At 29.2% G+C, this 57,671-nt stretch carries 50 protein-coding genes and 1 tRNA gene (2 of these 51 cut by a window edge); 19 read left to right on the top strand and 32 right to left on the bottom strand.

Going from position 1 to position 57,671, the window contains the following annotated elements:
- From J3E06_RS05855 to J3E06_RS05820, 8 genes are all read right to left on the bottom strand, one after another.
- On the bottom strand, positions 1–99 hold the start of the coding sequence (locus tag J3E06_RS05855; protein ID WP_013179690.1) for a hypothetical protein. 336 nt of this gene lie to the left of the window's left edge; only the first 99 of its 435 coding nucleotides appear in the window; it begins with the start codon at positions 97–99; its stop codon lies off the left edge, out of view.
- A 1-nt stretch (position 100) separates the two neighbouring features.
- Positions 101–358 (bottom strand): hypothetical protein, encoded by a 258-nt coding sequence (locus J3E06_RS05850; protein ID WP_013179689.1) that lies wholly within the window; start codon positions 356–358, stop codon positions 101–103.
- A 180-nt stretch (positions 359–538) separates the two neighbouring features.
- Positions 539–874 carry a hypothetical protein gene (locus J3E06_RS05845; protein WP_013179688.1) on the bottom strand — a complete coding sequence of 112 codons (336 nt, stop codon included), beginning with the start codon at positions 872–874 and terminating at the stop codon, positions 539–541.
- Positions 852–2,192: a zinc ribbon domain-containing protein gene (locus J3E06_RS05840; protein WP_013179687.1), complete on the bottom strand. Its 1,341-nt coding sequence runs from the start codon at positions 2,190–2,192 to the stop codon at positions 852–854. The genes J3E06_RS05845 and J3E06_RS05840 overlap by 23 nt, the downstream gene beginning before the upstream one ends.
- Before the next feature lie 28 nt (positions 2,193–2,220).
- A complete protein-coding gene (locus J3E06_RS05835) occupies positions 2,221–2,634 on the bottom strand; it encodes a hypothetical protein (RefSeq protein ID WP_013179686.1) in 414 nt (137 codons plus the stop codon).
- Between the two features lie 9 nt (positions 2,635–2,643).
- Positions 2,644–3,096, bottom strand: coding sequence for a hypothetical protein (locus J3E06_RS05830; RefSeq protein WP_013179685.1), 453 nt, complete (start codon positions 3,094–3,096; stop codon positions 2,644–2,646).
- A gap of 82 nt (positions 3,097–3,178) precedes the next feature.
- Complete coding sequence (locus tag J3E06_RS05825) at positions 3,179–3,451, bottom strand: hypothetical protein (RefSeq protein ID WP_013179684.1); 273 nt, start codon at positions 3,449–3,451, stop codon at positions 3,179–3,181.
- Positions 3,452–3,607: a DUF2080 family transposase-associated protein gene (locus J3E06_RS05820; RefSeq protein WP_013179683.1), complete on the bottom strand. Its 156-nt coding sequence runs from the start codon at positions 3,605–3,607 to the stop codon at positions 3,452–3,454.
- A 287-nt stretch (positions 3,608–3,894) separates the two neighbouring features.
- Between J3E06_RS05820 and J3E06_RS05815 the strand changes: the two genes are divergently transcribed.
- Positions 3,895–4,308, top strand: a complete 414-nt coding sequence (locus J3E06_RS05815) for a winged helix-turn-helix transcriptional regulator (protein ID WP_013179682.1) — start codon at positions 3,895–3,897, stop codon at positions 4,306–4,308.
- A gap of 295 nt (positions 4,309–4,603) precedes the next feature.
- Positions 4,604–6,052 carry a hypothetical protein gene (locus tag J3E06_RS05810; protein WP_013179681.1) on the top strand — a complete coding sequence of 483 codons (1,449 nt, stop codon included), beginning with the start codon at positions 4,604–4,606 and terminating at the stop codon, positions 6,050–6,052.
- On the opposite strand, the gene J3E06_RS05805 is transcribed toward J3E06_RS05810, so the two are convergent.
- The 4 genes from J3E06_RS05805 to J3E06_RS05790 form a co-directional block, all read right to left on the bottom strand.
- The gene (locus J3E06_RS05805) at positions 6,043–6,930 is read right to left on the bottom strand and encodes a tyrosine-type recombinase/integrase (RefSeq protein ID WP_013179680.1); all 888 of its coding nucleotides are present in this window, start codon (positions 6,928–6,930) and stop codon (positions 6,043–6,045) included. The genes J3E06_RS05810 and J3E06_RS05805 overlap by 10 nt on opposite strands.
- 55 nt (positions 6,931–6,985) lie before the next feature.
- Positions 6,986–7,618, bottom strand: a complete 633-nt coding sequence (locus J3E06_RS05800; RefSeq protein WP_013179679.1) for a hypothetical protein — start codon at positions 7,616–7,618, stop codon at positions 6,986–6,988.
- 465 nt (positions 7,619–8,083) lie between these two features.
- Positions 8,084–9,694 (bottom strand): nucleotide sugar dehydrogenase, encoded by a 1,611-nt coding sequence (locus tag J3E06_RS05795; protein WP_013179678.1) that lies wholly within the window; start codon positions 9,692–9,694, stop codon positions 8,084–8,086.
- Positions 9,695–10,023: 329 nt separating this feature from the next.
- Positions 10,024–11,280 (bottom strand): cation:proton antiporter, encoded by a 1,257-nt coding sequence (locus tag J3E06_RS05790; RefSeq protein ID WP_048187041.1) that lies wholly within the window; start codon positions 11,278–11,280, stop codon positions 10,024–10,026.
- Between the two features lie 817 nt (positions 11,281–12,097).
- Between J3E06_RS05790 and J3E06_RS05785 the strand changes: the two genes are divergently transcribed.
- From J3E06_RS05785 to purQ, 3 genes are all read left to right on the top strand, one after another.
- A complete protein-coding gene (locus J3E06_RS05785; RefSeq protein ID WP_013179676.1) occupies positions 12,098–12,808 on the top strand; it encodes a (5-formylfuran-3-yl)methyl phosphate synthase in 711 nt (236 codons plus the stop codon).
- A 303-nt stretch (positions 12,809–13,111) separates the two neighbouring features.
- Positions 13,112–13,185: transfer RNA gene (locus J3E06_RS05780), tRNA-Arg, on the top strand.
- Positions 13,186–13,430: 245 nt separating this feature from the next.
- Positions 13,431–14,108 (top strand): phosphoribosylformylglycinamidine synthase I, encoded by a 678-nt coding sequence (purQ, locus tag J3E06_RS05775; RefSeq protein ID WP_013179675.1) that lies wholly within the window; start codon positions 13,431–13,433, stop codon positions 14,106–14,108.
- Between the two features lie 211 nt (positions 14,109–14,319).
- Here purQ and rplJ read toward each other — a convergent pair whose 3' ends face one another.
- Complete coding sequence (gene rplJ, locus J3E06_RS05770; protein ID WP_013179674.1) at positions 14,320–14,841, bottom strand: 50S ribosomal protein L16; 522 nt, start codon at positions 14,839–14,841, stop codon at positions 14,320–14,322.
- A gap of 467 nt (positions 14,842–15,308) precedes the next feature.
- Between rplJ and J3E06_RS05765 the strand changes: the two genes are divergently transcribed.
- The 7 genes from J3E06_RS05765 to J3E06_RS05735 all read left to right on the top strand — a co-directional run bounded on the left by J3E06_RS05765 (position 15,309) and on the right by J3E06_RS05735 (position 22,942).
- Positions 15,309–16,088, top strand: coding sequence for a 4-phosphopantoate--beta-alanine ligase (locus tag J3E06_RS05765; protein ID WP_013179673.1), 780 nt, complete (start codon positions 15,309–15,311; stop codon positions 16,086–16,088).
- 389 nt (positions 16,089–16,477) lie between these two features.
- A complete protein-coding gene (locus J3E06_RS05760) occupies positions 16,478–17,170 on the top strand; it encodes a helix-turn-helix domain-containing protein (protein ID WP_013179672.1) in 693 nt (230 codons plus the stop codon).
- 280 nt (positions 17,171–17,450) lie between these two features.
- Entirely contained in the window at positions 17,451–18,500 is a 1,050-nt protein-coding gene (locus tag J3E06_RS05755; RefSeq protein WP_013179671.1) for a hydroxymethylglutaryl-CoA synthase, read from the top strand.
- 163 nt (positions 18,501–18,663) lie between these two features.
- Positions 18,664–19,842: a thiolase domain-containing protein gene (locus J3E06_RS05750; RefSeq protein ID WP_013179670.1), complete on the top strand. Its 1,179-nt coding sequence runs from the start codon at positions 18,664–18,666 to the stop codon at positions 19,840–19,842.
- 126 nt (positions 19,843–19,968) lie between these two features.
- Positions 19,969–20,361 (top strand): Zn-ribbon domain-containing OB-fold protein, encoded by a 393-nt coding sequence (locus J3E06_RS05745; RefSeq protein WP_013179669.1) that lies wholly within the window; start codon positions 19,969–19,971, stop codon positions 20,359–20,361.
- A gap of 301 nt (positions 20,362–20,662) precedes the next feature.
- A complete protein-coding gene (locus J3E06_RS05740) occupies positions 20,663–21,532 on the top strand; it encodes an Mrp/NBP35 family ATP-binding protein (protein ID WP_013179668.1) in 870 nt (289 codons plus the stop codon).
- 159 nt (positions 21,533–21,691) lie between these two features.
- A complete protein-coding gene (locus J3E06_RS05735; protein ID WP_013179667.1) occupies positions 21,692–22,942 on the top strand; it encodes an MnmC family methyltransferase in 1,251 nt (416 codons plus the stop codon).
- Positions 22,943–22,968: 26 nt separating this feature from the next.
- On the opposite strand, the gene mptN is transcribed toward J3E06_RS05735, so the two are convergent.
- The 8 genes from mptN to J3E06_RS05695 all read right to left on the bottom strand — a co-directional run bounded on the left by mptN (position 22,969) and on the right by J3E06_RS05695 (position 30,565).
- Complete coding sequence (gene mptN / locus J3E06_RS05730; protein ID WP_013179666.1) at positions 22,969–23,883, bottom strand: tetrahydromethanopterin:alpha-L-glutamate ligase; 915 nt, start codon at positions 23,881–23,883, stop codon at positions 22,969–22,971.
- 254 nt (positions 23,884–24,137) lie between these two features.
- Positions 24,138–24,542, bottom strand: a complete 405-nt coding sequence (locus tag J3E06_RS05725; RefSeq protein WP_013179665.1) for a pyridoxamine 5'-phosphate oxidase family protein — start codon at positions 24,540–24,542, stop codon at positions 24,138–24,140.
- Between the two features lie 180 nt (positions 24,543–24,722).
- Positions 24,723–26,039 (bottom strand): non-hydrolyzing UDP-N-acetylglucosamine 2-epimerase, encoded by a 1,317-nt coding sequence (gene wecB / locus J3E06_RS05720; protein ID WP_013179664.1) that lies wholly within the window; start codon positions 26,037–26,039, stop codon positions 24,723–24,725.
- A 201-nt stretch (positions 26,040–26,240) separates the two neighbouring features.
- Positions 26,241–26,555, bottom strand: coding sequence for a class III signal peptide-containing protein (locus tag J3E06_RS05715; RefSeq protein WP_013179663.1), 315 nt, complete (start codon positions 26,553–26,555; stop codon positions 26,241–26,243).
- A 242-nt stretch (positions 26,556–26,797) separates the two neighbouring features.
- The gene (ilvN, locus tag J3E06_RS05710; RefSeq protein WP_013179662.1) at positions 26,798–27,307 is read right to left on the bottom strand and encodes an acetolactate synthase small subunit; all 510 of its coding nucleotides are present in this window, start codon (positions 27,305–27,307) and stop codon (positions 26,798–26,800) included.
- A 187-nt stretch (positions 27,308–27,494) separates the two neighbouring features.
- Positions 27,495–29,300: a biosynthetic-type acetolactate synthase large subunit gene (gene ilvB, locus J3E06_RS05705; protein WP_013179661.1), complete on the bottom strand. Its 1,806-nt coding sequence runs from the start codon at positions 29,298–29,300 to the stop codon at positions 27,495–27,497.
- Between the two features lie 494 nt (positions 29,301–29,794).
- Positions 29,795–29,983, bottom strand: coding sequence for a 50S ribosomal protein L37e (locus J3E06_RS05700; protein ID WP_013179660.1), 189 nt, complete (start codon positions 29,981–29,983; stop codon positions 29,795–29,797).
- 372 nt (positions 29,984–30,355) lie between these two features.
- Positions 30,356–30,565, bottom strand: a complete 210-nt coding sequence (locus tag J3E06_RS05695) for an LSm family protein (protein ID WP_013179659.1) — start codon at positions 30,563–30,565, stop codon at positions 30,356–30,358.
- A 325-nt stretch (positions 30,566–30,890) separates the two neighbouring features.
- Here J3E06_RS05695 and gatD point away from each other — a divergent pair, with 325 nt between their 5' ends.
- Together gatD and gatE are read left to right on the top strand one after the other, a co-directional pair.
- On the top strand, positions 30,891–32,243 hold the full coding sequence (gene gatD, locus J3E06_RS05690; protein WP_013179658.1) for a Glu-tRNA(Gln) amidotransferase subunit GatD: 1,353 nt from the start codon (positions 30,891–30,893) through the stop codon (positions 32,241–32,243).
- A gap of 142 nt (positions 32,244–32,385) precedes the next feature.
- Positions 32,386–34,323 carry a Glu-tRNA(Gln) amidotransferase subunit GatE gene (gatE, locus tag J3E06_RS05685; RefSeq protein WP_013179657.1) on the top strand — a complete coding sequence of 646 codons (1,938 nt, stop codon included), beginning with the start codon at positions 32,386–32,388 and terminating at the stop codon, positions 34,321–34,323.
- Positions 34,324–34,413: 90 nt separating this feature from the next.
- On the opposite strand, the gene J3E06_RS05680 is transcribed toward gatE, so the two are convergent.
- The 3 genes from J3E06_RS05680 to rnhB form a co-directional block, all read right to left on the bottom strand.
- On the bottom strand, positions 34,414–34,878 hold the full coding sequence (locus tag J3E06_RS05680; RefSeq protein WP_013179656.1) for a hypothetical protein: 465 nt from the start codon (positions 34,876–34,878) through the stop codon (positions 34,414–34,416).
- A 234-nt stretch (positions 34,879–35,112) separates the two neighbouring features.
- Positions 35,113–36,111, bottom strand: coding sequence for a tRNA (adenine-N1)-methyltransferase (locus J3E06_RS05675; RefSeq protein WP_013179655.1), 999 nt, complete (start codon positions 36,109–36,111; stop codon positions 35,113–35,115).
- Positions 36,112–36,337: 226 nt separating this feature from the next.
- Positions 36,338–37,132: a ribonuclease HII gene (gene rnhB / locus J3E06_RS05670; protein ID WP_013179654.1), complete on the bottom strand. Its 795-nt coding sequence runs from the start codon at positions 37,130–37,132 to the stop codon at positions 36,338–36,340.
- Between the two features lie 346 nt (positions 37,133–37,478).
- On the opposite strand from rnhB, the gene J3E06_RS05665 reads away from it, so the two are divergent.
- From J3E06_RS05665 to glgP, 3 genes are all read left to right on the top strand, one after another.
- The gene (locus tag J3E06_RS05665; RefSeq protein WP_013179653.1) at positions 37,479–38,564 is read left to right on the top strand and encodes a formate--phosphoribosylaminoimidazolecarboxamide ligase; all 1,086 of its coding nucleotides are present in this window, start codon (positions 37,479–37,481) and stop codon (positions 38,562–38,564) included.
- Between the two features lie 141 nt (positions 38,565–38,705).
- Complete coding sequence (locus J3E06_RS05660; protein WP_013179652.1) at positions 38,706–38,990, top strand: PspC domain-containing protein; 285 nt, start codon at positions 38,706–38,708, stop codon at positions 38,988–38,990.
- Between the two features lie 253 nt (positions 38,991–39,243).
- Positions 39,244–40,905 carry an alpha-glucan family phosphorylase gene (gene glgP / locus J3E06_RS05655; protein ID WP_157209395.1) on the top strand — a complete coding sequence of 554 codons (1,662 nt, stop codon included), beginning with the start codon at positions 39,244–39,246 and terminating at the stop codon, positions 40,903–40,905.
- Between the two features lie 117 nt (positions 40,906–41,022).
- On the opposite strand, the gene J3E06_RS05650 is transcribed toward glgP, so the two are convergent.
- The 3 genes from J3E06_RS05650 to J3E06_RS05640 all read right to left on the bottom strand — a co-directional run bounded on the left by J3E06_RS05650 (position 41,023) and on the right by J3E06_RS05640 (position 47,874).
- Positions 41,023–45,282, bottom strand: a complete 4,260-nt coding sequence (locus J3E06_RS05650) for a right-handed parallel beta-helix repeat-containing protein (RefSeq protein ID WP_013179650.1) — start codon at positions 45,280–45,282, stop codon at positions 41,023–41,025.
- A gap of 330 nt (positions 45,283–45,612) precedes the next feature.
- The gene (moaA, locus tag J3E06_RS05645; protein WP_013179649.1) at positions 45,613–46,509 is read right to left on the bottom strand and encodes a GTP 3',8-cyclase MoaA; all 897 of its coding nucleotides are present in this window, start codon (positions 46,507–46,509) and stop codon (positions 45,613–45,615) included.
- 180 nt (positions 46,510–46,689) lie between these two features.
- Positions 46,690–47,874, bottom strand: a complete 1,185-nt coding sequence (locus tag J3E06_RS05640; RefSeq protein WP_013179648.1) for a redox-regulated ATPase YchF — start codon at positions 47,872–47,874, stop codon at positions 46,690–46,692.
- 377 nt (positions 47,875–48,251) lie between these two features.
- On the opposite strand from J3E06_RS05640, the gene J3E06_RS05635 reads away from it, so the two are divergent.
- The gene (locus J3E06_RS05635; protein ID WP_013179647.1) at positions 48,252–50,564 is read left to right on the top strand and encodes a tetratricopeptide repeat protein; all 2,313 of its coding nucleotides are present in this window, start codon (positions 48,252–48,254) and stop codon (positions 50,562–50,564) included.
- A 70-nt stretch (positions 50,565–50,634) separates the two neighbouring features.
- On the opposite strand, the gene J3E06_RS05630 is transcribed toward J3E06_RS05635, so the two are convergent.
- The 3 genes from J3E06_RS05630 to J3E06_RS05620 all read right to left on the bottom strand — a co-directional run bounded on the left by J3E06_RS05630 (position 50,635) and on the right by J3E06_RS05620 (position 54,748).
- Positions 50,635–51,321 (bottom strand): hypothetical protein, encoded by a 687-nt coding sequence (locus tag J3E06_RS05630; protein ID WP_013179646.1) that lies wholly within the window; start codon positions 51,319–51,321, stop codon positions 50,635–50,637.
- 62 nt (positions 51,322–51,383) lie between these two features.
- On the bottom strand, positions 51,384–52,799 hold the full coding sequence (gene spcS / locus J3E06_RS05625) for an O-phosphoseryl-tRNA(Sec) selenium transferase (RefSeq protein ID WP_013179645.1): 1,416 nt from the start codon (positions 52,797–52,799) through the stop codon (positions 51,384–51,386).
- 224 nt (positions 52,800–53,023) lie between these two features.
- Positions 53,024–54,748 carry a 2-isopropylmalate synthase gene (locus J3E06_RS05620; RefSeq protein WP_013179644.1) on the bottom strand — a complete coding sequence of 575 codons (1,725 nt, stop codon included), beginning with the start codon at positions 54,746–54,748 and terminating at the stop codon, positions 53,024–53,026.
- Between the two features lie 335 nt (positions 54,749–55,083).
- Here J3E06_RS05620 and J3E06_RS05615 point away from each other — a divergent pair, with 335 nt between their 5' ends.
- Complete coding sequence (locus J3E06_RS05615; RefSeq protein ID WP_013179643.1) at positions 55,084–55,932, top strand: PhoU domain-containing protein; 849 nt, start codon at positions 55,084–55,086, stop codon at positions 55,930–55,932.
- 133 nt (positions 55,933–56,065) lie between these two features.
- Here J3E06_RS05615 and J3E06_RS05610 read toward each other — a convergent pair whose 3' ends face one another.
- Positions 56,066–56,506 carry a UPF0146 family protein gene (locus tag J3E06_RS05610; protein WP_013179642.1) on the bottom strand — a complete coding sequence of 147 codons (441 nt, stop codon included), beginning with the start codon at positions 56,504–56,506 and terminating at the stop codon, positions 56,066–56,068.
- A 126-nt stretch (positions 56,507–56,632) separates the two neighbouring features.
- Positions 56,633–57,671, bottom strand: partial view of a YcaO-related McrA-glycine thioamidation protein gene (locus J3E06_RS05605; RefSeq protein WP_013179641.1) — the 3' portion only. 293 nt of this gene lie beyond the right edge of the window; only the last 1,039 of its 1,332 coding nucleotides appear in the window; its start codon lies beyond the right edge, outside the window; it ends in the stop codon at positions 56,633–56,635.

The raw sequence follows: 57,671 nt of genomic DNA, 5'->3' as shown, positions 1-57,671 counted from the left end.
TTCCTTTGCTTTTTCTTCGATATCTTGTTTAGTTTGCAAATATTCTTTAGCTGTATTATATTGTGTACTATCTTTTTCTAATCTAAACCAATTACTCATTTTAAAACCTCCAAAATTCTTCGTCAGTCATTTTTAAAGATAATTCTACTTCATCGTTGCATTTATCTCCAAAAGCTCCGAATAGTTCTATTATTCCCACTGGTTCGGATTTTTCACCGATTAAATTTCTTTCAATTAAATCTTTGAATAATTTATCAAAAATTTCTTTTTGCTGTTCTTCTGTGAGATTTCCAAAATAATAATCCCATTTAGAGTTTGTTTTTACAATTGTACTATCGTAATTCTTCACAATCTCCATTTTTAACCTCATTGAAATACAAATATTTGTTAAAAAATTAATAACGGTTTTTAAAAGTATTATTTAATAATTAATTGATAATTAATTGATAATTTAATCAATAAATCGCTAAAACTAAGTTAAAATAATTATAAATAAATATTATAGTTAATTAGAAATTAAACAGGAATTAATTAGAAATTAAAGTTTTAATTCTTCCCAAACTACCGGATTTGTTCTTAAATCATAATCTTTAGGTCTTTGGGAAATTATAACATAATTCCAGCCGTCAATCTTACCTAAAATTTCAAGACCTAAGTTATTACCTTGTCTCGTTGGCACGCATAAATCGACTGTTGCAGGAAAACTATATCCTTTGTAGATTATTTTTTGAGGTAAGGGCGTATCTTCTTTATTTATCAAATAGTTGGCTCTTCTATGTGCAATTTGTTTTAAAGAGTCGCTTACAAATCTAACCGAACGCCCAAATTCTAAGTTATTACTTAAAATACATTTATTGTTGGCTATTATTTCCATATTCTTCCTCTAATTGGTCATCCCCTAATTGCCATATTGAATGGTCATCGACTCGTCCACAGTGTTCGCAAACGTGCCTATGCTTCGTTTCGTCGTATCTCATTACGCTATTACAAACTGGGCAAACATAGCACCCTTGTAGGGATAACCTTATTTTTTGTACCGTATCACTCCAACGCCAAAGGCCACGCTTACCACCCAATTCCTTTTCAAGTGGCACGATTAAACCTTTTGATTTTAACCGTTCTCGGACTCCTTTGGAATTTCTATCGAATTTTAAAACGTAAGATTTGCCGTAAAGCACTGTTTTAACATAATCAAGGGGTAATCTCCACCAATCCGCATAATCTTGTAGGACACTTTCGCCGGATAATTTTAAAGGTCGCATAGTCTCAAAATCAAATCCAAAATGGGCATAACTTTCATTAACCCCCTCAAATATGCTAAGTGGTAAGTATCGGATATCTTCAACTATCCACTGTCGAGAGAGCTCAGAATGCCACGTAAATTCGTGACGATTTATACCTGCCCCTTTTTGATATCGTTTAAATTGAACCTTGTTTCCTTTTTTGGGGGATGTGTAATACTCCGTTTGGGTAAGGTCGCCATAAACCTTTAAATAGTTATTTCTTCTCGCTTCAGTGATATAATTAAATTGCAAACTTTCACAATTCAACCATTCAACACAAACCTCCGCACTTTGAACAGATACCTCAATGAGCTTGTCATATGTCATTTCTACCCTATCAAGGTCTCTTTTAAGTTTTTCAATATCAATACCAAATAATTCTTTTAGATAATAATTGTATTCACGTTTATATTCATCTATTCGATTTATAAACAATCTTGAATACTCTTTTAGTAGTGTATTGTTTTTATCTTCCCTTATTGAAATCGGCAATACATTATCATCTCGGTATGATGAATTATAAGGATTTAAACCGTGTTCGTGCATATAAAGCCGGTTCATATTGAAATAACCCCTTGCTACGTGCGGTTGTCTGAAACTTATTGAAATAGAAGCTATTTCTTCACCTTGCAAGTTAGATTCAAGTTTTCCGTCTTCCCAAACTTCTACGGGTATCCTAAAGTGAAAGTCTCCAGTTTTACCCCCGTTCTTTTTTTCAGTTATTCTTTGGACGAATTGCGGATAATTCTTCTTTAAGTTCTCGTAAATAGTTTTATTAAATCCATTACCTAAAACTGAAAATAAAAAAGGACATTGTATAGATACATAAACTCTATCAATTACTATCCTTTTATCATATTTCTTAGCGTAACCATCGTCAAATTTAATTTTGTTAATATTAACGCTCATTTTACCGCCCAAGACCGTTTATTCATCTTTATTCATCTTCTGAAAATATTTCCATTACTTTAACTTCACTAACTCCCAAATCGTTCGCAATTTTTCTAAGACTGTCAAATCCCACACCAGTGGCTTTTAATCGTCTCAATTCTTTTAAAACTGCTTTTTCATAACCGACTAATACGGAATTTCGGAAATCGTTGTTTTCTTCGTAGGCTTTAACCATTTTTAAGAAATCAATGTATGATAAATAAACTTCTTTGGTTTTTTCCTTTGAAACACAGTTTGCATACGACCTAATTACAACATAACCGCTTCTATCAGGGTCAAATGCGTTTATAATCTTAGTTTCTTCGTCATCTTCGGCAATAAAAGGATAGGCAGTAGCAGAGCCATAACCTAAATTAATTCGTGCAGGTCTTGGAATGGATTTTAAATCAATCGTAGCCATTTAACCCACCTAAGCATTTTGTTTATTGTTGTGTTCCTTTGAATAGTCTTTTACAAGCTCGTAAGCTTTATTAACAAGTTCTTTAGAGATTCCTAAATCTTTTGCCACTAAATCGATGGCACTTTCTGTAACTCCTTGATTTATCAATTTGATGATTTCCCAAATTTTACCATTTGATGCACATTTATCGAAAAATTTCTTAAATTCTTCGTTCTTTTCTCTTTCATTCACTAATTCAGAAATCATTGATATTGGAATGTTTGCTATGTATTTTGTTTTTCCGTTGCTCTCGAATGACTTTACCATATCTAAAAATAAGGTAACTGTACCCTCTTTGTCTTCATTGTAAATGTCATATTTTCCTGTTTTTTCGTTCTTATCTTTTCCTTTTTCCACGATTAAAGTTACAGAATTACCGAATGATTTTCCAAAAAATTCCGCTTTATTTTCGTTCAATCTCATATTTGCACCTTTTGCATTATTTTTTGTTAATTTCGTTATTTTATTTTGTATTTTAGTTTATAATTCATTATTTTTTTGATAATTATTGACTATTTATCTTATTAATTTGATATTCTCCATTCATAAAGAATATTTCAAGAATATCGCCTTTGAAAATTTGACTATTTTTAGTTTTTAAAATAAATAACTCATTTAATTCAGTATCTCGGACTAAAAATTTATTTTTTACATAATTGCCGATTGAAACTTCCTTAAAGTCGTGGCTATATATTTTAACTTGTGCATTTTCTGAACCTTGACAATCTATAACTTCATACTCTCGTGTACGTCCAGATTTCTTAACTAACGGGTACATTTAATCAATCCGTCCTTTTTGGTTTTCTTCATCCTCAACTATTACGAGTATTGCCCTTTTTCCGACGTACTCCTTTTTCATTGAGAATCTCGCTGAATTGCCCCATTCTTTTATTGTTCCCTCGAATACCTTGGGTCTTATTTCTTCAGTTTTCATATCTCACCTCTTTTTTGGTATTATGTTAGTTGGTTAATATATCATCGTTTGTATATTTACCAACAATAATAATTAAGATGATACAAGTATTTAACCTTTTTGGTTTAAAACAAACGATAATAATTTTACAAATATTAATTTTTTTAAAAATAGTTATTTTTATACAAACATATGCTTATTAACTAAAATTTACAAATAACTATATATTTATAAAATATCAAAAAGTAATGAAAGATTAATCCGTAATAAAAAGAATAAAAACGTAGGATTAAAATTTTGGTGTTAAAATGTTTAAAAAATTATTAAATAAAAAGCATACATTTAGCATTTTAAAGATATTGTATGAAGCTGAAGAAGAACCTTATTTTTCAGAAATTCAAAAAATATCGAAGATTGATAAAAGTACATTGAGCCTTTTATTAACTGAAATGGAAAAATACGAATTAGTTTCAAAAAGAGAAGATAATTCAGACTACATATTACCTAAACGGTACTATAAATTAACCCCCAAGGGAATAGAGACTTACGAACGATATAAACATTTGTTAGACATTGAAAAGGATTTTAATAAAAATAAAAATAATAAAAATAATAATGCTAAGAATAATAACAACGAAATGGTAAACAGTAATTACAGCAGTAATATACAAGGCGATAACACGATTATAACAAATTCACACGATATCGTAATAAAAAAATAAATAGGCCTATTTTAAATAATAATGATAATGTTTTTAGTTTAAACTTAAATTTTAGTTTCAATATAAAAATTAATTTCAATCATCTAATTTTTTTCATCATTCTTTATTACATAATTTCAAAATGCTACATTTTTTATAGTTTCAGATACAAATTATATAGTTATTGTACTAAAAACGTTTAAAACCTTTTGAATTAGTGATACATATATTTATATTTTTTTGTCAACATAATTATATAATTCGATAATGAATATTTGAGAATGAATGAAACTAAAAATATTATGGACTGATTGTTATGTTTAAATTAATAAAAGATGTATTGGAACTCCCAGAAGATAAATGTCGTAAAAATAAAAAATATCGAGAAAATCTTATAAAAAATGCAAAAAATGCACAATCCAATAAAACTGTTTATAGTGAAAATACGACTAAAAAAGTCCCAAATGACTTAAAAAAGGAAAAAGAAACTAACGAGAGTATGAATAGTTTTGATAAAGGTAAGTTATTTGAAAAATATGTGGAAAATGTACTATTCCCCAAAGAATATTTTGATTTACTGCATAAAACTCCAGACTATGAACAGAATAACAGTAGATTTGTAGAAAGTTCTTTAAATCCTGATTTTATGTTTAGGAATAGGAAAACAGGCGAAGAATTTTATGTCGAATGTAAATTTAGAAGTGAATTGTACGGTAGTATGTATAAATGGGCCAAAAGTAAAGACCAAATGGATAGATATAGAGCTATCGAGATGAAAGAAAATAAAAGAGTCTTTATAGCTATGGGCTTAAGTGGAACGCCTGAAGCTCCTGAATACGTGTTTTTAACACCTTTAAAGGATATAAAGTATATTTCATTGTACCCTACAGCTTATGAAAGTTATGAAGTGGAACAGCCCCTCGATATTCTTAGATTTTTGAATAAAACATATAAAGCGTATGAAATTAACATTAAATCTAAAAAAGAAAAGGAAATTCTTGAAAATATTAATTCTAATACAGAATCTGAACCCGTAGAAGAACCAAAACCTCAAATAACACCAAAAATAGATAACTTAGAAAGTACCAAACAATTTAAGGAATTTTTAAATATTAATAAAACGTCAAAAAGTAAGGAAAATATAAAAATCATTAAAGAAAAAAATGAAAAAAATGAAAAAGAACCAGTATATAAACCAGATTTAAAATGGTACACTGGAGACCAAATACCAGTTAATGAATTTACAGCACTTAGGGTATTATATGAAAAAGGAGAATTAAAATCCTCTAATTTTAACAAAGAATGTAAAAAATTAGGAACGCCTGCCAAATACGCTGTATTGGATTGTGAAAATAAAAAATTAGTAACTTCAAGGGGTACTTTTGGTAAAAAGTATAAAATAACAAAACTTGGAAGATTTGTTTATGCAGTGAATAAATCGAAAATTTATAAAATGATATCTCGGGAAGATTTTGAGTTATTAAAAGACTATACGATATTTTATAAACTATTGGATGATATAAGCTACTATAAATTACTTAATAACATGTATGAACTTGATGATTATCTATCAAATAGTGAAATTTCTAGATACGTCTTAAATAATAGATTAAAAACAGATATGATAAATACGCTGTTAACTCTTGAACTAATAAATTATAAAACGCATAATAAAAGTATTTTTAGTAATAAAACATCTTATAAAATCTCTGATTTCGGTAAAATGGTATTTGAAGAGTATAAAAAAGATAGTGGTTATAGATAATCTTTATTATTCATTACTCTTAAAAACTCTTTTTTTCTAAACTCCTTACTTGAGTGTATGTACGTCATTGTCGTGTTAACGTTTGCATGACCCATTATTTTAGATAATATTTCAATATTCATATTGCTTTCACAGGCTAATGTACCAAATGTATGGCGTAGTACGTGAGGAGTTACAATAATATTTAAAATATCTTTCGAGATTGTTCTTAAATATCTTCTATAATCAGATATTTGACCCTCCGAAAGTTTATAACCTCCTTTAGTTAAAAACAATCTATCTATTTTAGGATTTAAAAATTCTCTATATTTTAAATATTGCTTTATGTGAAGTAATAATTCATCATCAATGAATACGTATCTGTCCTTGTTTCCTTTCCCGCTCTTGATTATAATCGACCTATCCGATAAATCCATATCATTTAACGAAATGTTTATGAATTCACTTATACGTACGCCTGTTTTTATAAGAAATAATGTAAATATGTAATAATGATAGTCTTCGATTTTTGAAAGTAATAGTTTAGCTTGATTTTTACTTAAACATTGCCTTTCTTTTAACTGAGGTCTTAAAGTCCTTACATAGAGCTTTAAAGGATTATTTATTAAATATTTATTTTCAATTGCCCATTCATAAAAACGGTTAACGTCTGTTAAACGTCTAATCGTTGTACTTATTTGAATTGGTTTTCCATTATGACTTCGATAGTTATTATAGAAAAATAACGCATCGTCGATGGTTATAGTTTCCCAACTTTTTTCCTGGAAAAAGTTCATAAAAATATTTAATGAAGCTCGATAACTTTTTAAAGTGTCCTTACTTCGTGCAGATAAAAAGTTTAAATATCTATTTGCTAAATTCCTTGATTCTTCGTTCATTATACCACCTAAAACTTAATTTTTAACTATTTTCTATTTTATAATATTTTATTCGCTAATTAATCGCTATTATTTCGTATTCTTCGTTAAGTGGTATCATTTCATCTCGTAATTTAAAGTAAGTATTTCTATCTTGCCCGATACTACGTTCAACTAATGCGTTGAATTCTCTGTCTCTTTCTAAAAGTATTCTAAATTCTTTTTGTTTTAAGTTATTATCAATGTTTAGATATTCTAATATGTTTTTAAAAGACCACCATTTGTCCGGTTCGGTGTTTAGAAGTTTTAAAAGATTACTTTTTAATTTTAAGACGTTTGAACCCGATATACTATTATTTATTAATTCCGTTATTTTGTTTACGTCTTCCTGATTTTCAGGTAAGATATTGTCTATATCTTCATAGTTATAGCTTGGACTTCTTTGTTCTCTTTCCCTATTTATTTGGTTTTGATTATTGTATGAGTTTATATTTTGTTTATTTGGATTTTCTACTTTAATTAAATCTAATTTGTAGTCAATTCTATTCATTAGGGCTAATAAATCCATATAATGAGGGTATTGTTTATTTGTGAATTCCATTGCAAACTTTGCATATGTGGAAATGCTACTGAAACCCATATTTCTTGCTAACTTTTTAAAGTGTTCTTTCTCATTGTCATCGACCATGTAAAATGACATCTTAGGCATTGCTATCACCTCTAAAAAAACTGTAAGGTAGCAATAGATTTATATAAGTTATTAACATATCCGTATTTACGGATAATCGTGTTTAGTAAAAAAGTATACTTTTTGTCGGACAAATATTAAAAAATAATATTTTTATAACGGCGTTCTGGCCTTTATTTAACATAGTGAAGTTATCACTATGGCTATTATCTAAAATGGGGCTTTAGATAAACCGGTTTCCTTTAAAAAAGCTGGTATAAACCTTGGAGATATGGATGATGACAGTTACCCCCGCTGATGTATAAGACCGTAATTTATAACGACTTTATACAGATGACGATATCAGCACTATCTGACATGCTACCAAGAAAAAAATAAAAAAATAAAAATAAAAATAAAAATAAAAAACTCTATTTTTAAAAATATCAAACTATTTTGTGAATAATTATAAAAAATAATATTAATTTTATAGGATATTTATAATATTTATTCGTCTAATCTACCATTTCCTAATAATTTATACTTAAATCCGAATTTTTCCCATAATTCTTGATTTAATATATTTTTAGTATCAATAATATGTTTATTTCTAATTTTTGATTCCATAAACTCTATTTTTTCAGCAGTAGTTTCTTTAAATACGTCGTGGTCTGTTAAAACTAATATACAATCCGCATTTAATACACAAGTCTCTAAATCATAGAGTGGATACTTAAATAACTCAGCATGAGGGTCATAAGTCATTACTTTATATCCTGCATCGATTAACAAGTCTGCAACCTTTTCAGAAGGGCTTTCTCTCGTATCTTCAACATTTCCTTTGTATGTTGCGCCAAATATACAAATTTTCATATCTTTAGTTGATAGATTGAATTCTTCTTTATAGTCTTTTAATTCGTCTTCAACTTTTTTAAACACGAAATTTGGCATATTATCATTTAATTCACGTGCTGATTTGATAAATTTGGCATTATCTGAAACTTCGACAATAAACCAAGGGTCTATGCTAATACAATGACCTCCAACGCCCGGACCAGGATTTAAAATATTAACACGAGGATGTTTATTTGCTATATTAATAGCTTCCCATACATTAACGCCTATTTCATCGCAAATCTTTGAGAATTCATTTGCAAGAGCAATATTAATATCTCTGTACGTGTTTTCCATTAATTTTACCATTTCCGCAGTTTTGGAGTTAGTTGTATATATATTGCCCTCTACAAATGATTTATAGATACTTTTAGCCATTTCCGCAGATTTTTGGTTTATACCGCCAATAATTCTATCATTACCGGATAATTCTTTTATAATCCTACCAGGTATGACTCTTTCCGGACAATGGGCAACATAAACTTCATCAACGGATTTTCTAAGCTCTTTATATACTTTTTCAGTTGTTCCAGGCGTAATTGTACTTTCGATAATAATTAAATTGCCATCTTTTACGTAAGGTCTAATATTTTCAACGGCACTATTGATATATTTTAAATCGCAACTTTTAGAGCCATCAATATTTGTACGGGCAGGTGTAGGTACGCAAATTATAAAAACATCTGCAGGCTTTGGTTCAGTACTTACAGTTAGGTTTTTGGAGTTAATTGCACCTTTTACAATTGTGGATAAACCAGGTTCTTCAATTTTTAAGCTACCACTCTTAATTTGATTAACCTTATTTTGGTCAATATCAACACCTAAAACATTATAATTGTAATTTGCTAACATAGAAGCCGTAGGTAATCCAATATATCCGAGACCTACAACACATATATCATTAATCTCGAATTCTTGTTTTGGACGCAAGTCTATCTCTGAATTTAATTCTGTGCCACTTATTACGTTTCGAATCACAGAATTTTCAATTTTTTTGAACTCATTAACATTTGAATTTACGCCAACGTCTTCAATTCCTAAATTTTCCAATTCTTCCATTTCTTCAATTCCCATACTATAAGATAGACTTTCAATTCTTTTTGAATCATTTATATTGTTAATTTTATTTAATGAAACATTTTTCGAAAAGACTTCATTATTTTCATTCAATTCCTTTATATCCCCTTTATTGCCCAACTTAAGATTAGAATTTTCTACCTCCATTTAATCACCTACTATTTTATATTGCCCACATATATGCACACTAATATATTTTATAAATTAGATTAATAATCTAATAATTAATTATTTGGGTTAATAATCTTTTAATAAACTTTTAATAAACTTTTAATAAATTTTTAAACTTTTAATAAATATATGATAAATCTCTAATATTATATGTCATTCTTTAATATTTTATAAAATTCTTTAAATTATCCTAAATTTTGAGTCTATAAAGTCCTATAATTCATCTATCCATTATTTTTTTATAGTTATCGGTTTTTATTTTCTAATAAGTCCTATTACTTTTTTACAGGACTTATTTTTAACATTTAAACGTTAAAAAGCTTGTTTGCAAGACGATATGCCCAAGAACCTTCTATAATCACGCTAAAGAATATGGTTATGAAAGTAGTAACCAATATGGAGCCAGCAATTGCTTCAGGTGGCATATAAGCCGCTATTGCTGGAGGTATCATATGTGGATTCGCCATAATGCTGGAATATATCATAGCACCCATTGCAGCCGGTACAACACCCCGAGGTGCTTCTAAAGCAAAATATATCCTTTCTTTAACGCTATTTATGTTGGGGTATGCTGTACTTATTAAAACACCAATAGGTCTTGCGATAAATAAAGCAGCTAATGCACATACTGAACCTATCAAAGCATATTCTTTTAATACACCCAAACCTATACTTGCACCTAAAAATACAAATATCAATACTCTAACTAATACAGATAACTGGTTCCCAAATTCTGCTAAATTATCAAGTTCCACAGTTTTAGAGGGGTCTTTTGTGACTACATTACCGATATATAAGCCCATAATAGCTACAGCCATATAACCACTGAATCCATACCCGGTTAAACCTGGCATCAATGATTCACCAATATACCATATTAAAAATGCAATACCCATAGTTAATGGAGATATATAGTCCCCAAAGTTTCGATTTTTAACGATATATTCGTAAACTCTTCCTCCGAGGTAGCCAAGTCCTAAACCACCTACCGCAAGAGTAAAGAATTCAACAATTGGGTTTGCAGTACTTGCAAACCCTAAACTCGTAAGGATTAAAGATGTAGCAACAATACCCAAAGGGTCATTGAATACGCTTTCAGCTTCCAAAGTGACCGCAATATTCGGGTCAATATCTGAATTTGCAAATATTGGTATCAATGTGGCAGGGTCTGTAGCACTCGTCACAGCTCCAAATAAATAACCAATGGGGCTAAAATTTGGTATTCCGAATAATAGGTTAAATATAAATCCTGAAACAATGAGATAAATGACTAATCCTATAGTATCGAGCCTTAAAACAGTACTCAATACTCTTTTTAATACAATCCATCGCATCTCGAATGCTCCCATCAATAGCAAGATAATAAGACCTGCAGAACCGATAAATGCGAACACTGTCTGAGCATCGATTGTTGGTACAATTCCTAAAAATGGACCTACTACAAGTCCAAACGTTAGAAGTACCGGTATGTCCGGGATTCCCAATTTTTCAGCTATTTTGGCTAAAAATGACCCAAATACAAATAATAAGGCCATATAACCGATTAGTATCGGAACATCCATGATAACACCCATAATCCATATACTAAGTAATATATAAGTACTTGATAATTTAATGATTCATAAATTGTTTAATTGATTAAATAATTAGTTATTAAATTAATTTGTTGTTATTTTTATAGTATTATTTTATTAGTGGTATGGTATTATTTTATTTATTATAATTATTCCAATTTTAAATATAAGACGGGTAATTCAATAATACAAAAGTTTAATTACAAAATATTACCAAATATTACAAATTGATTATATATTATACTCATATAATCGTTTATTTTTTCATTTATTAAATAGTTTTTGATTGATTATATATTAAATATGTAATAAAGATTTTTTAAATTATTGAACTTATGATTTACAGTTTTTTTTAATTTTGACCACATATATTATATTAACGATATTTTAGAATATATAATAACAAATATTTGCAATTATTTATTATTATAACGTGTTATACATTAAATTTACCGCCAAATATAATTTATAGTCTATTCGTGGTTTAAAACTGGTTTTCTTACACTTCGTAGAATTATATAATACTCTACATTAAACTATTTATAGTTAATTAGCACTTGTGTCAAAATATATTATATTCCAAAAACTTGTAAAAAAGTGTGAAATTAGATGGCGATTAAACTGCTCAATATTATAATTTATAAATAGTAAGGTTTAAAAACTATGATATAATATACTATTCAGCAAAACAATTTTAAAATATCCTTTAATAATTTTATCCATAGCTACAAATTAATAATTATAAATTTAATATAATTATAAACTTATATCAAACGTATAATAAATTGTTAATATTGGTGAAATCATGATTATACTCGTGAGTCCTAAAAATATCGAGGAAGCAAGAGAAGCTGAAGCAGGTGGTGCAGACATTATTGATGTTAAAAACCCACCTGAAGGTTCATTGGGTGCAAATTTCCCTTGGGTAATCAAAGAAACAAGAGATATAACCCCAAAAGATAAATTAGTTAGTGCAGCAATCGGTGATGTACCATTTAAACCAGGTACAGTTAGTTTAGCAGCTTATGGTGCTGCTATGAGTGGTGCAGACTACGTAAAAGTAGGATTATGGGGACCAAGGTCATACCAAGAAGCTGTCGAAGTTATGAAAAATGTTTCAAAATCTGTTAAATTAGCAGGTGAAGATAAAATCGTTGTAGCAGCTGGTTATGCAGATGCTTACAGAATCGGAGCTGTAGACCCTTTAGTAATACCTAAGGTAGCAAGAGATTCCGGTTGCGATGTTGCAATGTTAGATACCGCTGTTAAAGATGGAAAAACATTATTCGACCATTTAAGCATTGATTTATTAAAAGAATTCGTTGAAGAATCACATTCATACGGTTTAAAAGTAGCATTAGCTGGTTCTATTAAAAAAGAAGAAATTCCAATGTTAAAACAAATCAACTGTGATATTGTAGGTGTAAGAGGCGCAGCTTGCACTAAAGGCGATAGAAACGAAGGAACTATCCAGAAAGATTTAGTTGTAGAATTAGTAAAAATATGTAGAGAATAATTTATTTAATATATAATTATTATCTATTTATTAATTATTTAATACTTATTTAATACTTATTTAATAGTTATTTAATAGTTATTTAATAGTTATTTAATAGTTATTTAATAGTTATTTAATAGTTATTTAATAGTTATTTATTATTTAGTTCTTCATAATAAATTCATTTTTCTTATTGTAGTCATATAAAGTACAATAAACTTTAAATAAAATGGATTACAAGGCAATATATTAGCGATTGTAGGTTATTAAATATTGTTTTTGTTTTTAATGATTTTAAATAACATACGGTATATTGCATATGCCCTCGTAGGCTAGTTAGGATAGACTCGTGGACTGCGGATCCATGGACTCGGGTTCGAATCCCGACGGGGGCGTTTTATAAATTTTTATAATATCATAATATAATTTTTATTATATGATTTTAAATAATAAGTTTAAATATTATTTTAAAAAGTCTATTTTTAAATTTGCATATTAATTTGCATATTAATTTGTCTTTTATTTTAGTACTTTGTAGAAATATATTTTTATATAAGTATGCAGTTATATAATTTTAATTCAAGAATAATATGTGATAAACTAATCTAATGTACAAAATTACAGAAATCACGGTGTAATTATGAAAGTAGCAATTATAAAATTCTTAGGTACAAACTGCGACGGCGATGTATTTCACGCAGTAGAATTGGCAAAAGGAGAACCTGAATACGTATGGTTTACGGAACAAAACTTGGACAATTTTGGCGGTGCAGTAATTCCAGGCGGTTTTTCATATGGAGACCACTTAAGAGCAGGTGCAATTTCAAGTAAGACACCTGTCATTGACTCGTTAAGAAAAATGGTAAATGATGGCAAACCTGTTTTAGGGATTTGCAACGGTGCACAAATAGGACTCGAAGCGAATTTTTCAAAAGGTATACTCACAGATAACAACTGTGCTCACTTTATTTGTAAATGGGTTTACATTAAGGTGGAAAACAACGAAACACCTTTTACAAAGCAATACAAAAAAGGACAAGTTTTAAAAATCCCAATAGCACACGCAGAAGGTAAATTTTACGCAGATGAAGAAACTGTTAAGGAAATGTATGAAAAAAATATGGTGGTATTCAAATACTGCGATGCTGAAGGAAACATCACTGAGGAAGCAAATCCAAACGGTTCAGTAGATAACATCGCAGGTGTTTGCAATGAAGCTGGAAACTGTGTTTTATTAATGCCTCACCCAGAAAGAGCGAGCGAACTTGAACTCGGTTCTAACGATGGTTTAAAAATGTTTACATCAATGATTGAATAAATTTTAAAATTAGAATATATAAATTATAAAATAAAAAATAAAAAATAAATACTAAAATAATATTCTTTTTTTTTCAAATTGAAATTAAAATTTAAAAATAACAAATTTTTGATAATCGTAAAAATATTCTATAAAACAGTTTTTTTATTCGTAATTACTAATTTACTAATATTAAAAAAGTAGGTTGTAAATTAGTTTAAAAGTTATTTAATTAATCTTTTACTAATTCTTTACCTTTTCTGAGTTCAATTTTACATGGTGTTGGCATTTTCATTGAACATCTTCTTAAAGCTTCTTTTGCAATGTTTGCTTTTTCAACGGTTGTTGAAATGGTGATGATTTCTTGTCCTTTTCTAACTCTTGCAGCTGTACCGGTAGCTTTACCGAATGACAATCTCATACCGTCAGAAATCCTGTCCGCACCAGCTCCTGCAGCCATTTTGTTTTCCCTTAAGATTTGGTGAGGGTAAACTCTAATGTGGAATTTGTATCCTAATCTACCACATTCTCTTTGAATGAATTTATTACCAGCAATCCTTGCTGATTCTAATGCATTGTGTCTGATTTGACAGTCAGTTTTTGATACCAAGTGGTATTCTACTGGGAACTCTGCAGCTGTATTACCCATAACGTAGTGAACTACTCTTGGTTGCGGTACAGCTCTTACGTATTCTTTTCTTGTGTAAGAAGGCTTGTTTATTTCTCTATAACATCTTCCTGGTCTTAGTGCCATAATTATTCCTCCATAATCGTGTTTTAGTAAATGAGTCGTCTTTAAAATATGATATAATATACATCTATCTAATAATATATAAAGATTACCTCTATAATTTACCTAAAAATCATCTGTGGATTATTTAAACAATATCGATTAATATCGTCTTATAAATTGATATAATTTTTATTTTTTGATTAATACATCATTTTATTAAATTATCATAAAATTATGCTCTATATCATATTATTTAGCCAATTATTTAAATTTAACTAATTTTAAGATAATTCATTTTCAAGATATATATGACATTCTTATTTTTATATCTTATCATTTGTGTTATGAGATTATTGCAACGAAAATATTACAAAGAAAACATTATACTAAAATTAAATTATAAAAAAGAAATAAATAGTATGATGTAAAACAAATAAAATTAAAAATTAAAAATTAAAAAAAAACGAAAATTATTTGAGATGATGCAAATGTCAATGGTTCCAAAATCACATCCAAGATACAAATCTTTATTAAATCGAGGAAAAGTCGTAGAAGCTTTTGAATCTGGAATACTCGCAAAAGGCGGTTTAATTGCTCACGGTAGGGGAGAAACTTACGACTACCTAATAGGCGAGAAAACTCCAAAAGCTGCAGAAGAAGCAATAAAAGCAAGTGCTGCAATGTTATTACTTGCCAAAAATCCTGTGATTTCAGTAAATGGCAATAGTATTGCACTCGCAAAAGATGAATTAATTGATTTAGCTACCGAATTAAATGGTAAAATTGAAGTAAACTTATTTTATAGGACAACAGAAAGGGAACAAAAAATTAAAGAATTTTTCGAGAAAAACGAAAGTAATAATGAAAACTACAAAAACAATAAAATAATCTTACTTGGAATTGATGACGCAAACAAACAAATGCCGAATGTAGACCATTTACGAGGTAAGGTTTCAGAAGCAGGGATTTATACCGCAGATGTTGTATTGGTACCTTTAGAAGATGGAGACAGGGCTGAGGCACTCGTTGAAATGGGAAAACAAGTTATTGCAATCGATTTAAACCCACTTTCAAGAACTGCACAAAAATCAACAATAACAATTGTGGACGAACTTACAAGATGTATACCACTCTTAACGGAAGAAATAATCAATTTAAAACAGAAAAACTTGTCAAATAATGAATTAAAACAGATTTCGGAATTTGATAATAAAAAAGCACTCAATAAAGTTTTAAAATTAATTTCAGATAATATAACAACTGAATAAGTACATAATTTTTTGTTGTTATTTTTATTACATTATTTTTAAAATAGAATACTTATTTTTTATTTTTATTTTTTTATAAAAAGATACACATATTTGCGTATACTTCGGCAATTTGCTAACCGATGTAAGTCAAAAAATTAAAGAATTTTTTTTAAAATTTGATAAAATTAAATTAAAAACCCATTTTTCTTATAATATTTTATATATTCATAAACTTAGTATATAAAATATATCCCATATTATTGGGACTTTTAATAAATATTATATTTCAAAACAATTTAAAATTATGATGTAAGTATGACTGGAATAGGTTAACATCGGCATTTATCGAAAACCTCTACATTTAAAATCGAAATATTTATATACTATTTTTTAGGTATAAGAGTTATATGGAAAAAATAGCTGTGCATATTATGGGTGAAATAGTATATTCCGACGATATAGGCAAAACTATGAAAAAATGGAGAGAAATGTTTGGCATACCTCAAGTTGAGATTTCTCGAAGCTTGGAAGTGTCTCCATCAGTCATTAGTGATTACGAAGTCGGAAGAAGAAAAAACCCTGGAGTAAATATCGTTAAAAAATACGTAAAAGCACTTATATCACTTGATAAAGAAAAGGGTGGGCATACTATTAAAGCTCTTAAGAACGTCTTAAATCCTACATCCATGAATGCAATACTTCAGTTAAAAGAGTATCAAAATCCCAAAACTGTTGGAAAGATGTTGGAACTGATAGACGGTACTATTATCTGTGGAGAGTCTGGTATTGGCCACCAAATATTTGGACATACGGTTATTGATAGTAAAAAGGCTATTTTAGAAATGAATGGTCAAGATTTCATTAATTTGTATGGCTGGACGAGTGAAAGAGCGTTAGTATTTACGGAAGTTTCTGCAGGTAGGAGTCCGATGGTTGCGATACGTGTCAGCAACATCAAGCCAAGAGTTGTAATATTTAACGGCGTATCAAATCTTGATAAATTAGCTATTAAATTGGCCGAATTAGAAGGTATTACCTTAATTACCACCGAATTAAATACAAATGACTTACTTAAAAAATTAAAAGAAGCTTGTCAATAATCGAGATAATAATTTACAATACAATAAATACGTTATAATTCTAATTATAATTATGGCTATAATTATAATAATATTTATATTGTAAAATAAATTACTATTGTTTATTGTTTTCAGCTTTTTTTAATAAATATTGAATATTTTATTAAAAATACATTGTTATATCGTTTACTTTGTTGGAAATTCAGCAAAAATTGAATTTATTATTAATTAATAAATACTGTAAAAATTTGAACTTAAAAATTAAAAATTAAAAATCTAAAAATACTATGATGGTGAGTAAATGAACGAAGTGGGTATCGTAGGATATGGAAGCCATATACCAAAATACAGAATACAAGTTGAAGAAATCGCTAAAGTTTGGGGAAAAGAGGCTAACGCTATTAAAAGAGGTTTAATAGTAAATGAAAAGAGCGTACCTGGACCAGACGAAGATACGGCTACAATATCAGTAGAAGCTGCAAGAAGAGCACTTGTAAGAGCAAATATCGACCCTCAAAAAATTGGAGCTATATACGTAGGTAGTGAAAGCCACCCCTATGCAGTTAAGCCTACATCAGGTATTGTTGGGGAAGCAATATGTGCTACACCTGATTTCACAGCAGCAGACTTAGAATTTGCTTGTAAAGCAGGTACTGCAGGTATACAAATGTGTATGGGACTTGTAGGTAGTGGAATGATTGAGTACGGTTTAGCAGTAGGTTCAGACACCGCACAAGGTGCTCCAGGCGATGCTTTAGAATACACCGCAGCAGCAGGTGGTGCAGCTTACATTATTGGTAATAAAAAGAGCGAAATGTTGGCAAAATTTAATGGCACATACTCTTTTACAACAGATACGCCAGACTTTTGGAGAAGAGAACATGAACACTACCCAAAACACGGCGGTAGATTTACAGGAGAACCAGCTTACTTTAAGCACGTTTTAAACGCAGCTAAAGGAATGTTTGAAAAAATGGGTACTACACCAGCTGATTACGATTACTGTGTTTTCCACCAACCAAATGGTAAATTCTACATTAATGCAGCTAAAAAATTAGGATTCAACCAAGAACAATGGAAATACGGTTTATTGACTCCTTACTTAGGAAACACTTACTCAGGAGCTGTTCCTTTGGGATTATCAAATATTTTAGACCACGCAAAAGCAGGAGACAGGATTTTTGCGGTTTCATACGGTAGTGGTGCAGGTAGCGATGCTTTCGACATAACTGTTACGGATAATATAGCAGGTGCAGCGGAAAAAGCAATCACAACAGAGACATTATTAGCACACAAAAAGTACATTGACTATGCTGTGTACATGAAATACAGAGAAAAAATTAGAATGTAAGTATTTTAGGACTTAATTCAAAATTTAAGGAAAAAATAGTAAATGACAATGATAATACATATAATAATTAAATTAGACTAAATTAGACTAAATTAGAATAAAATATTAATAATATATAATAATATATAATAAAATTAAAAAACCTACCTATTAGGTGAAAATAATGAAAGATATAGCGATTATAGGATATGGTCAAACTAAATTCGGTGAATTATGGGAAAATTCATTCAGAGAATTACTCGTGGAATCAGGCGTTAAAGCGATTGAAAACGCAAAAGTAGACGGTAATGATATCGATGCAATGTACGTAGGTACAATGAGCGGTGGTTTATTCGTAGGACAAGAACACACAGCTTCATTAATTGCTGATTACGCAGGTTTAAACCCTATTCCGTGTACAAGAGTAGAAGCAGCTTGTGCTTCAGGTAGCTTAGCTTTAAGAAGCGCTTGTATGTCAATTGCAGCAGGTCAGCACGATGTTGTACTTGTTGGCGGTGTTGAGAAGATGACTGACGTTGCTGACCCTACAGGGGCTATTGCAACAGCATCAGACCAAGAATGGGAGGCTTTCGTTGGTGCGACATTCCCTTCATTATACGCAATGATGGCTAAAAGATATATGTACGAATACGGATTAACACTCGAACAATTATCAACGTGGAGTGCTATTGCACACGAAAACGCTGTAAACAATAAATACGCACAATTTAGGTCAAAAGTTAGCGTTGAGCAAGTTATGGGAGCTTCACCAGTTGCTGACCCATTAACACTCTTACACTGTTCACCAGTTTCAGACGGTGCTGCTTCACTTATCGTATGTGATGCAGATAAAGCAACAGATTACGCCGATAAAGACGATATTATATACATTAAAGCATTTACACAAGCTTCTGACACAATTGCATTACACGACAGAACTAATATGACTACACTTAACGCTGCGAAAGTAGCTTCAAGCCAAGCTTACAAAATGGCAGGCGTTGGTGCTGATAAAATGGACGTTGCAGAAGTTCACGACTGTTTTGCAATCAACGGTTTAGTTTTAACCGAAGATTTAGGATTCTGTGAAAAAGGTACGGCTGGAAAATTCGTAGAAGAAGGAAAAACAAGAATCGATAACGATAAATTCGTTAGCGTTAACCCAAGTGGTGGTTTAAAAGCTGCTGGACACGCTTTAGGTGCTACAGGAATTAGACAAGTTGGAGAAGTTTACTGGCAACTTAAACAAGACAAAGAATGTAAAGATAGACAATGTACAATTAACAACGGATACGGTATTACTGCTAACGTAGGAGGTACCGGCGGTACTGTTTGTACACATTTATTATCACTCAACAGATAATTAGGATTTAAGAAATATATTAAAATGGATATTAAAACAAACTTAAAATTAAAAACTACTTAAAATTAAAATTAAAATTAAAATATATTAAATAAAATATATCAAATAAAAAAATTTGGTGGAATAATGGTTGTTAGAACTTGGAGACATATGCAAGAACGATATAATTTAATCGGTAAAAAATGTAAAACTTGCGGTAAAGTATACTTCCCATCAAGAACAGTATGCCCAGAATGTAGAAGAAAGGGAGAAATGGAAGATTTCCAACTTTCAGGCGATGGTATTGTATACACATACTCAATCGTGAGAGCACCACCTAAGGATTTTGAAAAAAATTCACCTTATATTGTGGGAATCATTGAATTAAAAGAAGGAACAAAAATAACAGGTCAAATCGACTGTGATATTAATAAAATTGAAATTGGAATGCCTGTGCACACAGAATTCAGAAAAATTAAAGAAGATGGTAAATCTGGTATAATTAGCTATGGTTATAAATTTGTACCATCTACTCACTAAATATACGCTAAATAATTTATTATTTTTTAATTTATTATTTTAATAAATATTACTTTTTATTTTTAATTCTACGTTTTATTATTGGCATATATGCTTTTTTTGCGGAACTGTTTATATTAGATGACATATTATTTAATAATATCCATAATGATTTAAGTTTAAATATTTAAATAATACCAAAGATATTATTAAATAGTAAAATATAGTAAATTCATAAAAAGTTATCTAAATTAAAAATAAAGAATAATACTTAAAAAATCAGATTAAAAATCAAATAAATCAAAATATATGTGGTGAAATTATGGCAGAAGAATGCAGTGGAAATTGCGAATCTTGTGGACAAAGTTCAGAATGTTCTGACACCAAAAAGATGATGGAACAGCAAAACAAAGTAATTAGAGAAAAAATGGGCAAAATAAAACATAAAATAGCTATTGTAAGCGGTAAAGGTGGCGTTGGTAAATCAACCGTTACAGTAAACCTTGCAGCTACATTAAACCAAATGGGTTATAAAGTTGGCGTACTTGACGGCGATATTCACGGCCCTAACATCCCTCAAATGTTAGGTGTGCACAATGTACAACCTACCGGCGATGAAAACGGAATTATGCCAATTATGACCAAAGAAGGCATAAAAACAATGTCAATAGGCTACTTTTTACCTGACCAGGATTCACCAATTATTTGGAGAGGTCCAAAAGCAAGTGGTGCTATCAAACAGTTTTTAAGCGATGTTGCTTGGGGCGAACTCGATTTCTTATTAATCGATACACCGCCAGGGTCTGGAGATATTCAATTAACAACATTACAATCAATACCTGATATCGATGGTATGGTAATTGTAACCACGCCGGAAGAAGTTTCAGTGATGGATGCAAGAAAATCAGTTGGTACAGCGAAAGTTCTTGAAATAAAAATCATTGGTTTAATTGAAAATATGAGTGGCTTCGTATGCCCTCATTGTGATGAAGTAGTTGACGTATTTGGTAAAGGTGGCGGTGAAAAGGCTGCAAAAACTTTAAACGTTAACTTCCTTGGCCCTATTCCATTAGATGTAAAAGCGAGAGAAGCTTCAGACAAAGGTATACCGATGGTTTCATTAGACTGTAAGGCTTCAGAGGAATTTAAAAAGATTGTTGACAAAATCGTTAAAATCGTTGAAAAACAATAATCTTTTAATTTATTTTATTTTTTAGTATATTTTTTAAATTAATATTTATCTTATTTTTATAGTATATTATTTTTATATGATATCACCATTGTAATATATACTAATATAAAAAATAATATAATAACTATGAGATTATTTTATAATTTATTCGGTGTAATAATGCTACCTAATTTAAAAGCGACAGATATAATTGAAAAATATATAAATGAATTTTCAGAAGAGTTTAAATCCAAAAAAATGACCAAAATAGATTCTGTTGAATTTTTAAAACTCTCAAAGAATTTAATAGCTGAATTAACAAGTAAAGAAATTGATATGCTCGTTAAAACAGATGATGGAACGTATACTTTAAAATCAGAAGATACAGACGAATTAATGCACTCACGGGTTGGTGCACTTACCGAAGGTATCGAAAAGTTCGCAATCCCTTCTAAAGTGGAAATACGTGAAGATTGCGATTGCAATATATTAGACCTCTGTAGTGGTATGGGTTATAATGCAATGGCTTGTTTATCTAAAAATAAAAATTGCAAAATAGATATGGTTGAAATAAGTAAAGAAACTTTATTTCTTTCTTTATGCTTGGATATTCCATTAAAAGAGCACGAAATTATTAAAAAAGCGTATTTTGAGTTTTTTAAAAATAATATATTTGAGAATACAGATAATAAAGATAATGAAGATAATGAAAATAATAAATATATTAACAATATTCGAGTTTTTAACGAAGATGCACGGATTATATTGCAAAAAATGCCTGATAACTACTATAATATAGTTTGTCATGATGCTTTTTCCCCGGCTCGAGACCCTGTATTATATACTGTTGAATTTTTAGAACTATTGTATAAAAAACTTAAAGATGGAGGTATGATAATTTCCTACTCTTCGTCTATTCCTTTTAGGAGTGCACTGTTTGAAATTGGATATAATGTATATGAAGGCGTTTCAATAGGTCGTAAGAGAGGTATTACGATAGCTTTTAAAGGTAAACCTATTTATCATCACATATCTATTCAAGAAACCTGTGGAAATGAAAATACTTGCAATAATAATGAAAATAATGAAAATAATAAAAAAAATACGGATAATTATGAAAATGATAATTACGAACTTCAAAGAATTTCAGATGTTGATGAGAGACTTATTGCTTTATCATCGATTGGAATTCCGTATTATGACGAAACGTTGAGTAAAAATTCTGAAGAAATAATAAATAAACGGGAAATTATGAGGGAAAAATTCAAAGATAAGTTAATGGTAAACAAAGATGATGAATACAATTATCTTTATTCTACAAAACGTATAAAATCCGGTAAAATTGACGAAAAATTGTTAAATATTCAAAAAAATTCCAAAAACTCTGTGGAATGTATTAATTTATTAAAAAAAGAATTAACTAATTTATAATTGATTAATTAATAATTGATTAACAATTAATTAATATATTTTTCTGTTAATTTATCCATTCTATGTTTTTTAACAATTCTATTTGCTTCATTGATTAATAATTGCGTAATATCTTCCTCGGAAACTTTAGAAAGACCTTCCCACGAAGGACAAGCGTTAACTTCAATTACTTTTAACCCTGTTTCACTTTCTATTAAATCTACACCTGCATAATATAAACCGAGTGCTTCTTTTGCAGCCAATGCTAACTTAGTTATCTCTCGGGTTATTTCACACTGTTTTGGAGTTCCATTTTGCTTAATATTTGTAATCCAGTTGTCTGATTCCCTGTACATAGCAGAAACTACCCTATCTCCTATTACAAAAGCTCTAATATCCCTATATACATTATTAGGGTTATTTATGAATTTTTGCATATAAAATGCAGGGTTTGTCTCTTTAAAAGTATTTAAGATATTTAGCTTTGCAACTGTTGACCTACCTTTTAATCTGACTAATCCTTGCCCGCCATTTCCAAAAAATGGTTTTAAGACACTATCGTCAAATTTGTCAGAATAAGCCAATATTTTATTAATATCTTCTGAAACGATTGTCTCAGATTGTGGAATCTCGTTTCTTGATAACAAAAAAGAGGTTCTATATTTATTACCTGCATCTTGTATTGCTTGCGGTGGGTTTATTATCGGAATATAAGTACTTAAACACTCGATTATATCAAATCTGTGCATCATTTCTTCACCAAATCCGATATCCCGTACAAATGCACATTCTAAATCGAACAAATTTCTACTATTGTGTTCGAATTTTATGCCTTTTTTTGACAACGTATTAACAATTTTGGATGGCTTTATGATTATCGGGTCGATATCGTTTTGCTCCATTTTATTTTTTAATTCGTCAGTTATCCAATCTCTTTCCTCTGAGATAATACCCATTTTCATACATATCACACAACTATAAACAGTAATAATACTAATAATAATATTCTAATCGATATCAAACTTATATCTAAAACAATCTATAAAAAGTTATTTAATCTTATTTAACCGTATTTTGAAATTTAAAACCAGTATTGTAAAATAATGTTAAAAAATAATAAAATAATAAAATAATAATAAAGTAAATAATAATAAAAAATAAAAGTAGTAATATATTATTGTAAAATTAAAAATAAATATAGAGACTATAAATTAAATTAGTCATCTGTTTCGAGTAATTTACCTGCATCATCGCCAGGTTTTACACTGTAAATTTCAAAGAATTTGATAACTACAGCTCCTTTTGGTTTAATGTTTGGCATTTTTTCAGCCATCCATTTTTTTGTAAGTTCGAAGTATTCTCCTTCCACAACGTATTCAGCTTTTCCTTTAAATTGTAATGAGCAAGCTCTACAGTCTGCAACGTTTATTGCAACGACTGGGTTTTCTTTGATATTTGCAATCGTTTTTTTCATAAAGTTGTCTGAGATAATTAAAGTTTCGTCATCTACAACTATGTTTGCACCCATTGGTGCTACGTTAGGAATTCCATCTTTTGAAGCAGTTGCTAAAAATAACAATCCGCTCAATGCTTTTTGCATTTCGTCGTTTAATTTTACCACGATATCCCTCTCGATAAATTATAGTAAATTTATTTAATTTATTAGTATAAAAACTAACTGATTTGAAATTCAAAATTTAACCCATAAGTGTTAAATCTATACTCATAGTATTAGAGCTAATAATATAAAAATTAAATGATTTTATATAATTATTAGTACTTTACTTTAATTTAATTTTTATTATTTTATTATTTTATTATTATCCATTAAATCTGAAAAGACTATTTCGAGTATAGTTTCAGCAGAATGTCCACAACCAAATGGATTTTCCCAATGTTTTTTGCTACAAGGTGTACATCCACTATCATCTTTCCCAAGTTTCCCATCTGCATCGTAATCTAACATTCCCTTTAAACCATTTATCCAGTGTTCATAATCATAACCAACTATGATATTACTACCTACCGCCACAGTTTCCGGTCTTTCAGTATTTTCACGGATTGTAAGGCAAGGTACTCCCAATATACAGGCCTCTTCCTGAACTCCTCCGCTATCAGTGAGTATTAATTTAGCATTACTTTCCAATAATAAAAAATCTAAATAACCCACAGGTTCTATTAATTCTATTTTTGGATTATTTGACAATTTAGGTAATAAATTAAATTGTTTTAATTTATTTAAAGTACGTGGATGTATTGGAAATATTATTTTTGCGTAATTATTTGCAATTTCTATTATATTATCGACTATAGTATCTAATTTTTCAAAATAATCAGTATTTTCCGCCCTATGTAATGTTAACAAGAAATAATCTTCTTTATTTTTAGATTCGGGGTCTTGAGCGTAAGTTTTAGAGCTGTGTTTGGCTATTTTTAAATTTTGTAAAGTAGCATCAACAATTGTATTTCCCACTACAAAAATTTTGTTTTCGTCAATACCTTCTTTCAATAGATTTTGTTTTGCTATACCAGTTGGGGCAAATAAAAAGTCTGAAACGTGGTCTGTTAATACTCTATTCACTTCTTCAGGCATTTTTCGGTCAAAACTTCTTAATCCTGCTTCCACGTGAGCTATTTTTATACCCATTTTTGAAGCAGTAATCGCACCGGCTAAAACCGTGTTTGTATCCCCTTGTATAAATAAAACGTCAGGTTTTTCGTCAACCAATACCTTCTCAAGAGCTACAATCATACTTCCAGTTTGTTCGCCGTGCCTTCCAGAACCTATTTTTAAATTATAGGTTGATTTTGGCAAATTTAGTTCATCAAAAAATATTTTATCCATATTTTGAGAGTAATGTTGATTAGTATGGATTATTACATATTCCATATCCATATTATTGAATTTTAAATTTTCAATATAATTTAAACCATCAGTTTGTAATCTATTTTTTAAATTATCCTCGGATTTGTCGCTGGATAAGTCATAGCCAGCCATCTTGCTTAACTTCTTTATCCGCTTTATCTCTTTTAAATTATCCAAATATCTAATTATTGGCGACATTTTGATAATTTCAGGTCTTGTGCCCAGTAAAATTGCAATTTTTAACTTATACATTTTCCTTCCCATTTATTATTATTGTAATCATTAAATTTTAGGTTTTTATACTATATATTAGTTATTAAATAATATTAAAACAAATCGAGTTAAAAATTAGATAATAATAGAATATTAGCTAATAAAATATTAGCAAGGTAAATAAAAATAGATGATATATAAAATAATTATATTTAACGTAAAGTTATATCACGTTAAACATTACATTAATGCCTTACCCGTCCACATAATACTGGAACTATTTTGCGTATTCTTACATACATCAGGTTTTATGCCAAATGGACTAAAACTTTTAGAATGTAGGGTGCTACTTTCAGTGCTACCACTACTTTCTCCCTCTTCTCCATTTATCTTATCGAGAGGGTCATTAAAACACTTACTTGCTTCATTTACTGACCTTCCAGTATCTTTTAGAAATGAGAGTGATGAATAAGCAACTACTGCTCCAACAATAATAACTGCACATATTACAATACTTAATTCCATAGATAATTGTCCTTTTTTACGTTTAAACATCTCTTCACTCCATAATACCATATGCGTAAATAGTTTGGCAATTATTAAGTTAATATATTGGGATATTAATTACGATAATTAGATAATAACATAATATTGTCAATTATATTATATAAAACATTGTTATGTCTATGAATATATAAATTTAGACATATCAAAATTAATAAAAATAGAATAAAAACTTTATAAAGTGATAATTTTAATATAAAATATTTCCTTTTAGTTTATTTATAACTATAGTATTATTTTTTATTAGATTTCAAAATCTTGGAACCTCGCATTAATGCAGTTAGTCCAGTTCTTGCGACTTCTTTAATACCTAACGGTCTTACTAAGTCTAAAAATGCGTTAATTTTGGATTCATCACCGGTAATTTCTACAGTTATGGTTTCAGCGCTTAAATCTACAATACTACCCCTAAATATATTCGCATATTGTGTAATCTGTGATTTACCGCTTTCAGTAGGTGCGTGAATTTTCACGATACATAATTCACGTTCTACATAGTTATTATGTTTTAAGTCTTTAACTTTAACAACTTCAACTAATTTGTTTAATTGTTTTAATACTTGCTCTAAATGAGTGTCGTCTCCTTTTACAACAATTGTCATCCTTGCAATGTCTGGATTTTCTGTTATTCCAACTGTAATGCTTGAAATATTAAACCATCTTCTTGCAAAAAGTCCTGAAATCCTTTGTAGGACACTTGGCTTATGGAGTACCAAAACCGTAATAATATGCCTTTTTTCCATGATTACCACCATAATATAAATTAAATCTGATTAAATATATTTAAATCTGATTAAATTTAAATTCCATAAATATAAACGTAATAAATTAAATTATTTAATTTAAATTTGATTAATATATTTTCCTATTTATTACATTTATGTTTTTACATTTATGTTTTTTTATTTTTTAGTTTTTAATTAATTTTGCCTATAATTTTGAAATCATATCCTTAAATAATACCTGCTCTGAACAAGGTTCCTTATTTTCCGGTTCTATCATCTGCGTTATTTTAGCACCTGGTGCTACAACCTTCACTGCGTGCGATGGGTCTATCATAACCTCTATAACATACGGTTTATTAAGTGAAATTGCTTTTTTAAGCGTTTCCTTTAAATCTTTCGAGTTTGAAACTCTTTCAGCCCTAACCCCGTAGCTATGAGCTAATTCTATAAAGTCAGGTGTTTCTCCCAAATGTATTTGTGATTGCCTGTTTTTTAGTACTGATTGTAATTGATGAACCATTCCTAAAGCTCTGTTATTAAATATAACTGCTACTATCGGTATGTCGTAATGCGCCATTGTGGCTAATTCCTGTGAATTCATTAAGAAACCGCCGTCTCCACTTATTGATATAACGTTTGCGTTAGGTTTTGCAAATTTAACTCCCAATGCAGCCGGGAATCCAAAACCCATAGTACCAAGTCCACCAGAAGTTATTAAAGCATCTTTCTTAAACTTAAAGTATCTCGCCATCCACATTTGATTTTGACCAACGTCAGTAGTTATATAAGTATTTTCGAGTTCTGGGTCTATATCATATATGGCATCCATTAAATCGTATATTGCAACCTTAGGGTGTAATTTTTCATTATTTTTGGTATTTTCTAAGTTATTTGATTTAGATTCTTCTTCAGTTATTTTTAATTCTTCTTCAGACAATTTCATTAACTTATTTACTTCATCCATCCATTCGGTGGTATCCAATGATATATTATGTTTTTTCAATTGTTTTATTAAATCTTGTAATATTCTTTTTGCATCTCCAACTATTGGTATGTCAACAGGTACATTCTTACCTATTTCGGCAGGGTCTATATCCATATGTATTATTTTAGCATTTGGTGCAAATTCCGATGCTTTTCCAGTCACCCTATCCGAAAATCTGCAACCGATTGATATCAATAAATCGCACTGTTCTATAAGGTTATTGGACGCATAAGTTCCGTGCATACCTGTTAAACCAGTTGAAAGCTCGTGTTTTTCAGATATACATCCTTTACCCATTAAAGTTGTACATACGGGTACATTTAATAATTCTGCAAATTCCAATAACTCATTACTCGCTTGAGCTATTGAAACGCCCCCTCCTGCCAATATTAATGGTTTTTTAGAGTTTACTATTGCTTCTATGGTCTTTTTTATTTGTAATGGATGACCTACGGTTGTAGGCTTATAACTGGATATATTTATGTCTGCAGGTATCTTTAAACCATTGCTAAGCTCACCTACTAATATATCCGAAGGTATGTCAACATGTACGGGTCCGGGTCTACCTGTTGTAGCTATTTCGTGCGCTTTTGCCATTATGTCAACTAAATCATCAGATTTACGTATTTGGAAATTATGCTTTGTTATTGGCATAAATATACCGAATGAATCTATCTCTTGGAAAGCATCATCGCCTATTATGTCAGAACTTACTTGTCCCGTTATAGCTATTACGGGCGATGAATCCATATGTGCGGTTGCTACACCAGTTACCAAGTTTGTTGCACCGGGTCCTGAAGTTCCTATACAAAAACCAGCTTTTCCGCTTGCACGAGCATAACCATCAGCCATATGTGCGGCTGCTTGTTCGTGCCTTGTAAGTATGTGTATTATATTACTATCACATAAAGATTCGTAGAATGATACTAAAACACCCCCAGGATATCCGAATATTACTTTAGCCTTTTCGGCTTCCAGGGCTTTTAGTAAAGCTTCTGCCCCATTTACATTATCCACATTAGTCATAAAATCACCGTTAATTCATAGATTTAAATAAATATAAAATGTAATTAATTTAATAACAATATTTGTTTTAAGATATATATTACATTAATTGTTATTTCATTAGTTTTTATTCTATGTTTTACTATTTTGATTATTTAAAAATAATTAAATAAAATATTATAAATAATTATTGATAAAAATAAATATATAAACCTATTAATAGATTTAATTTAACGTGTGAAATACATAATTATACGATTATGAAAGGTAATATCTGAGTAATACTATCGTAAAGTAAGAATAATAATAATAATAATATATACTAAATTAGAAAATAACTATAAAAAAGCATAATGATGTTAAATATTATAAATCGAATAAAATATAATATAAAAGTTATATACCATATAAAAAGAGTTTTTTTATTCTTTATCGTTCTTTTTTCGTATCAAATTACGAAATAGATAGTTAAAAAGAGTTGATTATAAATAATGAATAATATAATTAAAATTCAATTATTTTAATCTTTCTCCGTTGAATTTCTTCCATTGCCATGCAAATCTTTTTAATTTTGCACTTCTACCAAATCCACATGCTGCACATACCTTTTTCCTAACGTGGTATGACCTTTTTCCACATCTTCTGCAGATGATGTGATTTGAACCTTTGTTGTGTTTACCTTGTGATGGGGTACCTTTGGACATTTTTTCACCGTGTTTGCTTATAGTAATTTATAAAAATAAAGCCAAAACTAAACGTTCTATTTCAAATATTTAGCTATAATGCTTTATTTATCAATATTATTACGTACATTACTTTAACATAATATATACTTATAGTATAAATATATTATTGTACGAATTTTTATGATTAAAAATGTTAAATAATATAATTGAAAATATAAAACATAATTATAATAAATCTATAATAAATTTACAATAAATCTTAAATATGAATAATTTATTAACAATAAAATTATGCTAATAAATTACTCTTTTTTTAATTATCTTAATGAGGTTAATTAATTTGTATTTTGTATTTTAAATATTTCATCGATTGTAGTTGAGAATTCAAACTTATAATGAAACGTATAAAACGTTGTCTCCCCTTACAACAATCATAGGGTATTCTTTTTCTTCGAATTTAGCGTTTTCTAAAGCTACGTTCATATGTAAGTCGTATGCTTTTAATCTTCCTTTGATTTCTTTACCGTCTTTTAAAAATACGGTGATATTTGTGTTTATTGATTTTCCTAATGCGTCTAATGGTCTTTGTGTATCCATCATATTAACACCTCGCAAATAAAAAATAACTGCTTAGATTTTGTAAAGAATAGATATAATTTTCTAATATATAATACTTTGCACTTAATAATTAATGAAGAGTACTTTAATCTAAATTAGATTATATAATATGGATTTTATAAGTATTTTATTTATTATAGTAGGATATTTTATTAAATAAAAGATATATAATAGATTTTGTTAATCAAATATATAAAATGTTGATATTAAATTATATATATTACGGTATTGTATATGTAATCTGTATTAAAACTTTTTAAATTTTTATATTTGGAATTATACGACTAATAAAATAGGTGTTTAAATTATGAGTAATTGTTTGGAAACTTTAAAAACAGATATTGGTGATTTGGTAGAAATAACTACGAAAGAAGAAAAAACTAAATCAGAAACCAAAACCTCAACAACGTATAAAGGAACTGTTATGCCTTGCTTAAAAGACGACGTTATTATGATAAAAATGAGTAGCGGGTACAATGCAGGCATAAAAAAGGAAAAAATAGAAGAAATAAAAATTTTAAGTGCTGGAGAAACTCCTAAACACGTTAAAACCGAATTAAATATAAAAAAGGAAAAAAAATTAAAAAACATTTCAATTATCTCAACTGGTGGGACTGTTGCTTCAAGAGTGGATTATAAAACTGGTGCAGTTCACCCCGCATTTACGGCTGATGATTTAATTAGGGCAGTTCCGGAACTTTTGAGCATTGCAAACATCTCTGGAAAAGCTGTAATGAATATTTTAAGTGAAAATATGTTGCCGGCGTACTGGAAAGAAGTTGCCGAACACATTGAAAATGAAATAAAAAACGGTGCTGACGGGATTGTAATTGCACACGGTACGGATACTATGCACTACACGGCTTCAGCTCTTCAATTTATGGTTAAATCAAACGTACCTATAATATTAGTTGGCGCTCAAAGAAGTAGCGACAGACCTTCGTCAGATGCCGCATTAAATTTAATTGCTTCAACCAAATTTGCTACAGAAGGTTTAAGTGGTGTTTATGTACTTATGCACGGTGAAAACGGCGACGAATACTGTTATTTGCACAAAAGCGTAAAAGTTAGGAAATTGCACTCTTCAAGGAGAGATGCGTTTAAATCCGTCAATGCTCAGCCAGTTGCTAAAATGAATATGCTTTCAAAGAATAAAAAAACTAATGAAAAAGACTATAAAATCGAGTACATTGCAGATGAAAGAGAATTAAAACAAAATATCACGGATAATTCATCAAATGTCGAAATAAACACAAATTTAGAGGAAAAAGTAGCACTTTTAAAAATTTATCCAGGTATCAATTCAGATATTTTGAAATACTACACGGATAACGGATATAAAGGTATTATTTTAGAAGGCACCGGATTAGGACACGCTCCTGAAACTTTGTTTAACGGGATTAAATACGCAATAGACAATGGTTTATTAGTTGCTATGACAACCCAAACCATTAACGGAAGAGTTAATATGAACGTTTACTCAAACGGTGTAGAATTGCAAAAAATGGGCGTAATCAGCTGTGAAGATATGTCTGCTGAAACTGCACTTGTAAAAATGATGTATTTATTGGCAAATTACAATTTAGAAGAAGTTAAAGAATTAATTGGTAAAAATACCGTGGGAGAAATTACCAAATTTAGTTTAATCGATTTAAACTAAATATAATATAAATTAAATAAAGTATATTGAATAAAATATATTGAATAAAATATATTGAATAAAGTATATTAAATAAAATAAAAAAATAAAATAACTTCATTTAATTAATTATTTGTTTATTAATTTGATTATTGGTGATATTATGTCAAATTCGGATTTAAATTTAAATTTAGACTATAAAGAATTAGGTTTAAAAGTTGGTTTAGAAATACATCAACAATTAAACACGAGTAGGAAATTATTTTGTAATTGCCCTACAAAAATTAGAGATGACGAACCACACGGCGAGATTGAAAGAGTATTGAGACCTTCCCAAAGTGAAATGGGTCAAATCGATAAAGCGGCACTTATTGAATCTAAAAAGGAGAAAAACTACGTTTATCAATACTATAATGATTCAACTTGTCTCGTTGAATTAGATGATGAACCGCCTCAAGGACCTTGTGAAGAGGGAATTTATACAGCTGTTGAAGTTTCTGAGCTTATGAATATGCACGTGGTTGACGACGTTCAGGTAATGCGTAAAATGGTTATCGACGGTTCTAATACATCAGGATTCCAAAGAACTATGTTTGTATCACAAGATGGCAGTATTGAAACTGAATACGGCGATATTAGAATTACAAGTTTATGTTTAGAAGAAGATGCTTGTAAAAAGGTAAGGGACGAAAAAGACAAAGTAATATACTGCGTTGACAGATTGGGAATTCCCTTATTAGAAATTACCACAGAACCGGATATTACAACGCCTGAAATGGGAAAAGAAGCTGCAAGAAGAATAGGAACTATATTGCGAGCTACTGGAAAGGCTAAACGAGGATTGGGAACAATTAGACAAGACGTGAATATTTCTATTAAAGAAGGCGCACGTATTGAAGTTAAAGGTGTCCAAAATCTTGATTTAATCGAGCAAATTATTAAAAATGAAGCAATAAGACAAATTAAATTAAATGAGATTAAAAAAGAATTAATTGAAAGAAATGCGGAAGTAAAAACAGGTATTGAAAATATCGTTGATGTAAGCGAATTATTTAAAAATACCGAATCAAAAGTAATTAAAAGTGCTTTAAAGAAAAAAGGAGTTGTAAAAGCAATTTTACTTAAAGGATTTGACGGTTTAATTGGTAAAGAAGTACAACCAAATAGAAGATTAGGAACTGAATTCTCCGACCGTGGAAAAGTAATCGGAGGCGTTGGAGGGCTATTCCACACTGATGAGTTGCCAAAATACGGAATTACACAAGAAGAAGTCGATGCACTCAAGGAATTTATGGGCGTAAACCCTGAAACAAAAGATGCGGTTATCATTGTAGGGGATAGAGAAGATAAAGCTGTAAGAGCGTTAGGTGCTGTTTTAGATAGGGCAAACGAAGCTATAACTATTGGAATACCAGAAGAAACAAGAAAAGCATTAGAAGACGGGAATACATCATATTTAAGACCTTTACCAGGTGCTGCAAGAATGTACCCGGAAACAGATATCCCAAATATAGCAATAAGTGATGAATTTGTTGAAAATATAAGAAATAACCTTCCAGAGATGCCAAAAGAGAAATTAGAAAGATTTATAAAAGAATATGATTTAAACAACGACTTAGCAAAGCAAATGGTAATGTCATATCACGTTGACTTATTTGAAGAGCTTGCCAAAACATTTGTTAATGTTAAAGCAACGTTAATTGCTACAACAATTGAAGCTACAGTTAAAGAAATCAGAAGAGAAGGATTTAATACAGAAATACTTGAAGAAAAGCACTTTAAACAATTATTTGAAAGTATTGAAAATGGAAAAGTTTCAAAAGAAGCAATTGTCGATGTATTAAAAGGATTTATTGAAAATCCGTATGAAAATGTTGACAAAATCCTTGAAATTAAAGGACTTAGTGCAATGTCTGAAGAAGACGTTAAAAAAGAAATCAGAAGTATAATCGAGCAAAACATCGCTGTAGTTAATGAAAAAGGTATGGGTGCAATGGGTTTACTAATGGGTAGATGTATGGCAAACTTACGTGGAAAAGCAGATGGAAAATTGATTAACAAAACATTGCAAGATGAATTAAAAAGTATTATTAATAAATAATAAAAATACCATTAATAAATAATATAAAAAAATATTTTTAATTTAATTTTTTATTTTTTATTTTTTTTATTATTTATTTATTTATTTATTTTATTCGATTACTATTGAATGTATTGAAGGTATGGTTTCATTTTCATAATCGGCACCGGCCCATTTTAAACCCATATAAGTCCCATAAACGTTTACTATGCTATTTTGAGCGAATTTATTGTCCCTACCCCAAACTTCTATGATATTGTCCCCATAATTTCCAGAAGTATCTTTTTTAGTAGCCATTGTTAGGTAAACAATATTATTACTTTCATTAACTTTTATAATTTTACCTTCAAAATGAATTATTTTATCCACATATTCCTCATTGTGTTCACATAAATCAGTATAATTTACATTTAAAGCTTGTTTTTTAATTTCAGAAATTTTATATGCTGACTCTTCATCTTCATCTGCAGATATGGTTAGATAACCTGTAGAAAGGGTAATAATACCGCCTGCAATTATTAAAATTATTAATAAAAGCCCCAATAATTTAAAAACATTGTTTTTTGGTAAATCCATATAAAAACCTCTATACTAATATATTAATATATATTAATGTATAATTATATATTATAATATAGCATATTACAATATAATAACATATAATAGGCCATAATATGATTTAAAAATATGCAATTAAATTTATTCATACCATTATTTGTTAAATTATGACTTTAAAAAAATAATATATAAAATTTAAAAAATTATTAAAAATTAGTTTTAGATATCTATTTTATTCATCCGCTATATCTATTATTCTTCGTCTAATTCTAATTTTTCAGGGCAAACTCTTGCAAAAGTTAAGTATCCGGTGTGTCCTATCATTCTTGTTGACGGTCTAACGCCTTTTTCTGAAATATCCATTTCTCTTAAGATACATTCAATTGTAATTACATCTAAGAAGTTATTTTCCTTTAAAGCTTCTACTGCTTTTTTAGATTGCTCTATATAAGGCACATAAACTGCAATTCTACCTTTTGCTTTATTTAAAGCTTTTTTAGCGTGTGGCACTACATTCCAAGGGTCTGGCATATCTAAAACAATTACATCTACATCTTGCTCTTCGATACCTTCGGTAATATCCCCTATTTTTTGAATTACGTTGTAAACCTTTCTGCTTTCAGCTTCTTCATTTATATTTATTAATGTATTGTCTACTTCGACAGGTTCTTCTTCTACACCAATAATTGGCTGATTTAATTTCACTGAACCCATAATTTCAAGGTTTCTTCTTGCAATCTTTGCAAATTCTGGTCTTTTTTCGTATGTGATTACTTTTCCTTCCTTACCTACAGCTTGTGATAAGTACATTGTTAATCCTGCTGAGCCAGTTCCTGCTTCCACAACGGTTTCACCGTTTTCTATACCGCAGTATGCGATTATAAGACCGATATCTTTAGGTAATAAGGTTGTAACACTTCTTTTCATCTTCTTTATGATATCAAAAGCGGTAGGTTCTACTAAATAAAACTCATCACCTTTATGGGTCGGTAAAACATTTCCTTCACTTACACCATCTAACCTTGATACGCCCAAATCGTTCCCAAATTCCTTATTTTCTTTTGCAATTAGGTATTTTTTGCCCCTTTTGTCAATTATTAATTTTTTAGTCTTTGTTGAACCATCATATTCATAATATTTCCAAGTTGGTTTTACTTCTTTCTTTTCTTTCTTTTCAGTTATTGGTTCTTGCTCTTGCTCTTGCTGTGCTTGTGTTTCTTCCGTATTGTTCTTTAATTCTTCATTGGTCATTATTCCACCATTTAAAATATAATAAATTGATAAATTTTAACGTATTGTGAGTTATAAAAATAATACAAGTAATGCAATATTATACATATGCTTTTAATACATTATGTGTTTCTAATTCTTATAGATTTACTTCATATAGATTCACAATTATTAAAAGATTATTGAGTAAAATTGATTTTTTAAATTTTTTGTTGTGAATTATTATTAATTTCTTATTAATTTCTTATTAATTTTTTACCCATTTTAATAAATTTTCACATTTTAAATCGATGTTTCCATTTTCTTGGTTATACTCTTTTAAAAGCTTTTTCGTAGTATTCCAACTAAACCGAACTATATCGGGCAATTCTTTATTATCTTCAAGATACTGTCTTAAAAACTTCTTAGTTTTTGGGTCGCTTGGATAACCACTACCTATTGTATAGCCGAGAGCTTCATACTTCTCGTTGTAAGAATCTATAATATTATCACGATTTACTTTTGCAATAATGGACGCTGCCGAAACTATTTTATAATTATCATCTGCTTTATGTTCCGCTATTAAATCGATGTTCTTATTTATCAATTTTGCTTTTAATTGGTTTGAAAAAGATGTTTCATTACTGCTACAAGCATCGATGTATGTTAAAAAACCACTATCTCTTTTATTTTCATCTAATCCGTAAATATCTTTGTAAAATTTGTTTATTATGCTTGAAAATCCGTTTAATTCAATTTTATTAAGATTGATTATATTCATTTGTGCGTCAATTTCCTTTGCAGTGATTATTACTTTTTCCACTTTTGCAAGTTTTTGAATTTCTTTGTAGAGTGTTTCTCTCTTTTTCTTTGAAAGTTTTTTGCTGTCTTTTAAGTCTAAATCGTAAAATGTTTTAGCATTTTCTTTATTATCCATTTTTAATAGCACTCCTGCTATTACCATTGGTCCTATGACAGGTCCACGTCCTGCTTCGTCTAAACCAACTACTTTAGGGGTTATAATTTGATTTTCTGGTTCGTTTTCGTTATCGTTTTTTAACACTTTTTCACATTATTTTTTTATTTTTTTATTTTTTTATTTTATTTTTGGATATTTTTTGTATGTTATAGGTATATAGTAATAATATATATAAATTTGAACGAGTAAATACTATTATGAATAAATAAATAGTACATAATAATTTAATAATATATTTAGATGTGCAAATGTGAATATATGTTTTAAAATAACATAATATTACTTGAGTAAGTTCATTAATATTATATATAAACCCTTAAAATTATTAAATTTTAAATTTTAAAAATTCTAAATTCTAAATTCTAAATTCTTAAATATCCAATATCATATTTTAGAGCGAGGATAAAAAATTCTTGCTTATGGTGGTAGAATGATACAAAAAGAAGAAATACTCGACATATTTAGCAAATACAACAAAGACGAGATTACTATCGTAACTGTTGGTAGCCACACATCATTACACATATTGAAAGGTGCTAAATTAGAAGGCTTTTCAACCGCTGTAATAACAACAAGAGACAGAGATGTACCCTACAAAAGATTTGGAGTAGCTGACAAATTTATATATGTGGACAAGTTCTCAGACATATCAAATGATGATATACAACAACAATTAAGAGATATGAATGCAATTATCGTACCACACGGGTCATTTATTGCATACTGTGGATTAGACAACGTTGAAAGTTCTTTTAAAGTTCCCATGTTTGGTAATAGAAAAATATTAAGATGGGAAGCTGAGAGAGACCTCGAAGGTAAGATTTTAGGTGAAAGTGGCTTAAGATTACCTAAAAAATTGGCAAAACCAGAAGATATAAAAGGTCCTTCAATGGTTAAATTCCCAGGTGCGAGAGGCGGTAGAGGATACTTTGTATGTGCATCAAAAGAAGAATTTGACGCAAAAGTAGCTGATTTCATCAAAAAAGGCGTTTTAACTGAAAGTGATGTGCCAAATGCACACATTGAGGAATACGTTGTCGGTACAAACTACTGTATACACTATTTCTATTCTCCATTATACAACAGAGTTGAATTAATGGGTATGGACAGAAGGTATGAAAGTAATATCGATGGATTCGTTAGAATTCCTGCAAAAGACCAGATGGAAATCGAATTGAACCCTTCATACGTTATTACGGGTAATTTCCCTATTGTAATTAGAGAAAGTTTATTGCCTCAAGTATTTGATATGGGCGATAAATTAGTAGATAAGGCTAAAGATTTGGTCAATCCTGGTATGATAGGTCCATTCTGCTTGCAATCATTATGTAATGAAAACCTCGAGCTCGTTGTATTTGAAATGAGCGCAAGAATTGACGGCGGTACAAATACATTTATGAACGGAAGCCCTTACTCATTCCTTTACCACGGTGAAAACTTAAGTATGGGTCAGAGAATTGCAAAAGAAATTAAAATGGCTCTTGAATTAGGTATGGAAGACAAAATATTATACTAATATTATACTAATATTATATTAAATTTTAATAATTTTTTAATAATTTTTTAATTTTTTACATTATTTACAACTAAAAATGAAAATTTTATAAGAACTTATACTTAATTTACAAAAATATAAACTTTAATTTTGAGTGATAATATGGAAAATATGGGAACTACGAAAAGTAATATAAAAAAATTATACAGGTCTGTTGACGATAAAATGTTAGAAGGCGTCTGTGGGGGTATTGGTGAGTATTTCAACGTTGACCCGACACTTGTACGTATTTTATACGTAGCAATTACGGTATTCTCAGGTTTTATGTTTGGAATAATCACATATGTAGTTTTAGCACTTATAATACCTAAAAATCCCAAAAATGAGAATACATTTCCCAATGAGCCAATAACTACATCTTTTAAACCAGATGAAGAACTTAAATAAAATTTAAAATATACATTCTTCTTTTTTATTTGTTATTATTTTTTTAATATTTCGATTTTATTTTTTAACCACCATATTCAAATTATTTTACCAAATTACAAATACTTACATTTAAAATATGATTAAAAACAAAAAAATATGTAGTTATAAATTAAATAATTTAAATAACGTGAATAAATTAAATAATTTATATTTAGATAAGTAATATTTTAAAATAATATAAATTATTTAAATGGGCTATATGGGTGTAGGAATGACTAAAAAAGAGGAAACATCAAAAATAGCATATTTTAGTATGGAATTTGCAATCGACCAGGCTTTAAAAACGTATGCAGGAGGTTTGGGATTTTTAGCAGGTTCTTTATTTAAAGCAGCTAAAAGGGCAAATTATCCCATGGTTGGAGTGTCTATTCTTTGGAGTTATGGCTATTACGACCAAATGCGAGATATTGAGGGGCGTATGGTCATAAATAAAACTCGTAAATTCCACGACTATCTAATCGATATAGACGTAAAAGTACCATTAAACATAAACAGGTCTAAACTATGGGTAAAAGCATACTTACTGCCTGAAGGTATATTTAGCACTTGCCCAATTTATTATTTAACGACCGATATTCCTGAAAACGACTATCTTTCACGTACTATATCATATAACTTATATGATGGTAATAATCTTACACATATTGCTCAGGAGATGGTTTTAGGTATAGCAGGCTATGAAGTACTAAAAAAATGTGAAAACATAGATGTATACCACTTAAATGAAGCACAAGCCATTCCATTGGCTTTTCGGATGATGGAAGACAAAGGATTTGATTATGTAAAAAATCACCTTGTATTTACGACACATACTCCAATACCTGCCGGAAATGAAATCCAAGATATTAACATTTTGGATAATATGGGATTTTTTAGCAATGTGGATATAAAAACAGCTGAAGAATTTGGCGGAAAACCATTTAATCTTACCGTTGCGGCCTTAAAAATGTCTAAAAAAGCGAATGCTGTTTCAAAATTACATCAAAAGACTACGCAAGAAATGTGGAGCTGGGTACCTGGAAAATGTAATATAACATATATTACAAATGCACAAGATGTCAATTCTTGGCAAGATAAAAAGCTCAGAACATATGCTGAAGATGGAGACTTTGAAAACTTACGTAAAAGGAAATTACACCTTAAAAGACAGCTATTTCAAGTCGTTGGAGACCAGTGTGGGCGTTTGTTTGACGATAAAAAACTTACTGTAGTTTGGGCAAGACGTTTTGCCGAATACAAAAGACCATATTTTCCACTACACGATGAAGAAAAACTTAAAGAACTTATCGATTCCGAAAAATTACAATTCATATGGGCGGGAAAACCACATCCTGCGGATTTTAATGCACAAGTAACTTTTAACTGGATAATTTCTAAATCTCGAGAAATTAAAGATACGGCGGTTTTGACGGGTTATGAACTACATCTTAGCAAACTCTTAAAATTGGGTTCTGATATCTGGCTAAATACCCCTAAAAGACCAAATGAAGCCTCTGGAACGTCAGGTATGACGGCTTCCATGAACGGTTCTGTACACATGAGCACCCTCGACGGCTGGCACGTTGAATGGTACAATACTTATCCAGAACTTAGCTTTACTATTGGCGACGGAGAAAACCTTAACGAGGATTATGAAGCCGATAGTATGTACAAATTGCTTTGGGACGTTATTGATATGTACGATACTGATAAATGGTGGGAATTGGTGCAAAAAAATATTTTAACGTCTGTAGATTTCTTTAATTCAGACCGAATGCTTGAAGAATACTCCAAAAAAGTTTATGCGGAAGTTGATAAAAAATACGAAATTAGCAATTATAATAATATTGATAATAATGACAATAATACTGCCAATAATGACAATAATAATTAATTTTTATGAATATTATTTTTTAATTATGACATACTTGTTAATGATATAAAGAAAAAAAGAATTTAGAATATTATTAGTTAGTATGTTATTTTTAGTTTATTATTTTAATTTATTATTTTAATTTATTAATGTAGGTTCCCCATTAATTAATTTAATTTTTAATGGTTCGGTGATGTTTTCAGTCATACTTAAATAATATTGAACTGCTGTTTTCGTACCCACTCTATCAGAACCTGCAATATAAATTACCTGGTATCCATTAATTTTTTGAGTTTGGATAATTCCAGTATTTTCCCCAGGCATTTCATTAGTAATGTGCATTTCAAAGTACATGTCATACTTTTCTGCCAATGGATTAGCTTTTGGACCGCCCAAAATTAATGTATCTTTAGTTATTGTAATATCGCTTATGTTGCAAGATTGAATCGGTTCAGTTTGATAATCTAAAGTTAACAAGTTTGCAGCTCCTGCGTCAGCACTTGCTCCGATTACTATTCTTGCTTTATTTAACATTTCTCCGACAACTTTTGAAACAGTTTGTCCCGTAGATAATGTTATTGTTGAAATTTCACTACTATGGTGATGACCGCCACCGCCTACATATGTTTGGGTACTTGGCGTATCAGGTTGCGAAGGCAAGGCACTTTCAAATAATAAGCTCACATCAGGGTCTTGTATTAAAGTTAATTCGACAACCTTATTATTTATGAGTCTGTACCAACCTAAAGTGCTATTATAATCATTTTCTTTCAATGATACAATTCCCGTACCATTATTTACCAAAACTCCGGTTAATTTTAAATCACCTAACGGCAATCTCATTATAGTATAACCTTTTTTAGTAGTGTTTTTTGCAGTGAATTTGATTTCAGATTTTACATTAGTACCTTCTTTAGTTGTGGTTAATGTCATATTTGAAATATTAAACCCACTACTTGAAATCAACTTCGTTTTATTAATTACTTCATTAATTACAGCTTCAATTTCTTCCTCTGTCGTTGCATTTGATACATTTATCGTATCTGATGAATTTGAAACTTCTTCCATAGTTTCGATAACTTCTTCAGTTAAGTTAACTGAAACATTTTCTAATTTAGGCAATATAATTGATTCATTTTTAACAGTTATTTCTGTTAAACTGATATTTGTATTATTTAACTGTTTAATTCCGCCAGCTTCAATATTACTCCATACTTCGTCGTCTATTGTAATATTACTTGTTGAATTTCCTAAAGCTTCCTTAACTGTGCTATTAATTACCGTTAAATATAATAATTTTGTATTATTATTTTTTGAAATATCTTCTGCAATCATTTGTACTTTAAAAGTGCCTGATGATGTTGCGTTGTGTTCAAATGTCGTATTATAGGTTATATTATCCGTTGTTGATAAATTAATCTTAGTTCCATTAGGCAATATTACATATACTTGTTTTATTCCTGCATCGTCATTAATATTTGCAGAAGTAGTAATATTATATGTGCCAACTTCAACACCATTTGGTGAAATTTTGTATGAGGAAATCGTTGGTTTTTCAATATCTAAGTAGCAAGTCATAAATTCAGAGGAATTTACTACAAATGTATTATTTATTAATTTATAATCCGATACATAATCCGAATTATTTTTAATTACGTTTCCATCACTAAGTAATACTAATTTACCGAATAATTCGCTTTCAGATAAATTATTTAAAACTTCTGAATCATCAATATTGTTAAATTCGTAAGATGTTGTCGTATTATATAATTGGCAATAATCTCCAGATAAATAAACTCCGTAAGATTTAATATCTAAATTATCTTTTAAATTTATCAATTGAACTTGTAAAACTTCTTTAGACAAATTTAAGGTATTTGTGAATTTTATTTTTGTAATATCTTCTTTTTCTAATTCTAATCCTGCGAAAGATTCGTAATTAGTTTCATTTACTAAATATATGTTATTATTAATTCCTTCGTCATCTAATCTCTCAGATAATTTTACAAATTGGTAATTAATTTCATCAGTGATTCTTATTAATTTATCCATATTTGAATCTGAGTAGTATGGTGTAAAAATTACGCTTCCGTACATTTTACCCTTAATATCTAAATAATCACCGGTTCCCCAATAATTATGGGACATATTAATGTTTTCTAATCTATTGGATATGTAAACGTTTAATTCTTTACTATTATATATTTCATTATTGTTAAAGGTCAAATCTCGTGGTTCTAAACCTGTGTATGCTGAATACATTGATACTGAAATGGCTTCACTATCAGAATTATATATTTTATTATATGAAACGTTGCAACCACTTACATTATTCGCAACAGTGATTGAAAACGTGTTGTTTATCAAAATATTGTTATATACGGTAATATTCTTAACAGGGTTTGCCCAAGTTCCCGTATAAGGGTAATCAACCACATAAATACCGGTTTCACTGTTCAATATATTATTTTCATAAGCTGAAACGTTATCGGTATCCACAATCATTAAAGCCGTTCCTGTCCATTCTTCACCTGGCCATCCACATCCTGATATCGTGTTTTTGGAAACTATACCTTCCGCCAAGTTTCCTATTTGTATACCATTTGGTGCCCACGTAACATTTTTATTTTTACCAGGACCTGCAACTATGTTTCCAGTTATATTTGCATAACCACCCTTAGCACAGATTCCACCCCTTGAGAATGAAGCTATTGTGTTATTTGTAATATTTGTGTTAGATTTTCCGTGCGTAAAAATCCCTAAAGTTATTTTAGTATCTATTACAATATTTGTAATATTCAAATTAGTAATGTTTGAGTTTGCATTTCTAACTAAAACTACAGCGAGTCTCTGAGCTGGCGAATAATTGTTCGCATCAATTTTAAAACCATTTATATTTGCACTAATTACTTCGTTGCCAACTACATCGTTATTAACCACAGTTCCCCCATATAAAATTACATTATATACATAATTGTAATTGTCTTCTTCGATACCCATTTGATTTGGAGACTCTGGAAGTTTTAGAACTGCATTATTAGAGCCGTTTAATGTAATACTTTTATTGATACATATTTGCTCTTCATAAATTCCATCTTTAACATTTATTATATCAAATTCATCAGCATCATCGATTGCATCTTGAATTTTTGAATAAGATTTATTTTGATTAATATTTACAATTGGGGAATATAATTCATTGAATTCTTCATTTGTATAATACGGTGCGAAATAAATTTTACCAGATATTTCTGCCATTTTTGAATTTATTGGATTATATTCATTTGTTCCCCAATAATTATGTGTTAAATTAGCAGTTCCACCAAGTGAATCCATATTAATTAAAACGTTAGAATTATTAACGTCTATCCAATTTTTAGATATATTATTAGTAATATCGGCACATTTAACGACTATTCCTGCGTCATTATCATAAATTTTATTATATTTTGCAGTACAGTTTGTGGAATCTACCTGCAAACCTCCTGCATTACCATATATATTGTTTTGAATAATGGCTATTGTATTAGAACCGTCTAAAGCAAGTCCATTCCAATTAAAACCCGTTATATTGTTTTTATAAATCATATTGTTATTTGAATTTGTATTGTCTATCCCATTACCACTATGACTTATAGAATTTAATGAGTTTTCGGCAATGAAACATTTTGTTGTATTAAGAAATACGAGACCATTTCTCTTTGTATTGATAGGGTCGTTTTCATTGTTAATTATAATTTCATTATTAATTACCGTTAAATTTTGTACGCTATTTGCATACAATTCATTTCTATTATTGTTGATTAATTTTGTATTTTGAATAATCGAATCGATTCCATAATAAAGACAGATACCCGAACCTGTCGCACTTCCGAAACCATTTTCCTCGAATATTGAGTTATTAATATACACTGTTGTATCTGCACGGATACCGTAATTAGAACTGTTATAAACATAAATATTGTCAAAAGTACAGTTATTGTATCCTACGGGTATTCTTAAACCTAAATTTGTCGCATTTGCAAGTGTAATATTAGAAATACTTACGTCTGCTGACGAAATACTTATTATTGTGTTCAAAGGTGTTGAATCATCGCCACCGATAACTATTTTTTTAACATTTTCCTTACTTTCACCAGTCATACCTATAATCGATAATTTCTTATCAATTGTTATACTTTCTTTATAATGACCTTGCTCCAAATATATGATGTCATTATTCTGAGATGCCGTAATTGCATCCGTCAATGGTGTGGATGAACCCACAAAACTCTGCCCTTCAATAATATAACCAGTTGTACTAACCGTAATGTCTACGGCTGAAACTCCCGGTATAAAAATAAAGGTTATTAGAATGCTTAAAAGAATCATTAAATATTTTGATACATTTTTTGTCATTTTATACCCCAAATATTATAATACCATATTTCAATATTTATATTAAAGAATACATTAAAATTATTCTAATTGGTGATTTATACATATTTCGATATAAATCGCCAATAATTTAAAAAAACTGGAATATATGATATATATCATAAATAAATCAATAGTTAAGAATATTTCTTAAATATCATATAACTTAAAAACAAAAAGTAGCAATAAAAATTAAACTATTAACTAAACTATTAAATAAACTATTAACTAAACTATTAACTAAACTATTAACTAAACTAATTAAATTAAATAAAAATAATAATTATAATAAATATAATAAATATAATAGATTTATTTACAAAATGGTTCTCTATTATTTATACACTCTACAAAATACTTCTTAACGTCTGTTTCACCATTACGGATTGGGGTTAAAACATCTACTAAATTATCGTCCCTTAAAAGACAAGGTTTTAATTGACCGTCGTAAGTTAATCTAATTCTTGTACAGTGTCCGCAAAATTCTGTATTATCCATAGGTTTTACGAATTCTACTTCCAAACCATTTTTAAGAATGTATTTTTTCCTGTTTTGCATAAACTTCCTTGTAATTACGTCAACAGCATCTTTTGCGATTTCTTCTTCAATTTTATTCACATCTACGTGTTGCTCTTTTAATTCTTCTTCCATAGGTATAAATTCGATTACTTGCAAAATTGCACCTATTTCTGAACAATAATCCATTATTTTTGGCAATTGGTCTAAATTACATTTCATAGCAAGGTAATTAACTTTTAAAGGTGTTAAACCTACTTCAATAGCTTTTTTGATACCTTTTAAAACTTTATCCACATTTCCGCCAGCAGTTATTTCTTTATATTGTTCGGGGTCTAATGTATCAAGACTTACATTTACCCTATCCAAACCAGCTTTTTTTAAGTCTTCAGCGTATTTTTCTAATAATATACCGTTAGTAGTCATTGATATATCAACTATCTGCTCATCTACGATATTTTTAATTATTTCTACGATATCGGTTCTTAAAAGAGGTTCTCCGCCAGAAATCTTTATTTTTCTGACTCCAAAATCAAGTGCTGAATGAACGATTTTTCCAAGCTCGTCAGGTTTCATTAAAGTTTCTTTTCCGCAACCATGACCTTCTCTATGGCAGTAAAAACATTTTAAATTACAATCGGGGGTTATAGATATCCTAAAAGATTTTATGGCTCTTCCATACTTATCATGCATAATAATCACGTTGAGTTAATTAAATCTAATTAATCTTTGATATAAAATAGTAATCTTTATCAGTATATTAACTTAACTATTTGAAATTTGTAATGAGACTAATTAACACATATAAAACTAAACTAAAACTAAACTAAAAATAAATTGAAAATAAATTGAAAATGAAATTTAATTATATAATTAAGCTGCTGAAACAATTTTTATAACATCTCCATCTTTTAATTCTTGGTCAGCACCTATTCTAATTTTCTTTTTAGCATCTACTGCATATATAAATTTATCCCCGATATCGGTGTGAATTTTATATGCTAATTCTTTAGCGGTCGTTCCTTTTTTAACCAAATGTGCATCAGGTAATACATTTCCTTTTTTATCACAGTATTTATTTTCATCTTCTACAGGGTAAACTACAATCATATCTAAAAGCTCAAAATATGCCCTATTTACTAAATCCTGGATTCCAGTTCCGCCAAATTTATCGGCATAATTTTTCATATACATTAATGCGTTTTTTTGTGCTTCATTTAAATCTTTGGTTGTTTCTTCGTTTATTACGACAGTTTTACCATCATAATTTACCAAATTAGCTTTTGAAACCTTTGTAAGTGCCAATTCTATTTCTGCGGACGTTGGTATTACAAGGAAGTCTTTAAATTCTTCTTTTAATTTTTCGATGTTTGCTTCAGCATCAGTATGGTCGGCTTTATTTGCCGAGATTATCATAGGTTTTGAAATCTTTCTGAGTGTTGTAGCCAATTTTATCATATCTTCGTCAGTCCATTTAATAGGACTATCGTCTAAAGGTCTTATTGCAGCTAAAACTTGATTTTCAGAAATATTTAAACCACTGAGTTGTTCTGCGATAATTTTAGCAGGCTTTCTTTCTTGTTGTGCTTTTCTTGATAATTTATCCCAGTTTTTAGATAATATATTGTAAATCCACATATCGAGCTCATTTAACAAAAATTTGACATCTTCAATAGGGTTATGATTTTCAGCAGGGTTTCCTTCTAAATCAGTTTTACCACTTGCATCTACAACCAGTATAAATGCGTCAGCTTGCCTTAAATCGTCTAAAAATTTATTACCCATTCCTTTACCTTTGTGAGCTTCAGGAACTAATCCAGCAACGTCTATTATTTCTACAGGTACATATCTTATCCCATCTTCACATTTTGAGTTGTTTGGATTACATTTTACGTTTAATTCTGTACAAGCACAGTTTTTTGTCACGTAAGAAGTACCAATATTTGGGTTTATTGTAGTAAATGGATAATTGCCGATATCTGCGGTATTTTCGGTTAAAGCATTGAATGTTGTGGATTTACCCACGTTTGGTTTTCCCAACAGTCCTAATATTGCCATAGTATCACTTTTATCTTAACTTTGTAATTATATAATAAATATTGTTTTTAATATTATCTTTAAGATTATTTTATTTCATAATAATAATAATAATAATTTATAATAAATACCTATCAATTTAATAAATTAGGGATTAACCTATTTAAATTTATAGCATTTTGGTTTGAAAATAACTTAATCTAAAAATTTAAAAGATAATTCAATAAATTCATTTCCTAATCTATAAATATAGTAAATAACACACAAATTATAAAGAATTATATATTAATATTTTACATATTTGCAATAAATATGAAATAGTCTAAAAAATGAATAAAACAATATTTATACAAATTACAAGAGTAATAATATAAATTTTAACCATATTGAGGGATTATATGGATTTTGATGATGCAGTTATTATATATGATGAAAAAAGTGGTAAAAAATACGCAGAATATCTTAAAAAGAATTTGGAAAAAGGATTTCAAAGAGTGTGCACATCATACGATATTTCAAAATTAAACGAGATTGAAATAAAAAAAGAATTTATAAACAGTTGTTATGTGATAGCCCTAATAACTGAGGATTATAGGTCAGTTCCCGAAAGTAATAATCTAAACGAGATTAGTGCCATTAATAATGGAAACAGTTTAAAATATAACAAATTGATAAGATTATCTAAAAAATCTATCGAATTAGAAAAATACCTTATGGTATATTTATTAGACGATTTAAATTTGGATATATTTACCAATTCCGAAAATAACGGCATTGATGAAAACAAAATTGATGAAAAAGAATTTATCCATAAAAAATTTAGTGATTCCCGTGATTTAACCGATAAAGTTAGTTCAGGTATCACAGAAATTAAGGAAAATATGGAAATTGCAATTAATAAATTATGTGATTCAAAATTTAATCTTGCAAATTTGTACGTATTTTTAAATTTTTTAGAAGATGCATCTAATGAATATGAATCAATCTTGGAATTATGTCCCGAATATGGTGATGCTAAAAACAACCATAATTTAATTGAAAAATATTTATTGCGTAAAAGATACGAAAATAAATATAACTCAGAATTATTGGATAAAAATGCTGAAGAAGAATCTGCTGAAGAAAATATGGAAATTAAGGAAATTAAGGAAACTAAAGAAAATAATAAAATAGAACCTATGAAAAAAGATATTGAAGATATGGGTGAAATCGTCCACTCTATAAAAGAAAAATTAAAAGAAGATGAATTAAATTACAAGTCTGAATCTTTAGAAGAATTTGAAAAAAATGAAGAACTTAAACAAGTTGAAGAATTTGAAAAAATCGAAAACAGTTTTGTTAAAAAAAATGAACACGCTTTGAAATTCAAAGTTCCTTCATTATCAGATTTAAAAGAAGAAAAAATTATCGAAAAAGAAACAGATGCGTTTAAACCCGCTGAAGTAGAAACCGATACTTCAAAAACTTCAAAAATGGAAAATATTCATAAAAAGCCAGTATTTGAAACTAAAAAAACCAGTTGGCCTAAAGAAAAGCCTGAGGTAAAAATAGAAGTTCACGAGCAAAAAATAAGTATGAATGAAGGAATTCCTGAAAAAGAAATAATAAAAACAGAAAAAGCTCTCGATGATGAGAACGATATTGTTATAAATTCCTTTGAAGATACTGAAAAGACTGAAGATGTACATTCTAAAGAATTATGGCACAAAACAAAAATAACGCCGTTAAAATCCTTGCAATCAATTACATCACCTAAATCTTCCGAAGATATAGAAGAATATACAAGTATGGAAGAAACCCCGACAAAACCAGTTTCTAAACATATTAAATCAGATAATGGATTAATTGATGGACTAAAAAAAGGTATCGATGATGAATACATTCACGACAAATCAATGGTTGAACACTATATCGAGGGACTAATAGAAGAGATATTCCCTAAAAAAGAAGACGAAAAACATGAACCGATAGAAAAACCGGATAAAGAACGAATCAAATATGTCCCTTATGATAAAAAAGAAGAATTTAACAAAAGATGTTATGATGAAGATATTTCAGCAAATGAAGTTGTAAATAGCAAAAAGAATATAAATGAGAAGGACCACATAGAAAGTCAAAATCATTTAAATGATTCTACTAACTATCAGTATACAAATCAAGATACCCAAAATATTAAAAACGGTTCAGATGAAGAAGAGTACAAAAGGCTTTTAACGAAAGCAAATGAGTACTACACGTCTGGAGATTATAAAAACGCTGAAAAAAAATATAGGAAGGCAATAATGATGCATTCAAATGTTGCAGAAGCACACAACAATTTGGGTTGCCTTTTGGACAATTTAGGCAATCTTGAAGAAGCAGAACACGAATACAGACAAGCATTAGAAGTAGACCCTCAATACATGAAAGCACATAATAATTTAGCTACTATATTAGGTCATATGGGAAGATATGAAGAAGCAGAAGAACAGTACAACAAAGCTTTAGATTTAAACCCCGATTACTGGGAAGCAAGATATAACTTAAGTATGATGCACGCTTCAAACAAAGAATATGAACAAGCAATTAGTGAAATTAAAAAGCTTTCAAAATATTTTAGGAAAAACGGTGAAATTAAAGAAGCTTTACAATTGAAAAAATTAGTAAAATCTTTAAAAAAGATGGCTCATCTTGAATCAGATGAAACCAAAGAAAATAAAGAGAGTAAATAAAATAATAAATAATAAATAATAAATAAAATAATAAGGATTAATTAATCTAAAAATAATTTTAAATTAATTCTTATTCTATAAATTCCAAAATTTGAGCATATCTGTTTTCAATTCTTTCTATTAATTCTAAATCATAATCGTGCGTTTTTAAAATACATAAATTACTGTTAAATTTATCTTTTAAGTTTAATTCATTTATTTTATCAATATCGTAATCTGGTACAATTATCAATTTTTTTAAATCGTCCATTGTAGTTTTTCCCAAATTTATTAAACAACCAGCTTTACAAATTTCTTCAATCATATCTAAATTAACTTTACAGTTGTTTATTCCCAAATCATCCAATATTTTTTGAATAAATGAGGTATTTGTAATTACTATATTTTTTGAATTAAATTCATCGACTAATTTCTTATTTTCCTCGTTTGAATGAATTTTCACATTTAAATCACTTAATTGAGTGATACTTTCTTCGATAGTTTCTGAATTACCAATATTTAACTGTTTTAAATCGTTTAATGTATTTATTAAACTACCTATTGTAGCAGAACTAACCTCCACGATTTTATCAGGATTAGCACCCGTGTTATTTGAAACTCTTTTCGTATAACCTTTGGATATTAAAATATAATCGTAATAATCCAAAACGTGTTTTAAATCGCTATCTTTTCGATATGGATTTATCAGCTCATAACCTTCGTCATCTACTCCGATTAAATCCATAAGTTCTTGATACATTTTTGTAATTGCTAACATTGTAATATCTTTCCTTTTAAGTTTTTATAGTATTTAAATAAATAAAATGATAGATAAATTGATTAAATAACTTTACTTAATCTATCAACGGCGTTATTAACATCGCTTTCTTTAACACCTATCGAAGCATTCATAACTACATAATTATATTTATAATTTTGCATATAACAGTTTCCGAAGTGGTCTGTTGTTTTTATACCCCTCGGACCTGTGATTCTAAGATTATATAATTTTGCAGAAACGTCAACAGGGTCTTTTTGTGTGGTAATACAAGAAGCTATCGGACTATCTACGTTCAATTTTGTGTTTCCTGTTTTATTTGCCAAATCAATTAATAAATCATCTAACAAATTTTTAGTAATCACTTGCTCTTTCATCAATTGCGTGTATTTATCCATTCCCAAAGATAAAAGAGATACAAACGTGTTTACAATTGGTGTCGCAGAAGCACGCCCTGGATAAGTTAAAGAAACTTCTCTTAAAAAATCTTTATTTTTTGAATATATAATCCCTCCACCGATTGGAGTCATTAGATTCTTATCTGTTGAGCTTACGATAGCATCAACACGGTATTTTAAAGCTTTTTTGAGTTTATCAAGGTATTTATGATTCTGAATTGCATATGCACCATTTATTATGTGGGGAATGTTGTTTTCAAGACAGTACTTCGAAATTTCTTCTATGTCATCACCTCTACGAGGTGGGAAAAACGTGAGCGTACTTAGTATTACTGGATTATTACCAGCTTTTAACTCTTTTTCGGTTGCGGAAATTATATCTTCGACAGGTATTTCCACACAATCATCCCTATCACTTAATTGGGTCTCTACAAACCTCATCCTCATACCTGCGAAAGATGTGGACTTTATAGGACTCTTATGAGATGCGTATGGGTAAATAACCACATTTGCACCGTCGTATTTAGAATACTGTTTTTTAGTAATATTTGTAGTAATATTTGTAGCAATTTTGGTATCTTTATTTTTATTTACATTTTTATTTACATTTTCAACTAAAAAACCACGTTTTAAAGCACTTAAACATAATGCAATAGACATTCCTGTAGATACAGGGGTTGCCAAAGCGTTTACATTTACATTTAGGTTTTTTAAAAAGCTTTCGAGTAATTTATTCGTTAAAGCATACATAGCACTTGCCCCGGGAGCTTTAGGCTGTGGGTCTACGAGATTTCCACTTCTACCTATGCCGTGGCAAAAATTAGAGGATAATTTTTTATGTATTTCTGACGAAATTCTTGCCTCTCTTTCACCAACTCGGATTGCTTTTGGGTCTTTATCAGTGTCCATGTTTGATAAAAAAGTTAAAAGTAATTCTATTTTCTCGTCGCTTAAACCTTTTTTTGGCATTTTTCGCTGATTTAATATGTTTTCAATCTCTCCGAGATTATCGGATAATATATGTAAACCCCTATCTTCCATATTCTTTGGTATAGTCCCTTTAATATTAATATCAAGCATTTTCTCACATTTTTGTACAATTATAGGTCATATTAATATATTAATTTAGATTATTTAAATTATTTTGTTTTTCAAATTCAAAATTATGTGTATTTATTAATTTATAGTTATATAAAAATAGCTATTTAATTATTCTAAATTCAAAAAGATAAGGGGTAAAATACAATAAATGTATTATACAATATAAAAATATAAAAATATAATAAAAATATAAAAATAAATTTTTAATTAATCGTACTTTCATCGAGCAATCTATTAATACCCTCGATTACTGCCTCAACGGAAGCGTGAACTACATCTTCACTTGTAGATTTTGCAGTCACTATTTTTTTGTTGTTTTCTAACTTAACAACCACGTCTGCAATGGCATCACTACCACCAGTAGCTGCATTTATGGTATATTCGATAAGTTTTGCTTTTACAGTTTCACCAACGACACTTTCAAGAGCTTTTAAAGATGCGTCAACTGGACCGACACCCATTTCAGAAGCTTTATATCGTTTACCTGCAATATTAACCGCTACACTCGCCGTAGGTATAACATTTATGCCAGTTATTACTGCTAATTGTTCCAAATTTACAACACGCTTTGATTTAATTACTTTAGAAGTAACATCTTTTATAATTGCCCTTAAATCAGCATCTAATACCAATTTACCCTTATCACCGAGTGCCTTTATTTTGTCAACAATTTCTTCAAATTGCTCGGTTGATAGGTTTTTCCCAACATTTAAACCCATTTCTTGAAGTTTTAACTTTATAGAGTGAGCACCGGCGTGTTTTCCTAAAACTAATCTTCTTTTATTGCCCACGTCAAAAGGACTTATCGGTTCATAAGTTAGTGCATTTGCAATTACGCCGTGTGTATGTATCCCACTTTCGTGCGCAAACGCATTTCTGCCAACTAAAGGTTTATTTGGAGCTATTGGTATATTTGTATAATGAGCTACGAGTTTTGAGATATCGGATAAAAGTTCCGTTTTTATAGTTAGGGTTTCAGGTTCGATTCCGCATAAAAATTTTAAACTTGAAACAAATTCCGCAAGGTCGGTATTTCCTGCTCTTTCACCTATGCCGTTCACAGTACAGTGTATTTGAGAAACTCCTTGTTCAAAAGCCGATAATGAGTTAGCTACGGCTAAACCAAAATCATTGTGGCAATGTACGGATAATACAGGCATTTGCATATTTGATTTTATATTTATTTGATTTGTTAAAGTTGAACTATTATTTATCGCTTTATTGGTTTCCAAACCTGATTTTAAATCTTTTATTAAATTTTCCATTTTTTTAGGCGTTAATATACCTACTGTATCAGGTATGTCTATATAATCCACTTTTGAAGTTATCGCTTCCTTATAAACCCTTATTAAGTAATCAAGTTCCGTTCTTGTAGCATCTTCGGCGGAAAATTCTACGCTTAAACCGTGTTCCTTTGCGTAAATTATGGACTCTGAAATTTTATTCAGTATTTGTTCTTTGGATTTTTTTAGCTTATATTCCCTATGCAGTGGCGATGTTGCAATAAAAAGATGTATTCTATCTAAATCACAATCGATTACTGCATCAATATCTTTGTTAGAGCATCTTGAGAGTCCACAAATTGTTGCATTTAAATCTAACTGCTTTATCTTTTTAACAGCTTCAAATTCACCGTTCGAAGTTATTGGAAAACCTGCTTCTATTGTATTTACACCAAGTTCATCTAATTTACTTGCAATTTCTAATTTTGCTTTTATTGGGAATGATACTTCAGGCGTTTGTTCCCCATCCCTCAGTGTCGTATCAAAAATTTCTAAGTTTTTTAGATTGACTCCATTATTATTTTTATTATTATTTTTATTATTATTTTTATTATTATTTTTATTATTATTTTTATTATTATTTTTATTATTATTTTCTTTTTTATTTTCTTTTTTATTTTCTTCTTTTAGTTTTTTGTTGTTCATAAAACTCACAACGGGTTTATTTTTATTTAATAAATAATCTCTATGTTAATTTTATATTATCATAGGTCATACTAATAAATTATTATATTGTTATCCATTATGTTAAAATATATATCCAATTTTGCAACAGTATTCATTATTTAGGAATAAATTTTAAATATTTGTATCTATTTAACTATACATATTAATAGATGGTATGTGATATTAAATATATTAGTTAATATATGTCGAAGTTTAATAGAAATAATTTAAATAAATCAACTAATTTAAAATAAATAATTACAAGTTCAGAAATACAATTAATTCTGGCACGATATAATAATTGTTGTGATAATATGATGAGAGGCAAAGATGCAACATTGCATGCGATATTAAATACCATAATCGATGACGAACCTGAAACTCAGGACGAAATTGCGGAAAAATTAGATGTAAGTAGGAGATACGTTGCAAAACTTTTAAAACCACTTATCGACGATAAAGTAGTTAAACATCCTTATGTACTAAATATTGACAAAATAAAAGATTATGGAAAATATATTGAAGAAGAAAAGTTTTTTGGTCAAATTATTAATTCATTGCACGAAATGGGGAATTGTGTGGTGGAACATAATGCCAAAATAATAAATGCACTTAATAAAAACGATATAGAAGAAGCTAAATCGATTATAGTTATGGATTATATGTTAAATCGTATGGAAGACGAGTTAAATTTATTAATAAAAATGAAATATTCAAAATATTTAACTAATGAGCAAATTTTACTTATAACTGCTATAGCATCAAATATTGAGCGATGTGGGGACTATTTATCCAACATTGCCGAAGAAATAGTCGATGGGTTGATAATTGGCGATAATATCAAACCAGATATCCACGAATTGCAAAAAACGATGACAAATATGTTTCCAATTGCTATGCAAATGACAATTGATAGGGAAGTAAATATGGATATATACGAACAAGAGAAAAAATTGCACCGGATTATCGATAAATTATTAGATAAAATAAGTAAACAACCTACAGAACAGTCTAATATATTAAAATATATTGAATTTGGTATGTTTTTAAAAGACGTTGAGAGATTTGGAGATAGGAGTATTAAAATCTATGAATTAAGTAGGGAATTACATTATAATATCCCCTCAAGCAACAAAATTCCTGAAAACGTTAGAAATAGTTAGTTGTTAATAAAATAAAAATAAAAATAATAAAAATAATAAAATTAAAAATAAAATTGAAAAATAGAATTTTAATATATTACTTTCTTATAACTTATTTTTTTCAATATCCTTTAACCTATAATTATAAGTATAATTATAATTTACAGAGTATTTTACCATTATAACATACTGGTTTTAATGATTCTAAAGCTGTTTCGTTAGACAATGGTTGTATAATTAAATTACAATCATTTAATTTTGCAATACGGGCAATATCATTCTGCAAATCACGAGGCGGGCGTACTGAATACATTAAATCATAAGAATCATATAATTTAAGGTTTGGGTTGAAAAGGTCATCTTTAAAAGCGTCTAAACCCAAATAATTTGCGTTAAGTACTGCTTCTTGATTAAAATCCATTACTGTAATGTTATAGTTATTTTGTTTTAATTTTAATGCCATTTCAAAGTAAAAACCAACACCTAACTCTAAAATTTGTAAATCAGGGTTTTCTAAAAGATAATTATCCAAAATATAATTATACAATGGTTTTACAAGTTTAAATTTTTCTTCTTTAAATTCTTTTATAATCATAAAATCACATAAATTATTTAATTAACATAAATTAATATTGTTTAAATTTTTAAAATTTTTAAAATTAATATGAAGGGTATTAAGATTATTAGCTTTAATAACGTTTAAATTAATAACCTAAGTTAATTACACAATTGTTCTTGTACCCATCAAATTTTTTTTAATTCTTTCTTTTACATTTTTGGAAATTCGGGCGTTATCGACAGCATAAATTTCCATTTTAGGAATAATTACTCGTACTACATTCACATCATCGACCGTAGACTTGTTTAAATCCAAAACAATAATTTTATCAAACCCATTGTTTTTTAACATTGTTTTTGTAGTCTCGATATCTTTTTTTAGGTCATAACTTGCGTAGTTATGTAATTCGCTTATATTAATTTCTTCTTTGTGGTTAAACCATCTTCTCTGTATTCTCTTCATTCTGTCATATTCTACCTTACGAATTAAATCAGCTCTTACAGTATCTTCTCTTGCACCGTGTATTTGAGTTGCCCTACTTTGAGCTACCTCAGTTAATGCCCTTATAACTGCTATTTCAGGGTCTAAATGACAACCTACGCCCATACATAAAAGAGCAGGGTCTTTTAACACGTCTTCATCACTTATGCAAGCAATAGTTGGTATCCCAATTTCACTCGTTAAATCCTTTAAAATTACGTTTATTTTTGCTTTTCTGAATTTTATGAGCATTTCGTGAATAAGGGGGTTTTTTGCATCACTTACATTTATTTTTCGATATGTATTTCGGGATAACTCGGATATACTCCAAGCATCACGTTCTACTACCTCAAGTATTCCGTGAAAAACTGCTTCGTCGTAAGAATTACCGGAAGCTAAACCGTTTGTATTACTTCTGAACAACCATTTACCGGTTTTAGCTTCATAAGGGTGAAAAACACTGTTTGCAGGGACTTCAACGTTTTCATTGTTTATGATATCATAACCTTCAACCCATTCGACCACGGAAATATTTAAATTTGAATTATTCAAGCTTGATTCGATTGAATTGTCGTTATTAATGTCATCATTAGTAGTATTACCGTCATTTACATTATTCGCAGTATTATCATTTTTTGAAAGTGTATTTAATGTAGGTATTATTAAATCATACAAATTTACGGGGTTTTTCGGATTATTTGTTGATTTAAGTGGCGTATAT

The sequence above is a fragment of the Methanococcus voltae genome, assembly GCF_024807655.1.
Lineage (GTDB): Archaea > AGJL01 > Methanococci > Methanococcales > Methanococcaceae > Methanococcus > Methanococcus voltae_D.
The sequence above is the reverse complement of the archived record's forward strand: the minus strand, read 5'-3'. Positions and strand labels throughout refer to the sequence as shown.

Excerpts from the sequence above, each read along its gene's own strand:
- J3E06_RS05740 (WP_013179668.1), top strand. The coding sequence starts at position 20,663 with ATGGCAGAAGAATGCAGTGGAAATTGCGAATCTTGTGGACAAAGTTCA.
- purQ (WP_013179675.1), top strand. The coding sequence starts at position 13,431 with ATGAAAGTAGCAATTATAAAATTCTTAGGTACAAACTGCGACGGCGAT.
- J3E06_RS05660 (WP_013179652.1), top strand. The coding sequence starts at position 38,706 with ATGGAAAATATGGGAACTACGAAAAGTAATATAAAAAAATTATACAGG.
- spcS (WP_013179645.1), bottom strand. The coding sequence starts at position 52,799 with ATGCTTGATATTAATATTAAAGGGACTATACCAAAGAATATGGAAGAT.
- glgP (WP_157209395.1), top strand. The coding sequence starts at position 39,244 with ATGACTAAAAAAGAGGAAACATCAAAAATAGCATATTTTAGTATGGAA.
- ilvN (WP_013179662.1), bottom strand. The coding sequence starts at position 27,307 with ATGGAAAAAAGGCATATTATTACGGTTTTGGTACTCCATAAGCCAAGT.
- gatE (WP_013179657.1), top strand. The coding sequence starts at position 32,386 with ATGTCAAATTCGGATTTAAATTTAAATTTAGACTATAAAGAATTAGGT.
- J3E06_RS05805 (WP_013179680.1), bottom strand. The coding sequence starts at position 6,930 with ATGAACGAAGAATCAAGGAATTTAGCAAATAGATATTTAAACTTTTTA.
- J3E06_RS05650 (WP_013179650.1), bottom strand. The coding sequence starts at position 45,282 with ATGACAAAAAATGTATCAAAATATTTAATGATTCTTTTAAGCATTCTA.
- J3E06_RS05665 (WP_013179653.1), top strand. The coding sequence starts at position 37,479 with ATGATACAAAAAGAAGAAATACTCGACATATTTAGCAAATACAACAAA.
- J3E06_RS05800 (WP_013179679.1), bottom strand. The coding sequence starts at position 7,618 with ATGCCTAAGATGTCATTTTACATGGTCGATGACAATGAGAAAGAACAC.
- gatD (WP_013179658.1), top strand. The coding sequence starts at position 30,891 with ATGAGTAATTGTTTGGAAACTTTAAAAACAGATATTGGTGATTTGGTA.
- J3E06_RS05830 (WP_013179685.1), bottom strand. The coding sequence starts at position 3,096 with ATGAGATTGAACGAAAATAAAGCGGAATTTTTTGGAAAATCATTCGGT.
- J3E06_RS05615 (WP_013179643.1), top strand. The coding sequence starts at position 55,084 with ATGATGAGAGGCAAAGATGCAACATTGCATGCGATATTAAATACCATA.
- J3E06_RS05835 (WP_013179686.1), bottom strand. The coding sequence starts at position 2,634 with ATGGCTACGATTGATTTAAAATCCATTCCAAGACCTGCACGAATTAAT.
- J3E06_RS05760 (WP_013179672.1), top strand. The coding sequence starts at position 16,478 with ATGGAAAAAATAGCTGTGCATATTATGGGTGAAATAGTATATTCCGAC.
- J3E06_RS05825 (WP_013179684.1), bottom strand. The coding sequence starts at position 3,451 with ATGTACCCGTTAGTTAAGAAATCTGGACGTACACGAGAGTATGAAGTT.
- J3E06_RS05810 (WP_013179681.1), top strand. The coding sequence starts at position 4,604 with ATGTTTAAATTAATAAAAGATGTATTGGAACTCCCAGAAGATAAATGT.
- J3E06_RS05675 (WP_013179655.1), bottom strand. The coding sequence starts at position 36,111 with ATGACCAATGAAGAATTAAAGAACAATACGGAAGAAACACAAGCACAG.
- J3E06_RS05610 (WP_013179642.1), bottom strand. The coding sequence starts at position 56,506 with ATGATTATAAAAGAATTTAAAGAAGAAAAATTTAAACTTGTAAAACCA.
- J3E06_RS05845 (WP_013179688.1), bottom strand. The coding sequence starts at position 874 with ATGGAAATAATAGCCAACAATAAATGTATTTTAAGTAATAACTTAGAA.
- J3E06_RS05700 (WP_013179660.1), bottom strand. The coding sequence starts at position 29,983 with ATGTCCAAAGGTACCCCATCACAAGGTAAACACAACAAAGGTTCAAAT.
- J3E06_RS05630 (WP_013179646.1), bottom strand. The coding sequence starts at position 51,321 with ATGTTAGCAATTACAAAAATGTATCAAGAACTTATGGATTTAATCGGA.
- J3E06_RS05695 (WP_013179659.1), bottom strand. The coding sequence starts at position 30,565 with ATGATGGATACACAAAGACCATTAGACGCATTAGGAAAATCAATAAAC.
- J3E06_RS05680 (WP_013179656.1), bottom strand. The coding sequence starts at position 34,878 with ATGGATTTACCAAAAAACAATGTTTTTAAATTATTGGGGCTTTTATTA.
- J3E06_RS05815 (WP_013179682.1), top strand. The coding sequence starts at position 3,895 with ATGTTTAAAAAATTATTAAATAAAAAGCATACATTTAGCATTTTAAAG.
- moaA (WP_013179649.1), bottom strand. The coding sequence starts at position 46,509 with ATGCATGATAAGTATGGAAGAGCCATAAAATCTTTTAGGATATCTATA.
- J3E06_RS05785 (WP_013179676.1), top strand. The coding sequence starts at position 12,098 with ATGATTATACTCGTGAGTCCTAAAAATATCGAGGAAGCAAGAGAAGCT.
- J3E06_RS05715 (WP_013179663.1), bottom strand. The coding sequence starts at position 26,555 with ATGTTTAAACGTAAAAAAGGACAATTATCTATGGAATTAAGTATTGTA.
- J3E06_RS05840 (WP_013179687.1), bottom strand. The coding sequence starts at position 2,192 with ATGAGCGTTAATATTAACAAAATTAAATTTGACGATGGTTACGCTAAG.
- J3E06_RS05765 (WP_013179673.1), top strand. The coding sequence starts at position 15,309 with ATGTCAATGGTTCCAAAATCACATCCAAGATACAAATCTTTATTAAAT.
- J3E06_RS05755 (WP_013179671.1), top strand. The coding sequence starts at position 17,451 with ATGAACGAAGTGGGTATCGTAGGATATGGAAGCCATATACCAAAATAC.
- J3E06_RS05635 (WP_013179647.1), top strand. The coding sequence starts at position 48,252 with ATGGATTTTGATGATGCAGTTATTATATATGATGAAAAAAGTGGTAAA.
- J3E06_RS05795 (WP_013179678.1), bottom strand. The coding sequence starts at position 9,694 with ATGGAGGTAGAAAATTCTAATCTTAAGTTGGGCAATAAAGGGGATATA.
- J3E06_RS05640 (WP_013179648.1), bottom strand. The coding sequence starts at position 47,874 with ATGGCAATATTAGGACTGTTGGGAAAACCAAACGTGGGTAAATCCACA.
- mptN (WP_013179666.1), bottom strand. The coding sequence starts at position 23,883 with ATGAAAATGGGTATTATCTCAGAGGAAAGAGATTGGATAACTGACGAA.
- J3E06_RS05750 (WP_013179670.1), top strand. The coding sequence starts at position 18,664 with ATGAAAGATATAGCGATTATAGGATATGGTCAAACTAAATTCGGTGAA.
- J3E06_RS05745 (WP_013179669.1), top strand. The coding sequence starts at position 19,969 with ATGGTTGTTAGAACTTGGAGACATATGCAAGAACGATATAATTTAATC.
- wecB (WP_013179664.1), bottom strand. The coding sequence starts at position 26,039 with ATGTATAAGTTAAAAATTGCAATTTTACTGGGCACAAGACCTGAAATT.
- J3E06_RS05790 (WP_048187041.1), bottom strand. The coding sequence starts at position 11,280 with ATGGATGTTCCGATACTAATCGGTTATATGGCCTTATTATTTGTATTT.
- J3E06_RS05620 (WP_013179644.1), bottom strand. The coding sequence starts at position 54,748 with ATGAACAACAAAAAACTAAAAGAAGAAAATAAAAAAGAAAATAAAAAA.
- J3E06_RS05820 (WP_013179683.1), bottom strand. The coding sequence starts at position 3,607 with ATGAAAACTGAAGAAATAAGACCCAAGGTATTCGAGGGAACAATAAAA.
- J3E06_RS05735 (WP_013179667.1), top strand. The coding sequence starts at position 21,692 with ATGCTACCTAATTTAAAAGCGACAGATATAATTGAAAAATATATAAAT.
- J3E06_RS05850 (WP_013179689.1), bottom strand. The coding sequence starts at position 358 with ATGGAGATTGTGAAGAATTACGATAGTACAATTGTAAAAACAAACTCT.
- rplJ (WP_013179674.1), bottom strand. The coding sequence starts at position 14,841 with ATGGCACTAAGACCAGGAAGATGTTATAGAGAAATAAACAAGCCTTCT.
- ilvB (WP_013179661.1), bottom strand. The coding sequence starts at position 29,300 with ATGACTAATGTGGATAATGTAAATGGGGCAGAAGCTTTACTAAAAGCC.